At 55.3% G+C, this 57,671-nt stretch carries 59 protein-coding genes and 5 tRNA genes (2 of these 64 running past the window's edge); 12 read left to right on the top strand and 52 right to left on the bottom strand.

What is annotated here, in order from left to right; translation table 11 throughout:
• The 9 genes from nadE to FC18_RS11575 form a co-directional block, all read right to left on the bottom strand.
• On the bottom strand, window positions 1–427 hold the 5' portion of the coding sequence (gene nadE / locus FC18_RS11615) for an ammonia-dependent NAD(+) synthetase (protein ID WP_054675830.1). 398 nt of this gene lie to the left of the window's left edge; the window shows 427 of its 825 coding nt (coding positions 1–427); it begins with the start codon at window positions 425–427; the stop codon falls past the left edge of the window.
• A 149-nt stretch (window positions 428–576) separates the two neighbouring features.
• Entirely contained in the window at window positions 577–2,052 is a 1,476-nt protein-coding gene (locus FC18_RS11610) for a nicotinate phosphoribosyltransferase (RefSeq protein WP_056976366.1), read from the bottom strand.
• Between the two features lie 91 nt (window positions 2,053–2,143).
• A complete protein-coding gene (locus FC18_RS11605) occupies window positions 2,144–2,869 on the bottom strand; it encodes a WecB/TagA/CpsF family glycosyltransferase (RefSeq protein WP_156660914.1) in 726 nt (241 codons plus the stop codon).
• A gap of 176 nt (window positions 2,870–3,045) precedes the next feature.
• On the bottom strand, window positions 3,046–3,747 hold the full coding sequence (locus tag FC18_RS11600) for a GntR family transcriptional regulator (protein WP_054675827.1): 702 nt from the start codon (window positions 3,745–3,747) through the stop codon (window positions 3,046–3,048).
• Between the two features lie 60 nt (window positions 3,748–3,807).
• A complete protein-coding gene (gene nagA, locus FC18_RS11595; protein WP_054675957.1) occupies window positions 3,808–4,953 on the bottom strand; it encodes an N-acetylglucosamine-6-phosphate deacetylase in 1,146 nt (381 codons plus the stop codon).
• A gap of 153 nt (window positions 4,954–5,106) precedes the next feature.
• Window positions 5,107–5,904, bottom strand: a complete 798-nt coding sequence (proC, locus tag FC18_RS11590) for a pyrroline-5-carboxylate reductase (RefSeq protein ID WP_054675824.1) — start codon at window positions 5,902–5,904, stop codon at window positions 5,107–5,109.
• A gap of 451 nt (window positions 5,905–6,355) precedes the next feature.
• A tRNA-Tyr gene (locus FC18_RS11585) sits at window positions 6,356–6,436 on the bottom strand.
• Window positions 6,437–6,508: 72 nt separating this feature from the next.
• Entirely contained in the window at window positions 6,509–7,330 is an 822-nt protein-coding gene (locus tag FC18_RS11580; protein WP_082403771.1) for a metallophosphoesterase, read from the bottom strand.
• Between the two features lie 104 nt (window positions 7,331–7,434).
• Entirely contained in the window at window positions 7,435–8,901 is a 1,467-nt protein-coding gene (locus FC18_RS11575) for a peptide MFS transporter (protein WP_056976363.1), read from the bottom strand.
• A 455-nt stretch (window positions 8,902–9,356) separates the two neighbouring features.
• Between FC18_RS11575 and FC18_RS11570 the strand changes: the two genes are divergently transcribed.
• Entirely contained in the window at window positions 9,357–10,817 is a 1,461-nt protein-coding gene (locus FC18_RS11570) for a hypothetical protein (RefSeq protein WP_056976362.1), read from the top strand.
• 94 nt (window positions 10,818–10,911) lie between these two features.
• Here the strand turns inward: FC18_RS11570 and FC18_RS11565 are convergent.
• A tRNA-Asn gene (locus FC18_RS11565) sits at window positions 10,912–10,984 on the bottom strand.
• 311 nt (window positions 10,985–11,295) lie between these two features.
• On the opposite strand from FC18_RS11565, the gene FC18_RS11560 reads away from it, so the two are divergent.
• Both FC18_RS11560 and FC18_RS11555 read left to right on the top strand, forming a co-directional pair.
• Window positions 11,296–11,367 (top strand) — tRNA-Glu (locus FC18_RS11560).
• Between the two features lie 7 nt (window positions 11,368–11,374).
• Window positions 11,375–11,447 (top strand) — tRNA-Thr (locus FC18_RS11555).
• 99 nt (window positions 11,448–11,546) lie between these two features.
• Here FC18_RS11555 and FC18_RS11550 read toward each other — a convergent pair.
• On the bottom strand, window positions 11,547–11,918 hold the full coding sequence (locus tag FC18_RS11550; protein ID WP_054675809.1) for a CvfD/Ygs/GSP13 family RNA-binding post-transcriptional regulator: 372 nt from the start codon (window positions 11,916–11,918) through the stop codon (window positions 11,547–11,549).
• A 140-nt stretch (window positions 11,919–12,058) separates the two neighbouring features.
• A complete protein-coding gene (locus FC18_RS11545; RefSeq protein ID WP_054675806.1) occupies window positions 12,059–12,643 on the bottom strand; it encodes a peptidylprolyl isomerase in 585 nt (194 codons plus the stop codon).
• A gap of 183 nt (window positions 12,644–12,826) precedes the next feature.
• Between FC18_RS11545 and FC18_RS11540 the strand changes: the two genes are divergently transcribed.
• Complete coding sequence (locus tag FC18_RS11540) at window positions 12,827–13,810, top strand: NAD(P)/FAD-dependent oxidoreductase (RefSeq protein ID WP_225353599.1); 984 nt, start codon at window positions 12,827–12,829, stop codon at window positions 13,808–13,810.
• Between the two features lie 158 nt (window positions 13,811–13,968).
• On the top strand, window positions 13,969–14,616 hold the full coding sequence (locus FC18_RS11535) for a VTT domain-containing protein (RefSeq protein WP_054675802.1): 648 nt from the start codon (window positions 13,969–13,971) through the stop codon (window positions 14,614–14,616).
• Window positions 14,617–14,707: 91 nt separating this feature from the next.
• Here FC18_RS11535 and FC18_RS11530 read toward each other — a convergent pair whose 3' ends face one another.
• The 8 genes from FC18_RS11530 to rbsK form a co-directional block, all read right to left on the bottom strand.
• A complete protein-coding gene (locus tag FC18_RS11530; protein ID WP_225353598.1) occupies window positions 14,708–15,337 on the bottom strand; it encodes a TIGR01906 family membrane protein in 630 nt (209 codons plus the stop codon).
• Window positions 15,334–16,092, bottom strand: coding sequence for a TIGR01457 family HAD-type hydrolase (locus tag FC18_RS11525; RefSeq protein WP_054675955.1), 759 nt, complete (start codon window positions 16,090–16,092; stop codon window positions 15,334–15,336). Before FC18_RS11525 ends, FC18_RS11530 begins: the two co-directional genes overlap by 4 nt.
• A gap of 39 nt (window positions 16,093–16,131) precedes the next feature.
• Window positions 16,132–16,740, bottom strand: a complete 609-nt coding sequence (locus FC18_RS11520; protein ID WP_056976361.1) for a YutD family protein — start codon at window positions 16,738–16,740, stop codon at window positions 16,132–16,134.
• A 65-nt stretch (window positions 16,741–16,805) separates the two neighbouring features.
• On the bottom strand, window positions 16,806–17,405 hold the full coding sequence (locus FC18_RS11515) for a metallophosphoesterase (protein WP_056976359.1): 600 nt from the start codon (window positions 17,403–17,405) through the stop codon (window positions 16,806–16,808).
• A gap of 25 nt (window positions 17,406–17,430) precedes the next feature.
• Window positions 17,431–18,168 (bottom strand): YibE/F family protein, encoded by a 738-nt coding sequence (locus FC18_RS11510; protein ID WP_054675791.1) that lies wholly within the window; start codon window positions 18,166–18,168, stop codon window positions 17,431–17,433.
• Window positions 18,165–19,244 (bottom strand): YibE/F family protein, encoded by a 1,080-nt coding sequence (locus tag FC18_RS11505; protein ID WP_225353597.1) that lies wholly within the window; start codon window positions 19,242–19,244, stop codon window positions 18,165–18,167. Before FC18_RS11505 ends, FC18_RS11510 begins: the two co-directional genes overlap by 4 nt.
• 20 nt (window positions 19,245–19,264) lie before the next feature.
• Window positions 19,265–19,576, bottom strand: a complete 312-nt coding sequence (locus FC18_RS11500) for a hypothetical protein (protein WP_054675788.1) — start codon at window positions 19,574–19,576, stop codon at window positions 19,265–19,267.
• On the bottom strand, window positions 19,577–20,500 hold the full coding sequence (rbsK, locus tag FC18_RS11495) for a ribokinase (RefSeq protein WP_054675786.1): 924 nt from the start codon (window positions 20,498–20,500) through the stop codon (window positions 19,577–19,579). It abuts the gene before it with no gap.
• A gap of 303 nt (window positions 20,501–20,803) precedes the next feature.
• Between rbsK and pepV the strand changes: the two genes are divergently transcribed.
• Both pepV and FC18_RS11485 read left to right on the top strand, forming a co-directional pair.
• Window positions 20,804–22,216 carry a dipeptidase PepV gene (gene pepV, locus FC18_RS11490; protein WP_056976357.1) on the top strand — a complete coding sequence of 471 codons (1,413 nt, stop codon included), beginning with the start codon at window positions 20,804–20,806 and terminating at the stop codon, window positions 22,214–22,216.
• A 61-nt stretch (window positions 22,217–22,277) separates the two neighbouring features.
• A complete protein-coding gene (locus tag FC18_RS11485; RefSeq protein ID WP_054675783.1) occupies window positions 22,278–24,920 on the top strand; it encodes a transglycosylase domain-containing protein in 2,643 nt (880 codons plus the stop codon).
• A gap of 117 nt (window positions 24,921–25,037) precedes the next feature.
• Here the strand turns inward: FC18_RS11485 and ccpA are convergent, their stop codons facing one another.
• Window positions 25,038–26,039 carry a catabolite control protein A gene (ccpA, locus tag FC18_RS11480; RefSeq protein ID WP_054675780.1) on the bottom strand — a complete coding sequence of 334 codons (1,002 nt, stop codon included), beginning with the start codon at window positions 26,037–26,039 and terminating at the stop codon, window positions 25,038–25,040.
• A 297-nt stretch (window positions 26,040–26,336) separates the two neighbouring features.
• Between ccpA and FC18_RS11475 the strand changes: the two genes are divergently transcribed.
• Entirely contained in the window at window positions 26,337–27,440 is a 1,104-nt protein-coding gene (locus tag FC18_RS11475) for a M24 family metallopeptidase (protein WP_054675777.1), read from the top strand.
• Between the two features lie 53 nt (window positions 27,441–27,493).
• Here the strand turns inward: FC18_RS11475 and FC18_RS11470 are convergent, their stop codons facing one another.
• From FC18_RS11470 to FC18_RS11460, 3 genes are all read right to left on the bottom strand, one after another.
• Entirely contained in the window at window positions 27,494–28,153 is a 660-nt protein-coding gene (locus FC18_RS11470) for an HAD hydrolase-like protein (protein WP_054675774.1), read from the bottom strand.
• A 144-nt stretch (window positions 28,154–28,297) separates the two neighbouring features.
• Window positions 28,298–28,798, bottom strand: coding sequence for a YtxH domain-containing protein (locus FC18_RS11465; protein ID WP_054675771.1), 501 nt, complete (start codon window positions 28,796–28,798; stop codon window positions 28,298–28,300).
• Between the two features lie 35 nt (window positions 28,799–28,833).
• Window positions 28,834–29,265, bottom strand: coding sequence for a DUF948 domain-containing protein (locus tag FC18_RS11460; protein ID WP_054675768.1), 432 nt, complete (start codon window positions 29,263–29,265; stop codon window positions 28,834–28,836).
• 224 nt (window positions 29,266–29,489) lie between these two features.
• Between FC18_RS11460 and FC18_RS11455 the strand changes: the two genes are divergently transcribed.
• Window positions 29,490–30,356 (top strand): mechanosensitive ion channel family protein, encoded by an 867-nt coding sequence (locus tag FC18_RS11455; protein WP_054675765.1) that lies wholly within the window; start codon window positions 29,490–29,492, stop codon window positions 30,354–30,356.
• Window positions 30,357–30,419: 63 nt separating this feature from the next.
• Here the strand turns inward: FC18_RS11455 and cbpB are convergent, their stop codons facing one another.
• A complete protein-coding gene (gene cbpB, locus FC18_RS11450; protein ID WP_054675762.1) occupies window positions 30,420–30,890 on the bottom strand; it encodes a cyclic-di-AMP-binding protein CbpB in 471 nt (156 codons plus the stop codon).
• A 314-nt stretch (window positions 30,891–31,204) separates the two neighbouring features.
• On the opposite strand from cbpB, the gene FC18_RS11445 reads away from it, so the two are divergent.
• Together FC18_RS11445 and FC18_RS11440 are read left to right on the top strand one after the other, a co-directional pair.
• Complete coding sequence (locus FC18_RS11445; protein WP_056976355.1) at window positions 31,205–31,936, top strand: MIP/aquaporin family protein; 732 nt, start codon at window positions 31,205–31,207, stop codon at window positions 31,934–31,936.
• Between the two features lie 403 nt (window positions 31,937–32,339).
• Window positions 32,340–33,290, top strand: coding sequence for a helix-turn-helix domain-containing protein (locus tag FC18_RS11440; RefSeq protein WP_056976353.1), 951 nt, complete (start codon window positions 32,340–32,342; stop codon window positions 33,288–33,290).
• Window positions 33,291–33,492: 202 nt separating this feature from the next.
• Here the strand turns inward: FC18_RS11440 and FC18_RS11435 are convergent, their stop codons facing one another.
• The 3 genes from FC18_RS11435 to racE form a co-directional block, all read right to left on the bottom strand.
• The gene (locus FC18_RS11435; RefSeq protein ID WP_156660911.1) at window positions 33,493–35,406 is read right to left on the bottom strand and encodes a hypothetical protein; all 1,914 of its coding nucleotides are present in this window, start codon (window positions 35,404–35,406) and stop codon (window positions 33,493–33,495) included.
• Between the two features lie 198 nt (window positions 35,407–35,604).
• Window positions 35,605–36,114 (bottom strand): YfcE family phosphodiesterase, encoded by a 510-nt coding sequence (locus FC18_RS11430; protein ID WP_054675751.1) that lies wholly within the window; start codon window positions 36,112–36,114, stop codon window positions 35,605–35,607.
• Between the two features lie 10 nt (window positions 36,115–36,124).
• Window positions 36,125–37,558: a glutamate racemase gene (racE, locus tag FC18_RS11425; protein WP_054675747.1), complete on the bottom strand. Its 1,434-nt coding sequence runs from the start codon at window positions 37,556–37,558 to the stop codon at window positions 36,125–36,127.
• Window positions 37,559–37,864: 306 nt separating this feature from the next.
• Here racE and FC18_RS11420 point away from each other — a divergent pair, with 306 nt between their 5' ends.
• Window positions 37,865–38,308 (top strand): DUF2507 domain-containing protein, encoded by a 444-nt coding sequence (locus tag FC18_RS11420; RefSeq protein WP_054675744.1) that lies wholly within the window; start codon window positions 37,865–37,867, stop codon window positions 38,306–38,308.
• Between the two features lie 51 nt (window positions 38,309–38,359).
• On the opposite strand, the gene trxA is transcribed toward FC18_RS11420, so the two are convergent.
• The 24 genes from trxA to FC18_RS11300 all read right to left on the bottom strand — a co-directional run.
• Entirely contained in the window at window positions 38,360–38,671 is a 312-nt protein-coding gene (gene trxA, locus FC18_RS11415) for a thioredoxin (protein WP_056976351.1), read from the bottom strand.
• 85 nt (window positions 38,672–38,756) lie between these two features.
• Complete coding sequence (locus FC18_RS11410) at window positions 38,757–41,117, bottom strand: endonuclease MutS2 (protein ID WP_054675740.1); 2,361 nt, start codon at window positions 41,115–41,117, stop codon at window positions 38,757–38,759.
• A 98-nt stretch (window positions 41,118–41,215) separates the two neighbouring features.
• Window positions 41,216–41,761, bottom strand: a complete 546-nt coding sequence (locus tag FC18_RS11405) for a CvpA family protein (protein ID WP_054675737.1) — start codon at window positions 41,759–41,761, stop codon at window positions 41,216–41,218.
• A 12-nt stretch (window positions 41,762–41,773) separates the two neighbouring features.
• Complete coding sequence (gene zapA, locus FC18_RS11400; RefSeq protein ID WP_054675733.1) at window positions 41,774–42,016, bottom strand: cell division protein ZapA; 243 nt, start codon at window positions 42,014–42,016, stop codon at window positions 41,774–41,776.
• 175 nt (window positions 42,017–42,191) lie between these two features.
• Window positions 42,192–42,689, bottom strand: coding sequence for a thiol peroxidase (gene tpx / locus FC18_RS11395; RefSeq protein ID WP_054675730.1), 498 nt, complete (start codon window positions 42,687–42,689; stop codon window positions 42,192–42,194).
• A gap of 67 nt (window positions 42,690–42,756) precedes the next feature.
• Entirely contained in the window at window positions 42,757–44,193 is a 1,437-nt protein-coding gene (locus FC18_RS11390) for an APC family permease (protein WP_054675726.1), read from the bottom strand.
• 139 nt (window positions 44,194–44,332) lie between these two features.
• Complete coding sequence (locus tag FC18_RS11385; protein WP_054675721.1) at window positions 44,333–44,854, bottom strand: GNAT family N-acetyltransferase; 522 nt, start codon at window positions 44,852–44,854, stop codon at window positions 44,333–44,335.
• A gap of 25 nt (window positions 44,855–44,879) precedes the next feature.
• A complete protein-coding gene (locus tag FC18_RS11380) occupies window positions 44,880–45,329 on the bottom strand; it encodes a MarR family winged helix-turn-helix transcriptional regulator (RefSeq protein WP_054675717.1) in 450 nt (149 codons plus the stop codon).
• 154 nt (window positions 45,330–45,483) lie between these two features.
• Window positions 45,484–45,684: a cold-shock protein gene (locus tag FC18_RS11375; protein ID WP_054675713.1), complete on the bottom strand. Its 201-nt coding sequence runs from the start codon at window positions 45,682–45,684 to the stop codon at window positions 45,484–45,486.
• A 231-nt stretch (window positions 45,685–45,915) separates the two neighbouring features.
• Window positions 45,916–46,521 carry an ECF transporter S component gene (locus FC18_RS11370; protein WP_056976349.1) on the bottom strand — a complete coding sequence of 202 codons (606 nt, stop codon included), beginning with the start codon at window positions 46,519–46,521 and terminating at the stop codon, window positions 45,916–45,918.
• A 151-nt stretch (window positions 46,522–46,672) separates the two neighbouring features.
• Window positions 46,673–47,059 (bottom strand): DUF3021 domain-containing protein, encoded by a 387-nt coding sequence (locus FC18_RS11365; protein WP_054675709.1) that lies wholly within the window; start codon window positions 47,057–47,059, stop codon window positions 46,673–46,675.
• Window positions 47,060–47,070: 11 nt separating this feature from the next.
• Entirely contained in the window at window positions 47,071–47,517 is a 447-nt protein-coding gene (locus tag FC18_RS11360) for a LytTR family DNA-binding domain-containing protein (protein WP_054675706.1), read from the bottom strand.
• A gap of 149 nt (window positions 47,518–47,666) precedes the next feature.
• Window positions 47,667–47,752, bottom strand: a tRNA-Leu gene (locus FC18_RS11355).
• A gap of 112 nt (window positions 47,753–47,864) precedes the next feature.
• The gene (locus tag FC18_RS11350) at window positions 47,865–48,356 is read right to left on the bottom strand and encodes a SprT family protein (RefSeq protein ID WP_056976347.1); all 492 of its coding nucleotides are present in this window, start codon (window positions 48,354–48,356) and stop codon (window positions 47,865–47,867) included.
• A gap of 102 nt (window positions 48,357–48,458) precedes the next feature.
• On the bottom strand, window positions 48,459–49,217 hold the full coding sequence (locus FC18_RS11345; protein WP_054675700.1) for an ABC transporter ATP-binding protein: 759 nt from the start codon (window positions 49,215–49,217) through the stop codon (window positions 48,459–48,461).
• Window positions 49,210–50,109, bottom strand: a complete 900-nt coding sequence (locus FC18_RS11340) for an ABC transporter permease (protein ID WP_056976345.1) — start codon at window positions 50,107–50,109, stop codon at window positions 49,210–49,212. Before FC18_RS11340 ends, FC18_RS11345 begins: the two co-directional genes overlap by 8 nt.
• Window positions 50,109–51,119 carry a tryptophan ABC transporter substrate-binding protein gene (gene trpX, locus FC18_RS11335; protein ID WP_054675697.1) on the bottom strand — a complete coding sequence of 337 codons (1,011 nt, stop codon included), beginning with the start codon at window positions 51,117–51,119 and terminating at the stop codon, window positions 50,109–50,111. The genes FC18_RS11340 and trpX overlap by 1 nt, the downstream gene beginning before the upstream one ends.
• Window positions 51,120–51,520: 401 nt before the next feature.
• On the bottom strand, window positions 51,521–52,261 hold the full coding sequence (locus tag FC18_RS11330; protein ID WP_054675694.1) for a hypothetical protein: 741 nt from the start codon (window positions 52,259–52,261) through the stop codon (window positions 51,521–51,523).
• Between the two features lie 9 nt (window positions 52,262–52,270).
• The gene (locus FC18_RS11325; RefSeq protein ID WP_054675691.1) at window positions 52,271–52,954 is read right to left on the bottom strand and encodes a hypothetical protein; all 684 of its coding nucleotides are present in this window, start codon (window positions 52,952–52,954) and stop codon (window positions 52,271–52,273) included.
• The gene (locus FC18_RS11320) at window positions 52,947–53,807 is read right to left on the bottom strand and encodes an ATP-binding cassette domain-containing protein (protein ID WP_054675688.1); all 861 of its coding nucleotides are present in this window, start codon (window positions 53,805–53,807) and stop codon (window positions 52,947–52,949) included. The genes FC18_RS11325 and FC18_RS11320 overlap by 8 nt, the downstream gene beginning before the upstream one ends.
• A complete protein-coding gene (locus FC18_RS11315; protein WP_082403767.1) occupies window positions 53,804–54,172 on the bottom strand; it encodes a GntR family transcriptional regulator in 369 nt (122 codons plus the stop codon). Before FC18_RS11315 ends, FC18_RS11320 begins: the two co-directional genes overlap by 4 nt.
• A 114-nt stretch (window positions 54,173–54,286) precedes the next feature.
• Window positions 54,287–55,522: a peptidase T gene (gene pepT / locus FC18_RS11310; RefSeq protein WP_056976342.1), complete on the bottom strand. Its 1,236-nt coding sequence runs from the start codon at window positions 55,520–55,522 to the stop codon at window positions 54,287–54,289.
• Between the two features lie 103 nt (window positions 55,523–55,625).
• Window positions 55,626–57,101 carry a glucose-6-phosphate dehydrogenase gene (gene zwf / locus FC18_RS11305; protein WP_056976405.1) on the bottom strand — a complete coding sequence of 492 codons (1,476 nt, stop codon included), beginning with the start codon at window positions 57,099–57,101 and terminating at the stop codon, window positions 55,626–55,628.
• A 49-nt stretch (window positions 57,102–57,150) separates the two neighbouring features.
• Window positions 57,151–57,671: the 3' portion of a metal-dependent transcriptional regulator gene (locus tag FC18_RS11300; protein WP_054675685.1), read on the bottom strand. 148 nt of this gene lie beyond the right edge of the window; only the last 521 of its 669 coding nucleotides appear in the window; the start codon falls outside the window, past its right edge — the gene reads right to left on this strand; it ends in the stop codon at window positions 57,151–57,153.

Raw genomic sequence — 57,671 nt, 5'->3', positions numbered from 1 at the left:
TGCGGGTGCGGGCCTTGATGTTGCCCTTGTTGAAGTCGGAAACGGTCAGCTCGTTCGCGTCCACGGCCGCAACCATGGCGTCAACGGAAGCCTTGATGTTCACGCGCTTGGTCTGGTCGGCCTGCATGAAGGCGATGGAGTCCATAGCGTCCTGCTCGTCGGCCTGTTCACCATACGGCAAGCGTACCGCAATGAACTGGTAGTCCTTCCCGGTTTCCGCGCGCAGTTCGGTGACCGCCTTTTCAGCAAGCGCCCCGGCTAAAGTCGAGTCCTGGCCCCCGGAGATGCCGAGGACGTAGGTGGTAAGGAACGGGTACTTCTTCAGGTAGTCCTTGAGGAAGTTAACCCGGGTCCTGATTTCGGTTGCTGGATCAGATTCTGCTTTGGCGTGCAGCGTCTTGATGATTTCTTTCTGCAAAGTGCGCATGATATTCCCCTTTTTACTTCATGATATTTTTTACGATAAGCCTGCTGGAGCCAAAATGCTAGTGTTTTTGTCAGCATTATTGCCAAAAAACAGCACAAACCAAGTCAGATAGACTGACTTGGTTTGGCGGTGACACTATTTAGCTATGCCTACTTGCTCTGTTCGATGTTGCGCGCCACGTCTTCGTGGACCTTCTTGATGTAGTTCATCTTGTGGTCCCAAAGCGCCTGTGACAGGTCAACCGGGTAATCTTGCGGATTCAGAACCCGCTTGTATTCATCCCAGAGTGATTCGAGGTTGTTAGCCGCAAATGCGCGGATGTCGCGCAGCGCGGGCATCTTGTACACCAGGGTCCCCTTGTCGAAAATCGTCTGGAGAACTGGGCGTGCGGTGAAGTTCCGCAGCGTCTTGTTGATGTAGGTGTACTGAGGGTGGAACATGAAGAGCTCGTCCTGCTTGGTTGGGTCTTCATCCATGCGTGCCACGTAGTCCCCTTCGGATTTGCCGAGGTGGTTGGACGTAATCCGCCATACCTGCTTCTTGCCTGGAGTGGAAACCTTCTCGGCGTTGCTGGACAACTTGATGGTGTCCACCATTTCGCCGTTGCTATCTTCAATGGAAACGAGCTTGTAGACGGCCCCAAGCGCGGGCTGGTCAAAGGCCGTGATGACCTTCGTGCCGACGCCCCAGACGTCAATCTTGGCGCCCTGCATCTTCAGGTTCTGGATGGTCTTCTCGTCCAGGTCGTTGGAAGCGTAAATCTTCGCCTGGTCAAAGCCGGCTTCATCCAACTGCTGGCGGACGCGCTTAGAGATGTACGCCATGTCGCCACTGTCGATACGGACCCCCTGGAAGTTGATTTTGTCGCCCATTTCGCGCGCCACGCGGATGGCACTAGGCACCCCGCTGCGGAGCGTGTCGTAGGTATCAACCAGGAAGACGCAGTCGCGGTGGGTCTCGGCGTAGGCCTTCATCCCCTCGTAGTCGCTGCGGTAGGTCTGAATCAAAGAGTGCGCGTGGGTCCCGCTAGCAGGAATGCCAAAAATCTTGGCGGCACGCACGTTACTGGTGGCGTCAAAGCCCCCAATGTAAGCCGCACGGGTGCCCCAGATGCCGGCGTCCATTTCCTGGGCGCGGCGGGTCCCAAATTCCATCAGTGGGTCGTCACCGGCAGCCGCACGAATCCGTGCCGCCTTGGTCGCAATCAGAATCTGGTAGTTCAAGATGTTCAGAATTGCGGTTTCGACCAGCTGGCACTGCGCCAGGGGGCCCTCAATCTGCATCACGGGTTCGTTGTTGAAGACGAGATCGCCCTCAACTGCGGAACGAATGCTGCAGGTGAAGCGCAGGTTAGCGAGGTAATCAATGAACTCAGAGTCCCAATCCTGAGTTTCGCGCAGATATTCAATATCCGTTGTGGAAAAGCGCAGGGTCTCGAGGTAGTCAACTACCCGTTCGAGCCCGGCAAAAATTGCGTAACCATTACCGTACGGAATGTTGCGGAAGTAGCTTTCGAACACCGCGTTGCGCTCCGAAATGCCTTCCTTCCAGTACGTGTACATCATGTTCAGTTCATACAAATCCGTGTGCAGCGCAAGGCTGTCATCGGGATACGTCGTTGTCATAATTTCCTCCAAAAGAATCTTGGGCGTATTGCCACTATGCTGTGAATCTACGTTGAGCACCCACAAAAGGCGGGATGCGTATGTTTACACGTTATCTATGCTGCGACTTTCTCACTTCCACCAAGAATTTTGGAAGAACCATCATCCGCCCAATCCGACTCGGCTGTTTGAGCAGGCGGTAGAACCACTCTAGATGCGCATTTTGCATCCAGACTGGGGCCCGCTTGGCCGTGCCGGAAAGAACGTCAAAACTACCACCGACACCCATCAAAACCGCGGTGGGCAATGCCGGCTGGAGTGCAGCCAGGAATTGTTCCTGGCGCGGGAAGCCGAGTGCGGCAAACACGATGTCTGGCTGGGCGCCAATAATGCTCTGGCGCACATCCAAATCCTCCAGGTCGAAGTATCCGTCCCGCGCACCCACAATCTGCAGGTGCGGGAAGTCCTTAGCGACCCGAGCAACAGCCATCTGGTTCACGTCGGCCTTGGCGCCAAGCAGGTAGACCCGCTTGCCGGTTCGATCCGCATCCGCGAGCAGCTCGAGCATGAGGTCATACCCCGTTACCCGTTCTGGTAGCGGCGTGCCGAGCATGCTGGCGCCCTTGATGATGCCAATTCCGTCCGCCGTCACGAGGTCGGCATGCCGCTGAATCAACCCGGAATATTCTGGGTGGTCCCGTGCGTACATGACGATCTCGGGGTTGGCGGTGACGATGAAAGTCCCCTGGGCATTGCTGGTGCGGTCTGCAATCAGCTTGATTGTTTGCTGCATATTAAGCTTGGCGAAATCCACGCCCAATACTTTGACAGTGTCGATAGTTAGTTCCTCGCAATACATGCGGGCAGCACCCGCGAATAATCTACCGGGTGGCAAGACAGGCCAACCAGTTATCGGTATTGTACCATAATCCGGCAGTTCGGTCATATTGGGCGGGCTTAAACCAAAAAATCCACATCCCGGCCAGAGCCAAGATGTGGATTGCATTGTGCTGCTTAACGGTCGAGGAAGAACTCGAACCGGGACCCGACGTACTGGGTGCGCACGTATTCAAATGGCAAGCCATCCTTCAGGTAGGACACTTGACGCAGGCGGAGAATCGCATCCCCGCGCTTCACGTCCAGGTATTCCGCCGTCCGTTCGCTGGCCAGCGTCGCGCTAACCATCTGCCGCGCGCCGCCGATTTCGAACCCGCCCTTTTTCTCCAGTGTGTGGTAGAAACTGCGGGTGACTTCGGCCTTGCTGAAGTTCTTCACCAAGGAGTACGGCACGGTCGCCACTTCAAAACAAATCGGCACGTTATCGCCGAACCGAATCCGCTCCATGCGCAAGACTTGTTCAGAATCGCGCAGACCGAGCTTTTCAATTTCGGACAGTGACGGATTGGCGATGTGGTAGCTAATGGTGCGGCTCGATGGGTGCTTCCCCTGCGCCAGCATCACGTCAGTAAAACTGGTGACGCCGGACATTTTTTCCTGCACCTTCTGGCTCGCAACGTACGTCCCCGCACCTACGCGCCGTTCAAGAATCCCTTCGTCCACCAGTGTTTGCACAGCCTGGCGCAGCGTCATTCGGGAAACGGAGAAGGAAACAGCAAGCTCGCGTTCAGAGGGAATCCGATCGCCAACGTGCCATTTGCCAGCTTCAATGTCTTTTTTAATCTGGTTATGAATCTGAATATAGACTGGAGATTCCATCTATTTGCCTCCCGAAAAACCAATTGTCGTCATAGTTGTGCTGACTGCGTGCAGTATCAGTTAGTCCTTAGTTGCGTGGAATGCACCGTAACTGTAGGTCGCCTGCAAATCAAGTTCCTGGTCCATGATGTTGATGTCGGCATCCTTACCAACTTCGAGGGTCCCCTTGGAAGCAAGGTTGAATTCCTCGGACTGGTTAACGGCACTCATCTGCACGGCGTCAGCAACACTGGCACCCATGAAGTTAACCGCGTTCTTGAAGGCGTCCTTGTACATCAGCACGGAACCGGCGAGCGTGCCGTCAGCCAGTCGCGCCTGCTTGTCCTTAACGTAAACCTTCTGGCCGCCCAGTTCGGATTCGCCTTCTGGCATCCCCTTACTGCGCATGGAGTCGGTGACCAGGTCAATCCGCTTAGCACCCTTAACGCGGAAGGCGAGCTTCAGCATGTCAGGTACGATGTGGAAACCATCGGCGATGAGTTCAGCGTAAATCTGGGGCTCGAGCATTGCGTGGCCGGTAACACCAGGTTCGCGGTGCTTGAATTCGCGCTGAGCGTTGTACAAGTGGGTCACGTGGGTTGCCTTGCTTTCGAGCATGTCGGCCCGCGTTGCGTTACTGTGACCAGCGGAAGGCGTGATGCCCATCTCAATCAAAGCATCTTCGAATTCACGTGCGCCTGGCTTTTCTGGTGCGTACGTGATCAGCTTAACGCGGCCGCCGGACAGCTCGTTCCACTGCTTAACGAGGTTAGCGTCTGGCACGTGGATGTACTGTTCAGGCTGAGCACCCTTGAAGTCCTGGGCGATGAATGGGCCTTCGAGGTGCACACCCTTGATGATTGGGTTGCGGTCAGCGGCGGCAGCAACCCCGCGCATTGCCTGGTCAATGTTTGCAACTGACTGGGTCATGGTGGTGGCGAACAGGGTGGTCACCCCTTCGTGTTCCATCATTGCGGTTGCCATCTGGTCAATCTGGTCAGCATCGCCGTCCATGGCGTCGAAGCCGTAACCACCGTGTGCGTGCACGTCGATGAAGCCAGGAATTACCAGCAAGCCGCGCAGGTTCTTGATCTGTTCGCCGGGCTGGGGACGGTAGTCAGCCATGGGGCCAACGGCAAGAATCTTGTCGTCGAACCGGATGTATCCTTCGTCAATCTTTTCCTTACCGGTGTAAATCACAGCGTGCGTCAATACAGTAACGGTCAAAATGTCCACTCCTTAATCTTGCGTCCAATACGGTCGTCCCGGTATCTCCGGGTTTACAATTATTGTATATCGGTATAGACCAAATAGCAATTGGTTTAGACCAATTTTTCGCAACAAAAATAACTTTGGGGACCGCAACCATTCACAGAACGCTTAATCGCCGCCGTTCTCCCGCGCAATCGTGGCGTCGAGCCCGGCAACCACGCTGGAGCTAAAGCCCTTGTCCTCCATCGTCAGGTAGCCGCGAATCGTGGAGCCGTTCGGGCTGCAGACCTGGTCGATGAGGTCGCTCGGCGAAGTGGTGCCCGCCAGCACCATCTCGGCACTACCGGCAACCGTCTGCGCGGCAATGCGGACGGCATCGGCCTTGCTGATGCCGTGCTTCACGCCGGCACGGGCCATCGCATCGATGAACAGGTACGCGAATGCGGGGGCGGACCCGGCGAGCGCAACGAAGGTGGAGAAGTCATCTTCGTTCAGCTCCATCGTCTTGCCGATAGCATCGAACAAGCCGAGCACTGTCTGTGCGTCGTCTTCAGCCGCGTCGTTAATGGCGTACGCGGTCATCCCCGCACCAATCTTGACGTTCAGGTTCGGTAGCAAGCGCACGATTGGCTGGCCGGCCGGCACGTGCTGACTAAGTTCAGCCAGACTGACGCCGCTGACAATGGATGCCAGCACAACCTTGTGCTCCGCAAATGCGGGCTGCAGCACATCCAGCACGCGCCCGTAAATCTTGGGCTTAACCGCCAGCACCACAATATCGCTGTTCGCCACCACAGCCGCATTGTCGTTCATGACGTGCGCGCCAATGGTCTGAGCGTAGTCACCGTAGTGTTCGATGTGCCCACTGTGCAGGTACAGGTCGCTGCCGGCAACAGTCTTGTTTGCCAGCAGGCCATCAATAATGGCGCGCGCCATGTTGCCGACGCCGATAAAACCGATACGCATTGGGGTTACCTCCATTGAATGACTGAACGCCGTCAACGCGGTTCCAGCCATAATTTTAATTGTAATATCCGGATTTTAGTAAATTGGTATGCTTTGATTTGCTAGGCATTATAAAACAGTTAACCGTGTTCAAGCCTAGATTACTGTAATAATCGTAGTCAATAACATTACTGATGTCAATCCAAAAAAAGCCGAAACTGGTATAGCATAAAAGCAGTTTATTCAAAACAAAAACCGCCAGACGGGAGTTATCCGACTGGCGGTTGCGTATTAGCATGCGTTTTGGCGCTGATCAAACTGGGCGGGGGCGCGGAGACCGAGGTCGGCGGCAATTATTGGCAAGGGTTTGATAGAGTGCACACTGCTTTTGAAAGCCAAAATACAAGCATTTCTTCTATATTAGGTTGAACAAAAAAACACCACAGATTCAACAATCTGCGGTGCCGTCTGATGGAGGATCTAGGATTCGAACCTAGGAACCCGAAGGAACGGATTTACAGTCCGTCGCGTTTAGCCTCTTCGCTAATCCTCCATGTCTTGTGAACGAAAATAATCTTATCGAAAATTCGCGCAAAAGGCAAGTACTTTCAGGCAAAAAAGCACACTATTGCAAATCTACCACCTGCAGCGTGGCCCGCCACTCGGTCATGAAGTCGCTTGAATTCCACTCGTGCCGGCGTGCGGTACCGTAGCCCACGGGCGTGTGCAAATACTCGGTGCCATCCAGCACGCGCGGCGCATCCCGGTGGTGCAGGTGGCCAAACGCCGCATAAGCAACCGTGTTTTGCTGTAATAGCACCCCGAGCCGCGCACTACCCAGCATCGCGGCGGCCTTGGCGCCCACGTCATCGTGCAGCATCCGCGGATTCAGGAACTTCGCCCGCGGGACAAAGTGTGTGGCAAAGAGCACCCGGCGCCCGGCAGCCGCCCGCAACGCCGCTGCGACCTGCTGCAGCACCACGTCCATGCGCTCCGGATCAGTCAGCGGCTGTTCAATCACGCCGTCAATCCAGTAGGCCTTCTTCCAGTGCCACAGCGCTTCCGGTGTCAGCTCAGCAGCCGCTGGTGCAAACGAGTAATCATACCAGCCGTTATTGCCCACCAGCGTCCAGTCTGTGCCCGGCAAGTTTTCCGCCCGATTGTGCTGATATAGCGGGTCGGCCAGCCCCTCCAGTTCCGCATAATTCGTCCCACGAATCATGTCGTGGTTGCCGGCCAAGTAGCGTACCTGCGTTGCCGGACCGACCAGTTCTTGCAACTGGGCATAAAACGCCCGCGTCTTGCGCATATCGTTGAACGTGTCGCCGGTATTCACGTAATAATCAATCTGTCGGGTGCGCAATTCAGCCGCCATGGCGTGCGCCGCCGCATCCACGTCAACGCGATTAATATCTAAATGGTTATCGGAACTAACCGCAATCCGCATCACGGCACCACCTTCCTGCGCGTATTGTACCACGCCTACGACCAAAAACGCCCGGACGCTCCAAGAAAGGAGTGCCGGGCGTTTGCGGTCAGCGGTAAATCGATTTAGTTAACCCCAGCCATAAGCTTTTCAATCCGTGGGGTGACGAACAGGAGGACAACGGCGAGGAGGACGGTTGCGCCCCCAACCAGGCCGAAGAACCAGAATTCGTTGGCAGGCGTGTAGAGTTTAACGACCTGCGCATTAATTGCCTGAGCAGCGGCGTCAGCGAGGAACCACATACTCATCATCTGGGAACGGAATGCGCGTGGTGCGAGCTTCGTTGTCACGGAGAGGCCGACTGGAGAGATCAGCAATTCCGCAATTTCAACGATGGCCCATGAGAGCACCAGCCACAGTGGTGACACCAGGCTGTGCGTGCCGTGCATGCCGACTGGCAACATCATAACGATGAAGCTGAGACCGGCGAAGACGAGGCCAAGCGTGAATTTCTTCGGGCTGCTTGGCTGCTTCTTGCCCAGGTGCATCCAGAGCCAAGCGAAGAATGGCGTGTAGAGCACGATGAACAGTGGGTTCAAACTCTGGAACCAACTAGCCGGAATGGTGAAGCCAAGGAAGTTCAGGTTCGTCTGCGTCTGCGCGAACATCGCCAGCACAACGGAACCTTGTTCTTCAATCGCCCAGAAGATTACGGCCGCGATGAACAGTGGAATGTAGGCCCAAACACGGCTGCGTTCAACCTTGGTGACCTTCTTACTGGTCAGGAACATCACGAAGTACGCGATTGGCACGATGATGGCAATCAGAGTGATGAAGTTGATGACGTTGGTCAGGTTGAAGTTGCCGGTAACGCCCATGATGCCGAAGATGGCAGCGACGACGACGATTGCCGCAACGACCTTGATAACCAGGGCCTTCACTTCGTCAGCCTGCAGTGGATCCGGCGCAGCAAAGTCGTCCTTGTTCAGGTACTTGTTCCCGTCAACGACGAAAAAGAAGAGCCCGATAGCCATCCCGATGGCAGCGAGGGAGAACCCAAGGTGGAAGTTAACCTTCTGTCCGAGCCAGCCAACGATCAGCGGTGCGATGAAGCTCCCGAGGTTAATCCCCATGACCAGCATGGAGAACCCACTGTCCCGCCGCGTGTCTTCTTCGCTGTAGAGGCCCCCGACCATTTCGGAAATGTTGGGCTTAAGCAGCCCGGTCCCGATAACAATCAGTGCGATTGAAGCGAACAGCGCCATTTCGCCGAATGGCAGCGCGAGGAAAATGTGGCCGAACATGATGAAAATCCCACCAATGAACACGGTCTTGTGGCCACCCCAGAGTCGGTCAGCGGCGAACCCACCGAGGATTGAGCTGAGGTAAACCAGTGAACCGTAGATGGCAGTCACAGACATGGCGGTCGCCTTGTCCATGCCCAAACCGCCCTTGGTCACAGCGAAGTACATGTAGTAAAGCAGGATGGCCTTCATCCCGTAGTAACTGAATCGTTCCCAGAATTCGGTGAACGCCAGCGTTGCTAGCCCACGGGGTTGACCAAAGAATGCGTGGTCGGAATCTTTATTCACGGAGAAACTTCCTTTCGAAAAGCGTAAATTTATAAATTGTTTCGTAATAAGAACATATTTTAATCTTAAAATGGCCGTGACACAAATCAAAATGAGACATTGTGTCACAATTCGGCATTTTGATTAGCGCGGTTTTGGGGTTTTCTGACCTGAGTTTTGCATTTAAATTGCGTAAGTGTGGCGTAATACTGAAATTTATCTCATTTACACAAATTCGTTCAAGTGACACAAACACGCGTGTTTTGTAGTAAAAAATCTATAAATTCCGCCAGTTCAGGTGTGGTTGCGCTTACTATTTATACGACACTGTGTCATAATATGCATATCCGGAATTTATTTGTTCACAAGCGCCGAACAAGCGTCGTTTAAAGCTTGATTTGCACGCTAAAATTATTTATAAATTAGGTAGTTGGCCGAACCCCGTATTATGAGGACAACGGCAAGGAGGCAAAAGCATGCGTATTGCTGACACATTATTGACCGACAATGATCGGCGCAAACTCGACTTGTTTGTCTTTCTCCGCGAAATGCCTACGTCTGCGCGTGAATACGCGCTGGAACGCCGCATTCCCTACTCCACGGCCTTGCGTCTGTACAAAGAGCTGCGCACGGACGTTAAATCGTTATGCCCGGATGCCACCAAACGCGAGCTGGATGAACTGACGCCCCTGACCATCAATGACTACCGGCGTTTCCTCTATAGTTCGAGTGTCACTGGGCAGCTGATTGACCAAGGCTTTACCCACGACGTGCCCTCGATGGCGGATTTCGCTAAGGCCCAGCACATTAGCGTCATCACCCTGAAGCGCCGCATCGCCCCCTATATCAGCGAACTGGAGCGGCATAATATTTGGTTCGACGGCGGCAAGCTCACCCTGTCTGTCTCCGAGCCGGTCACAGAAAGCATTCAGTACTCATTCTTTAAAACAACCGAAATCAGTATCCCGCAAAAGATGACCCCCGCGGAGTTAACGGTTCTGGAGCAAATTGCTTCCTTCTATGAAAAGAGCGATTTGTTGCAACAAGACCATGCCGTCCAGGCCGACCGGCGGATTATCATCAGTATCTGGATTGTGCGGCTGCGCAACCTGCCCAACGTGCTCAACAATCAGGACCAAATCGGCCGTGAACACGCGCTGGTGCACCCGCACGCGGAACTGGACCCAATTTCGCAAGCCGTCCAGTCAACCGGACTGTGGAGCGGCACCGTCAGCCAGCTGCACCACGCAATCAAGCAGCTAGATTATCTGGTGTGCTACATGCCGTACCAGGTGCAATACCTCTCCGCCGCCGGCCACAAGAAGTTCATGCAACAAGTCGGCATCGGTGCCCCGAAAATGCCCAAAATGCTGCGGCCAATCAAACGCGGTGATGCCATTGAACCCAAGATTGCCCGCATCTACTTCCGCATTGCGTCCATTGCGGTATTCATGAATATTTTTGGCGTCGTCCCGTTCTTTGACGGCGGGTTCATCAAGCTCGAGAACTACGCGCCGGAATCGGCGCAACTGACCGCCCTTGTCAGCGAAGTGCTGCCCACCGAGCTGCTAAACAAGCTCTCATCCAGGAACGTGGCCATGCTCGTCCAGTACGCCCACAAGCACCTGGGGATGCTGATGATGCAGGGCTGGCGCACCACCGTGTACATGTCTGATGAGTTCACCCCACTAGAACACGACGTCATGTCCAACTGGTTCTGGGGCCTGATCGACATCAAGCCGCAAAGCGCAATCGGCCCCGATTCTGTGCCCGGGAGCTTCCTGATCTATCAGCACCACTGCGATGATACGGAGGCATTGATGACCAAGTACCACTTAGAAGGAATGCAGTGGATTTCTGAACTGCCCGCCGCCGTTAACGCCGGCCGCTTATGCAAGAAGTTGCGCATTGATCAGCAGTCCATCTTCTCCGTGTAAATATTAAAAAGTCGCGGGCCCATCAGTTGTGATGGACCCGCGACTTTTTGCACAAAAAAAGCGCCGCCGGATTGCTCCACGCGACGCTTCAGAACTCCGGTTGTCAGACTCGAACTGACGACAACCTGATTAACAGTCAGGTGCTCTACCAACTGAGCTAAACCGGAATAAGTATTCTTAGCACGAGAAAAATAATACAACGGAATTGCCTGCCCCGTCAAGAATTTTGTGACGAAAAGCGCAATAAATATTTTCGCCCGCACCAGTACGGGTTCCCCGCCCCGTTTCTGAAAGAAAAGGCACACTTGTGGCATAAATGCTCGACTTAATTCGGCCGCAGAATGCCCAGTTACCGGCAATCTCGCGGCCAAATTGCAGAATATTTTTCACAAATACCAAAATTTCGTCACTTTTTCTGTAAAAAGGGGTAGACAGACTTCCACAATCTTAGTATAGTATATCTTGTTGTTGATGACATGGCCCGTTGGTCAAGTGGTTAAGACACCGCCCTTTCACGGCGGTAACATGGGTCCGAATCCCGTACGGGTCATCAATATGCCAGCTTAGCTCAGTTGGTAGAGCATCGGTATCGTAAACCGAGGGTCACAGGTTCGACTCCTGCAGCTGGCATCGATATACACGGATAACACCTCGCATTTGCGGGGTGTTTTTTTGTCCCCCGCCGCTAACCAAAGAACACCACCCGCCAAATGCGGGTGGTGTTCTTCGTTAATGATTATGTTCGTCGTAGGCTTGGAAATCAGAAATCCAGCCGGCCAGATTGTCCGCAATCGGCTTAAACCCACTGTGGGCCTTTCTGTTCGTCCAAAAATGCTTGCGGCGTCTGCGCCCAGATACTGGGCGATCCTGCAGCGCCCGAATGGATAAACTAATCTTGTGCGTATATTCGTCAATGTCCAGAATAATAACCTGGACTGCCTGCCCAACCTGGAATACATCATTGAGTGACGCCACGTAACCTTGCTGACACTCAGAGATGTGAATCAGACCTTGTTCCTCGTCGTCCAGGGCAACAAACGCCCCGTACGGCTGAATTCCGGTAACCTTGCCAGTCACGATATCACCGATGCGATAATTCATACTGACACTTCATTCCATTAGACTTCCTCAAAATTATAACAGTTGGTCGCAGTTAAAAAAAGGCACCTGCTGCATATTCACGCACAATGCCGCGCATCAGGGACCAAAAAAGGCCGGATTACTCCGGCCTCAGCGATAATTTATTCAGTTACGGTTGCAGAAATAATGGTGACGTCTTCTGCAGGCTTGTCGCCAGGCAGTGTCTTCACGCCGGCGATTTCGTCGACCACGTCCATACCGGTCATTACCTGGCCAAAGACGGTGTGCCGGTGGTCAAGCCATGGCGTGCCCCCCTGCTTGTAGGCTTCAATGATTTCGGCTGGGTAACCAGCTGCGTCCATCTGCTGGAGGAACCCGTTGTTGATGTTCTTGTTCTGCACGATGAAGAACTGACTGCCGTTGGTGTTCGGACCAGCGTTAGCCATGGAGAGGGCCCCACGCAAGTTGAATGCCTGGTTGCTGAATTCATCTTCGAAGCTGTCGCCGTAGATGCTCTCGCCGCCCATCCCGGTACCGGTTGGGTCGCCACCCTGAATCATGAAGTCAGGAATCACGCGGTGGAAGATAATGCCGTCGTAGTAGCCCTTCTTCGTCAGACCGACGAAGTTCGCAACGGTCTTCGGTGCAACGTCTGGGAACAGCGCAATCACGATGTCGCCGTGGTTGGTGTTCAGTGTCACTGTTGGTCCCTGGTGGTTTGCCAGGTCAAGCTGTGGATAAGTCATGTTTGCCTCCCAATATTTATAAACTGTCTTCTATCATAACCGATTATCGCGCTGCTTGCACCGTCTCCGCCATTTTCGCCGCGAATATTCACGCGCTGTCACTTTGAGTTACGCTAAATTGCCTTTCCCGCAACCGGTAAATTCGTGTAAACTATGGATTAATAAGAAAGGATGTGGATATTCGTGCACATTTACGATATCGCCGTCATTGGTGCCGGACCCGTCGGCATGTTCGCGACGTTCTATGCCGGGCTGCGGTCCGCGGACGTCGTGCTCATCGAAGGCACAGCACAGGTTGGCGGGCAACCGACCGCGCTGTACCCACAAAAGAAAATTTATGACATCGCCGGAATGCCAGAAATCTCCGGCCAGGACCTCGGGGTAACCCTGGCCCAGCAGATGGCGCGCTTTGACCCCACCATCAAGTTGAACACCAAGGTGACCAGCATCGAACAGGCGGATGAGTACCTGGACCTGACTGCCGGCAGCGAGCATATCTACGCCCGCGCCGTAATCTTGGCGACTGGTGCCGGTGCGTTCGCGCCCCGGCCGCTAGCGGCACCGTACGACCACGCGCTGGACGGCAAGCGCGTGCTGTACACCATCACCGACCTGGAGCAGCTCCGCGGTGCACACGTTGCCATCGCGGGCGGCGGCGACTCGGCCATCGACTGGGCCCTCGCACTGGAGCCAATTGCCGCCCACGTGGATTTGATTCACCGGCGCGACCAGTTCCGCGGACTAGAAAGCAGCGTCACCGCGCTGCAGCAAAGTCATGTCGAGTTGCACACACCTAAGTTGATTGCGGAACTCCACCAAGACGGTAGCCAGCTGGACCTTGATTTGCGCCCCGTGCGCGGCGAGGAACACGAGCATCTGCACGCCGACTACCTGCTGGTCAGCTACGGTTTTGCCAGCGACAACAAGCAATTGCGGGCTTGGCACATCGATCTGGAGCACAACCAGGTCCAGGTCAGCCGCGAATTCGCCACCAGCCGCCCCCACGTGTACGCAATCGGCGACGCGGTCACCTACCCCGGCAAGCTCAAGCTGATTGCCAGTGGCTTCGGTGAGGCCCCCACAGCCGTCGACAGCATCATGAAGGAACTGTACCCACAGCGGCGGGCGCCACTACATTCCAGCAGCATGATTCAGGACCACAAATAAATCGGTCAACTGAACCAGGGCGCCTCGTCCTGGTTTTTTTGAACCCGCGACATTTTCAGCAATGTTACCGATTTTTAATGAATATTTGCACTAATGCTACTGCTAAGGCCCGCAAACTTAGGTATACTAGGCAACGTACACTACTTTGGAGGATACATATGTCCACATTAATTGATTTCGTGTTGCACGTTGACGACCACCTGGTGAACATCGTGCAAACATTTGGCGGCTGGACCTACATCATCTTGTTCGCCATCATCTTCATCGAAACCGGCGCGGTCATCCTGCCTTTTCTCCCCGGGGACTCCTTGTTATTCGCGGCCAGTGCGCTGGCGGCCAACGAGGTTTACCACCTGAACATTTGGCTCTTCGCCGCGCTGTTCCTGATTGCCTGCCTCGCAGGGGATTCACTGAACTTCCATATCGCGAAGAAGCTCGGAAAGGCGGCCACGAAGAGCTCGTTCTTCGGCAAGTACATCAATGAGGAGAAGCTGCACGAAGCGGAAGGGTTGTTCGACCGCATGGGGGACATCGTCATCACCCTCGCGCGGTTCATGCCCATCATCCGCACGTTCATCCCGTTCGTTGCCGGGGGCTCCACAATGACCTACAAGCGGTTCTTACCTTACAACTTGCTGGGCGCCGTCTCCTGGGTTGCGCTCTGCTGCATCGCCGGTTACTGGTTCGGGAACACCGCCTTCGTGAAGGCCCACTTCTCCGCCATCGTGCTCGGCATCATCCTGGTGTCGCTGATTCCAATCGCATTCACCGCCATCAAGGGCTCACTCAAGAAAACTAAAGCTTAACTATTGACTATGCGTTCGGCAACTGCCGGACGCTTTTTTTGTGTCTGGCGCGCAAAAAACCGCCCTTCCTGGCAGAAGTGCGGTTCCATGGTTAGTTTAATTTTGCGTCCTTTTTGCCCGTGTAAATCAGCCAACCCAAAACGCTGAGGAAAATGGCAAATCCCAGCACGAAGCACACGGCAAAGAAGTTCTCCGGCAACACGTTGATGATTGGGTCCGTGCGCGGATCGAACAGCCAGTCGTTGTTCCGGAAGAGCAGCTTGTGGAAGCCGATGAAGAACGCATCGAAGTTCATGGCCATGATGGCGACCATGGCGACGGAGAACAGCACCCCGCCGCGGGCCTGACCCACCAGTTCGTACCGCTCCCGGCGAACGGTCAGCTGCCGCAAATAGCGCAAGGTCGGCCACGCGGTCACCAGCATCACTGCAATATCGAACACGAACAGGTTACGGACATCGGCAAAGTGCCGAGCCCCCGAAGTGCTGACGATGAAGTTATTGAGGTGCACCACATCCCCGGAGAACGGGTTGTACAGGTACAGCATCAGTTGCAGGTAGTTGTGGTACAGCTTGCCTGCCCCCATCCCCGCAATCTTGGTGAGGTGTTCGACCTGCACGGCGATGGGGAAGAAAATCAGCGAGAGCAACGTCACAAGGAAAATGCTGGCGCTGATGAGGAAGAGCCAGAATGCCAGCACATGGCCGGCACGCCGCATCATACTTCCCACTCAGCCAGACTGTTCACGACGTGGGTTGGCTGAATAGCCTGGCCCGCGACCTGCGCTGGCGTCGAAATGCCGGTGTAAACGAGCAGCTGGTCAATCCCGGAGTTAATCCCCGCCTTGATGTCCGTGTTGTAGTTGTCCCCAACCATGACGCAATCCTTGGCGTCGAGGCCCATGACGTCCAGCGCGGCGTCCATGATTGGCCGGCGCGGCTTGCCGATGTAGAAGGCCTGCTGCTGGGTGGAGCGTTCAACCAGGGCGATAACGGACCCGGCACCAGGCACCTGACCGCGTTCGTTTGGCAGGTTGGTGTCTTCGTTGGTCCCGATGAACATGGCCCCACGCTTGATGGCCAGGGTCGCGAGTTCGAACTTGTGGTAGGTCACGTCGTAATCAAGCCCGACCACCACGTAATCAGGGTCGTAATCGTTCAGCTGAATTCCGGTGTTCAAGATGGCCTTCTTCAGCCCGATTTCGCCGATGATGTAGACGGACTTGTTGCTTGGATCCCCGCCATTTTCGCGGCTGATGTAGTTCGCCGTGGCCATGGATGGAGTGTAAATCTCGTCAGTCGTCACGTGGATGTCGTGCTTTTCTGCTAAGAAGTCAACGACCATTTGTGGCGTCCGCGTGGTGTTGTTGGTTAAGAACAAGAACGGAATCTGTGCCGCCTGCAAGCGTTCAACGAAGTCCTTTGCTTCCGGAATCCGCTCGTTGCCACGGTAGATGGTGCCGTCCAAATCAATCATGTAGCCTTTGTATTTCGTCAAAATAAAAATTCCTATCCTTTAATCAGTTTTGCGCACGGTAAAATGGCGTCCGTGCCCCTTACCGGCTGTGTGGACCTGCTCATTACGTCCACGCTCCGGCCGGCTGGTGGCGCCGCGCTTTTCCGCGTAGGGCTTGCCGCTCCGGGGCGTGTGCTTGCGGCGCGGCGCTTCGTCTTTGTGCCGCCGGTCAGTACGGTCCCGGCCGTAGCGCGACTCGTCAACCGGGTTGGGCTGCCGGGTGCGCGGTCGGCGCGGTTTGCGCACCACCACGGGCTTCTCAGGCGCGTCGATGCGCTCCAAAATGAAGTACGCACAGCCGAAGTTACAGAATTCGAGCAAGTAATCCTGCACGTGCCCAATCCGCTGGTCCGGGTCGGCCTGGTGGTTGGTGTCCGCGTAGAAGCCCTTGAGCCGCAACTGTTCGTAGCCCCAGTCGCCAACGATAAAATCGTATTTGCCCAGGATTTCGTCGTAGCGTTCGCCAATCCGCGTTGTATCCACGGCGTCCTTATGGTTCACGGCCACCTGGTACCGGCGACTGTTGATGGTAATCAGCGTGGGTGTCACCTGCGCCACGTGGGCGCGCGGTTCAACCGGTGCCGTTTCTTTGTCATCGTCTTGGTGCATGCGGATTCCTCCCGTCCCTGTAGTTGCAAACTATTTCAGTTTAAACTAGTTTGCCCGATTACGCACTATTTACTCTTCGCCAGCACGTCCGCCTTGCCGCGGGCGATGGTTTCAATGTCGCGCATATTGAGCGGCGACCCCCATGGCAAGTCCGGCACAAAGTCACGCTCGGGCGCATCCACGCCCACGTTGATGTTCGTGGCCGTATGCACAGAGCTGTGGTGGATGTGGCCATGCAGATTCAACGTCTGGTGCACGATGCCCATCATGAGCGGGTAGTGCGTCATGAAAATCTGCTTGTGGTTCTCCTTGATGATCGCACCAACGTCGTGAAAACTGAACTTATCCTGCCCATTTAACTTGGGGTCGTGCGCGTGCAAGTACTTGAATAAGCTACGGTAATCGTGGTTTCCCTTAATGAACACAATACGTCCATGCAGCTGCGCCAGAATCGCCAGCACGTCCGCATCATCCGGCACGTTTTCGGGATTCATCGCGATGTCGCCGAGGTGGTACACGACGTCGTTAGCATCCACGCGAGCATTCCACGCGTCAATCATGGCCTGATTCATCGCCGCCGTGCTGGCAAACAGCCGCGGGGCGAAGTCATTCCAGCCGAGCAAGTCGGCGTGGAAAAAATGTGTATCAGCAATAAAAAAATTCATGAATAAATTGGTCCTTAGTTTAACTTCACTTGGTTTTCCCCGCCAGTGCCCGGCGCCGAACCACCCAACTGGTGACTGGCACCGTCAAAATCACCGCGATGACCGAAAACAGCACATCGAGCAATTCACCAACGAAAATTTTGTTGTTCACAATCATCCACAACGGGTACTTCAGCTGCGCGAACCAGATGAACAGGCCCGCAAAACCGCCGAAGAAACCAAAGAACAGCGTGTTAATCGCCGTGCCGATGATTTCCCGCCCCATCTGGACGATGCCGCGCCAGTCGCGGACCACGTCGAGCTCGTTAATGCCCGCCGCCACCGCAATCGCGGCTTCAGCAACCGCCCCGAGCGTACTAATCAGCCCCGCGGCCACGGCGATATCGGGGAACGACACGCCCAGCGCGGTGCTCATGCCCTCAAGCTCTTCGCCGTCCTCAGCGCCAAAGCCCGCGGTGTAGCTGCGACTAATCACGCCGACCACCACGAATACCAGGATGGCCATCACGATGAGCGACGCGACGAACGCCGGCCCAGCAACGCGGACATCCGCGGAACTGAGGAAAATGGTGGCGGCCAAAATGATAATCGATGCGACCACGCCGACGGTCACGGGGTTAAACCCGCCCGCCATCAGGATGACACTCAGCAGCAAGACGATGGCGTTGACCATGAGCGCGGAAAAACTCCGCAGTCCGCGCCGGCCACCCACCAGGAGCATGAGTACCGCCAAGGTCAAGATTAACGCAAACATTGAGTTCATGCCTCTTGCCCCCTTCCCGGCAGCAGTGCGGCGAGGCCACTAGTCAGCGGCACCGCTAGCACTATCCCGAACGCGGAGATGAGCGATTGCGTGAAGCCCAAGCCCATCACCCACGAGACCGTGTACGCGATGGTGTTGTTATTGCGCAGCCACAAGATGGTTTCCACGAACGTATCCGCCATGAAGATCATGAACAGCACCGCGATCAGCGGGCCCATGACGGAGCGCCCAATCGCCATCCCCGCCATAAACCGTTCTTTGCGGCTGGCCGGTAGCTGAAAAATCGCCACGGAGATGTCGCTGGTTTCATCCAGGACCGCCCCCAGCGAACCAATCACAATCTGGAAGAAGAAGATTAGTTGCGGCTGTTGCGTCACGTACTTCACGGTTTCCAAGTGGATGCCGTGATACCCCGTGCCGGTCATGATGCCATAGCCGAGTGCAACCGACAGCGCGGTGGCCAGCACGGTTGACAGTGCGATACAGACCGCAACGGGGCGCACACCAATAACGAAGAGCACCGTGAGCACGGTGAACACCAGCGCGAGGCCGCCGACCAAAAGCCAGGGGCCCTTGCCCTGCAACGCCAATTCGTGGTGGACACCCCAAAAGAAGATAGCCGCGTTCAGCGTAATCGAAATCAAGGTCACCAGTGCGTGCTTGCCCGCGAAGATGATGAGCAAAAGCACCGTGACCACCAGCAACCCGCCCAGCAGCGTGTCGCGCTTGGTGTCATTGAGCTGATAACCGTCCTTGCTGTGGGTCAGGAATACCTGTTGGCCGCTGCGGAGCGGAAAGTCCAGCGCCTGCGATTTGACGTAGGTGTTACGCAGCACCACGGTCTGTCCCCGACGCTTGGTGTTCAGCAACCGCACGCGCACATGTTGCACGATGCGCCGGTCGTGGTTATTGAACGAGTCGGTTTCCGCCGTGCTGGTGGTCTTCGTGATTGCCGTCACCTGGGCAACGGGTGTGCTGTACAGCCCCGCGTCATGCCGCAAACCAAAAATCACGGCGGCTAGTATCAGCAGACTACCAACGATAATGCTTATATATTTTTTGTTTGCCTTGTGCACAAACACCAATCCTTTCACGCCTACCCAACGTGGTTAGCGCGCAGGATTTCGTCGTATGCGTCTTTGACTTTGCCCTCCGGCTTGGCCCATTCTTCCCAATGATCAGGATGCAGGTCGGGGAAAGTGTATGTCTCATTAATATACTGTTCGTAAATCCGCACTGAAGTCCCATGCGGAATGTTCAGCTGGACGATGCGCACCATCTTGATGTAGCCGTCCAGGGCACAACGTTCCGCAATCCCGTTCATGTAGATGTTGCCCAGTTCAAAATACCGGGTGCCATCATTGCGGGTAATTTCTTGAATCAAATCTAGCGTTTGGTACTCTGCCAACTAGAGTTCCTCCTTCAACATTGCCTCAACTTCGGCCGTCGTTGGAATGGCTGGCTGGCCCCCAGGACGGGAGACTGCCAGTCCGGATGCAGCGGTGGCGTACACGATGGCGTCTTCAATCGGCTTGCCCACCGCAATCTGGGCCAAAAAGCCGCCGATGAACGTGTCGCCAGCCCCAGTTGTGTCCACCGCCTGCACGTTGAATGCAGGGGTGGCGAATTCGTCCCCGTTCGCGTTCGCGTAGTAGCTCCCGTTTTCGGCCAGGGTAATGATGACTTGACCCGCACCCCGGCGGCACAGTGCCGCCGCACTCTCGGCGGTCGACGCCGCGTCCACGGTATCAATGCCGGTCAACGCCGTTGCTTCCCCTTCGTTCGGGATGATGATGTCGGTCGCCTTAATCAAAGAGTCCGGTACACTACGGCGGGCAGGTGCCGGGTTCAGCACGGTGGTCACCCCACGCTTTTTGGCTGCTTCGAAGGCCGCCGTCACTGTATCCAGTGGGGATTCGAAAGTTGACAGCAACATGTCGCCAGCCCCAAGGCCATCGAGCAGTGGCTGCACGTCTGCGAGTTTAACCTCAGCGTTGGCACCACTAGCCACCACAATGCGGTTCTGGCCGGATGGTTCAACGAAAATCACGGCGCGGCCGGTTGGGGCATTCTCGTCGGTAATCAGGTGCTCAGTGTTCACGCCCGCGTCCACCAGGCCCTGGCGCAAACCGGCGCCGGCACCGTCGTTCCCGACACGGCCGACGAAGCGCACATCCAGGCCATTGCGGGCGGCCGCAACGGCTTGGTTAGCGCCCTTCCCGCCGTTTGCTTCAATCAAATCATCCGCGATGAGCGTTTCACCGGGTTTGGGTGCGTGGTTCACGCTGAAAAGTTGGTCAAGGTTGATACTACCGATAACTACGAGTGTCATATCGCTGCTCCTTTTTTCGTCACCATTATTTGCCGAAACATGTCTGCATTTGAGGGCGCAAACTAGCGCCCGTTCGTTCTTTATCATAGCAGAGCGCCGGGTGATATTGTAGCTTTTCCCGGCCACCAAATGTGCGAATCTACCATCAGGTTACACCGCATTTTCTGATGTATGCGTGCACATGGGTGAAAGGTAAACAAGATTTAATGTATTATCGGCCCTGAAGCCCCCGCATGTTCCTACCAATATGTTATTCTAAAAGCATTGATATTTTCACGTGCCATCAAGGAAAGAGGGACAAATATGGACTACGATTTCAAAACCGCTGCTGCCAATTACGAGGATGCAATGATTGCGGACCTCAAAGCGCTGGTCGCAATTGACTCCGAACGCGACACCGACAACGCAACCACAGACGCACCTCTGGGCCCCGGCCCGGCGCAGGCCATCAAGCACGCACTGGCAATGGCTCAGCGCGACGGCTTCACCACTAAGAACGTCGAGAACGTCGCGGGCCGCATCGAACTTGGCTCCGGCAACGAAATTCTCGGGGTACTCGGCCACGTCGACGTGGTTCCTGCCGGCGAAGGTTGGACCACCGACCCATTCAAGCCTGAGATCAAGGACGGCAAGATGTACGGACGCGGGACGGCCGACGACAAGGGCCCTGTCATTGCGGCTTACTACGCCCTGAAGATTCTCCGCGACCTGAACGTACCACTGAACAAGCAGGTGCACATGATTCTCGGCTCCGATGAAGAATCCGAATGGTACGGCATGGACCGCTACCTGGCGAGCGAACCAACGCCCGACTTCGGCTTCTCTCCCGACGCCGAATTTCCAATTATTAATGGGGAAAAAGGGATTGCCAGCTTCCTCGTCAGCCAAAAACGCGTGGCCCCAAAACAGGCCGCAACCACGCTGACCAGCTTTTCTGCCGGCATCCGGCCCAACATGGTGCCCGTGAGCGCCACGGCGACATTGGCAGGCACCATCCCCGCAGATTTTGCCGACCAGGTGCAGACCTTCGCCATGACTAACGACGTGACGGCCGAACTGACGCCAACTGACCGCGGCGTATCCATCACGCTGGTTGGCCAGGGGGCCCACGCCTCCACGCCAGCCATCGGGGTCAACGCTGGTACCTACCTGGCTGCTTTCCTCATTAACAGTAGCCTGGACCTCGACCCAGCAGCAATGGCTTACCTGAACACGATTACCGCCTACATGCACCGCGACACCACCGGGAAGCTCCTCGGCATCAACTACGCGGACCGCAAGATGGGTGAATTAACCGCCAGCCCGGACATCTTCAACTTCAGCCAGGACGGTAAGCAGACCGTGCTCATCAACATTCGCTACCCACAAGGCACGACGGCTGACCAGATTCGCGACCAGATTGAAAGCACCATCGGCGACGACCTGGTGACCGTGACCATCGATGGCCACGCCCAAGAACCGCATTACGTGCCCGAAAGTGACCCACTCGTGCAGACCCTACTCGATGTTTACACCGAGCACACCGGCCTGGAGGGTCACGAAATGATTATCGGGGGCGGGACGTACGGCCGGATTCTTGACCGTGGGGTTGCCTTTGGTGCCCAGATGCCAGGCGCGCCAGACATCATGCACCTCCCAAATGAATACATTAAGATTGAAGACGTTGTGCGTGCAGCAGCCATTTATGCTGATGCAATCGCTCGTCTAGCAAAATAGTTTTAGGGCACCCGCAAAGCTGCGTGGTGCCCTAAAGCCCGTAAAGGTGGCACGTATTACTGTGAACAATTTCCTGCACAACCTGCGCCGCGCTTTTGCCAGCGGTTCAGGCAAGCATAATTCAACCAATTCAAAGACAAATCCAAACGGGGTGCGGCCCAAACTGCCGCCACTAACCAAAGACAACTGGTGGCTCTACGTTGACACCGGCATTCAGGTGCTGCGTGGCATCGTGATTGCCGGTATCTGCGGCATCATCCTCGCTGGGTTCCTCGGCCTGGGGGTCGGACTTGGCTACTTCGCGTCGATTATCGACAACACGCCGGTTCCGGCTAAGGCCGCCATGCGCAAGTCGATCAAGCGCGCAGACAGTGCGGCAACGCTCTACTACGCCAACGATGTGAAGCTGGGCACGGTCAAAAGCGACCTGGTGCGGACAACGGTCAAGCTCGATCAGGTGTCCCCATGGCTACAAAAGGCCGTGGTGGCAACTGAAGATGAGGATTTCTTCAACCACTCTGGGGTCATGCCCAAGTCCCTGATTCGCGCCGTGATTTCGAGCGTCACCGGGATTGGGAGTCAAACCGGGGGGTCCACCCTCACCCAGCAGCTGGTTAAAATGCAGCTGCTGTCCAGCGAAACGACCTTCAAGCGCAAGGCCAAAGAAATCGTGCTGGCTATGCGCGTGGACAAGTTCATGAGCAAACAAGACATCCTGAACGCCTACCTGAACGTCGCCACCTTTGGCCGCAACAACCGCGGGCAGAACATCGCCGGGGTTGAAGAAGCTGCTGAAGGACTGTTCGGTACCACCGCGGCCAAGCTCAACGTGGAACAGGCCGCCTTCATCGCCGGCCTGCCCCAGAGTCCGTTCGGTTACACACCGTACACGCAGACCGGGGCTTTCGCCAAGACGCTCGATGTCGGGATTAAGCGGCAAAAGACCGTGCTCTTCCGGATGTACCGGGCTGGCTACCTGTCCAAGAAGGAATACGCCCAGGCCAAGGCTTACAACATCAAGAAGGATTTCCTGAAACAGTCATCCGGCTCGACGATTGACACCAAGTCCACAGACTACGCCTACAACGCCGTCTTCAGTCAGGCCGTGACCATCCTCGCCAAGCAGCTCGCTAAGCAGGACGGCATCACTGGCGCCAAGCTCGACAGCAAGGAACTGACGGCCTACAAGACCGACGCTGAGACGTTGTTCAAGACTAAGGGCTACGAAATCCACAGCACCCTGCTTAGTTCTGTGTACAAGAAGATGCAGGAAGTGATGAACGAGTACAAAGCCAACTTCGGGGTTGACCACACGTACACCGTGACCGACCCCAATACGGGCGAAATCAAGACCGTCACTGAATCCCCGCAAAACGGGATGGTGCTCCTCGACAACGATACCGGGGCCATCCTGAGCTTCGTCGGTGGGACCAACGGTGAAGTCAACCACACAACGACCTCCCGTTCCCCAGGGTCCGCCATCAAGCCAATTCTTGATTACGGCCCCGGGATTGAGCAGAAGGTCATCGGCTCGAACAGTGTAATTGCCGACTTTCCGCTCACCAAGTTCGGCGACTACAAACCAACGGACTTCGGCGACACCGTGCAAAACAAGTTCGTGCCCGCAACCACCGCCCTCTCCAAGTCCTATAACATCACCGCCCTGAACCTCTACAACGTGGTCCGGCAGCGGATGAACGTTCAGGACTACATGAAGAAGATCGGTATCACCACCCTGACCAACAATGACTACGCACAGATTGGTCTGGGGATTGGGGGGACCGACTACGGGGTGACGGTCAACCAACTGACTTCCGCCTTTGCCACCTACGCTAACGGCGGGGTCCACGCATCGACCTACATGATTGACAAGATTACCGATCCATCCGGCAAGGTGGTCTACCAGCACAAGCAAAAGCGCACTCGCGTTGTATCTAAGGCAACCTCCTACATCATGAAGCACATGATGAACGCCGTTGTTGATTCCGGGACCGCTGCGTCCCTGAACAGCTACCTGTCATTTAGCACCAAGAACCTGATGGGTAAAACTGGTGAAAGTAACAACGAACGTGACTCCTGGTTCATCGGGAGCACCCCTGGGGTCAGCCTGGGTGCCTGGATGGGTTACGACAACAACTACCGGCACTCGTTCAACCTGGCTTCTAGTGCCACCCGGACCGAAATCCATTACTGGGCGCAGCAGATGAATGCCATCTACAAGCTGATTCCAAACCGGATGCGGGTCAACGAGTCGATGGCCAAGCCGGCAACCGTCAAGAGCGTCGCCGTCAACAGCATGACGGGGATGCCAAACGGTAGTGTTAGCTACAACGGCAGCACCATCAAGACCTCAGGCAACACGGTCACCAGCATGTACAACGACTGGACCCCGGGCAGTCTCACCAGCCAGTTCGGGGTCGGCGGGACCTCAGCAGACTACAAGCTCTTCTGGGACTTCATGGGCGGCGCCAGCAACGGTTACGGCACGCAGACTAAGGGCGACCAAACCCTGGACGACGTGCTCAAGACTAGCGACGACACCACCGATGGCGACACCACGGGCACGGACGGGACCCAAACGTCCAGCTCCTCCAGCAGCGCGTCATCTGGCAGCTCGACCTCGAGCTCCTCATCGAGCGTAATCAGCAGCTCGAGCAGTTCGACGGCCGAGACCGCCGTTAGTTCATCAAGCACCGCGCAATAAAAATCACCCGCAGTGACGCAACGATTCGGTTGTGTCACTGCGGGTTTTGTTTTGGGCTAAACTAGCAGCAAATGCTCAGCAAAAAAGACGCCGCATAAAGCGGCGTCTTTGCAGGTATTACTTGGTTGAGTCGCGTTCGGTCAGGTCAAAGCCCAAACGAATGGTCTTCTCGTCGATGTCTTCCTTGTTCATCATCTTGGTGAGCAGGCGCATAGCAACGGCACCGATATCGTACAGCGGCTGGTCAATGGAGGTCATGCGTGGCCGGGCCATTTCGGTCAGCTTCGTGTTGTTGCTCGTGATGATTTCGAAGTCATCCGGAACGGAAACGCCAGCGTCGTGCGCCGCGTTCAGAATCCCGATGGCAACTTCATCGTCAGCAACGATTGCGGCAGTCGCCTTGCTCTTCTGCAGTTCCGCGAAGATGGCCAGGCCTGCCTGGTAGCTGTATTCAGATTCGAAGACGAGGCTTTCGTCGTAGGCAATGCCCGCGTCGTCGAGTGCTTCCTTGTAGCCCTTCAGGCGGTACTGGGCGTTGATGGCGTCCTTGAGTGGGCCGGTAACCAGCGCGATGCGTTCGTTACCGCTCTGGATTAACTGCTTGGTGGCCCCTTCAACAGCGGCGATGTAGTCAATGTTGACGCTCCCGAGCTGGCCTTCAGGGTCAACAGAACCGGCAAGCACGATTGGCGTCTTGCTGCGGGCGAACTCGTTGCGGATGTTATCGCCAATGTTGTGGCCCATGTAGATCAAGCCATCAACTTGCTTAGCGAGCAGGTTGTTCACAACTTGAACTTCCTTCTTGTTGTTCTCATCGGAGTTAGCAAGGATGATGTTGTACTTGTACATCGTTGCCACGTCGTCAATCCCCCGCGCCAGGCTGGAGAAGAACATGTTTGTCACGTCAGGAATGATTACCCCAACAGTGGTCGTCTTTTTAGAAGCAAGACCACGAGCGACCGCGTTTGGCCGGTAATCAAGGCGGTCAATTACCTCCAAAACCTTCTTACGGGTGGCTGGCTTCACATTGGGGTTACCATTAACAACACGTGAAACTGTAGCCATTGAAACGTTCGCCTCACGGGCAACGTCGTAAATGGTGATTGTCTGCTTTTCCATAGTGCACAAAGAATCCTTTCAAATTTAAACTTATTTTCAGTCGAATACGATTTGTGTTCTTTTCAAAGATAGCAGAAGAACATCACAAATGCAAGCGTTTTACTGATAATTGCATGAATTTTTCAGAGCGCTTTTCAGAAACTTTTACTTGCGTCCGCGTGGTATACTGGTTGCAAGTTGAACCGCATTGGAACGACGCACATCTAGCGCACACTGCACGCGCGCGATTGGTGGCAGCTTATGAAAACCGCTTTCATCATGACGTAAATGTAGTGGCGCACCATTGGAGGAATTAGTGTGAACCAACATCTACAAGGCTTAATTAAGTGGGTTCAGGACAAGAACCTGGACATTGCTTACATTAGCAACCCAACCAACATTAGTTACTTCTCCGGCTTCTTCCAGGACCCCGAAGAACGTGTTACCGGCCTCTTTGTCTTCCCCGACAAGGACCCATTCCTGTTCACCCCCGCACTGTCCATTCAGGAAGTTAAGCGCTCCGGCTGGCCCTACGACGTGTACGGCTACCTCGACCACGAAGACCCATTCGCGCTGATTGCAAGCCACATCCGCGAGCGGATCGCCGACCCACTGCGTTGGGGCATTGAAAAGGACGACCTGCCCGTTTACCGCTTCGAAGCCACCATGCAGAACTTCCCGAACGCCACCTTCCCTGAAGATGCGAGCCGGTTCATCGAGGTCAAGAAGTTGATCAAGACCCCGGATGAAATCGCGCTGCTCGAACAGGCCGGCCGGGACGCTGACCGCGCTTTCGCTGCTGGCTTTGCCGCCCTGCACACCGGGGTGACCGAACAGGCCGTCGTCGCCGAAATCGAATACGCCATGATGAAGTCCGGCGTGATGCAGATGAGCTTCGACACCATCGTCCAGGCTGGTGCCAACGCCGCTAACCCCCACGGTGGTCCTGAACTGAACAAGATTCAAAGCGGCCAGATGGTCCTCTTTGACCTTGGGACCGTCAACAAGGGCTACATCAGTGACTCCACGCGGACCGTTGCCTTTGGCCCAATTGACGACAAGCAAAAGGAAATCCACCGCGTCTGTCTCGAAGCTAACCTGGCCGCAATGGACGCCGCTCGTCCCGGTGTGACCGCCGCGCAGCTCGACAAGATTGCGCGCGACATTATTGAGAAGGCTGGTTACGGTGAATACTTCAACCACCGTCTCGGCCACGGGATTGGGACCAGCACCCACGAATTCCCATCCATCATGGAAGGCAACGACCTCGTCCTCGAACCCGGCATGTGCTTCTCCATCGAACCCGGGATTTACATTCCTGGCTTTGCCGGTGTCCGGATTGAAGACTGTGTCCACATCACCGCTGATGGGAACGAGCCTTTCACCCACACCACCAAGGAACTGCAGACCTTCACCGACTAGTCCGCGGACACAAAAACGGCATTTACCCATTTTGCGGGCAAATGCCGTTTTTTTTATGCCAAAATCCGCTTGGCCGCGCCGGATAGTTCTGCCGGTGTGTTGATAATCTCGCTCGCCCCGGCCTTGCGCAGTTCTGCCAGATCCCCGAAGCCATACGTGACCCCGAGCGTCTTGATGGCGTTGTTCCGCCCACCTTCGATATCGGTGAAGCGGTCGCCGATCATCAAACTCTCCGGCTTGTCCGCGTGCATCTCTTGCAGGGCGTATGCCAGCACGTCCGTCTTGGTCACGCGTGTCCGTTCGTCCTTGGAGGCCCCGTACAGGCCGCTGAACAAGTCGCCAAGCTCGAAGTGAGCCGCAATCCGTTCAATCATGTGTTCGGGCTTGGACGATGCGACCGCCAGCTGGTAACCGGCCGCCTGCAGCTGCGCCAGAGTTTCGGGTACGCCCGAGTACACCTTGAGTTCGTAAATCCCCTGGGCGTTGTAGTATTCCTGGTACATGTGAATCGCGTGCCGCACGCCGCGCTCATCGAGCTCCGGGAAGTACTTGTTGATACTGTACGCGAGGCTGGGCCCAATCCAATCACGGTACTGGGCGTCAGTCAGTTCACTGACCCCAACTTTGTTAATCATGTACTTAATCCCATTGACGATTCCCTGTTCGGAATCCGCAATGGTGCCATCAAAATCAAAAAACAAGGTCTTGCTCATGCGTATAATATCCTCCGTCGTGTTAGTTCACAGCCCATTATCCCCGAAACGGCGCGATAATGCCAGTCAGGCGGCCCAAAGTGTCCCCGTAATTGGCGGGACAAAAAAAGGGGCCGGATTTGCATCCGCCCCCGATAGTGCTGATTATTCTTCAGTTGCTTCTGGTTCGGCAGCAGGTGCTGCTGGCTCTGGGTCTGCGGCTTCTTCTGCCGGCGCTTCGTCTTCCGCTGCGGCTTCAGCATCTTCTGCTGCAGCTTCACTAGCTTCCTTAGCCTGGGCAAAAGCACTCTTGCCATCAACCACGATGTCATCGAAGTTTTCGTCTTCTTCATCGTCATCGTCGTCGGTTACGGCTGCACGCACTTCAGCGGTGGCAGCATCGTAATCGTCAAGGTCCAGTGGTTCTGGCTTTTCGATCTTCGTCTTCAGGCCGGTCACGAATTCTTCGGCACTGTTGCGCAGGTCGCCGGTTGCGTCCTTCGCGTATTCGAAGTAGTCAGCGGCACGGTCCGAAATCTGGTCCTTGCCTTCCCGCAACTTGCGCTTCAGCTCCGTAGTGGTCTGTGGGGTGAGCAGGTACGTCGTGGCGATTGCTGCGGCACTACCAAGAACAAATCCCAGAACAAAATTCTTACTCTTTGACATAATTGAATCCTCCAATCATCTAATAGGAATACTGCTTACTCTTTGTTTTTCTTGCTCATTTGGTTACGTAAAATCGAGAATGCCGTTTTGCCGGCCTTAACTGCCATAGACGTCTTCGCGCTGCCAGCAGTATCGTTCAGGCGGGTCGTCAGGTTGCGTGCAGCACCGTTCAGGTCACTGACACTTTCGCCCAGTTCGCCCATTGCCGTGAAGACGGGGTCAATCGCCGCGACCTTACCGTTAACATCCTCGAGTAAGTCGTTCGTCTTAACCATCAAGTCTTCAACCTCGTGTGTGAGCGTACCCAGTTCCCCGTTCACCACGTTCAATGTTGTTCGCACCTCGCCAATCGTCGGCTTGACTTCTTTAATCGCACGACTGATTTGCCAGCCAACAACCAAGATTGCCAGGGCGATAATCAAAAATGCAATCGCCGCAACGAGTCCTGCGACTTGTCCTAATGTCATGCCACACCATCCTTTCTTCACGCTTTTGTATACCAAGAATACCATCGTTGATTGAAGCATTCAATTTTTCGCTGGATTTTCCTGCCATTATCAGTAAGTGTACGCGGTTTAACGGAAAATGTCACCACTAAACTGTATCCGCTTACGAATGGATTTTTTCGCCCGCACCCCGGATACATCTGCTAAACTACTAATATGGATACAAAGCGAAAGGATGGACGCACGTGATTTACTTAGCAAGTGCAGATCTAGCAACCAAAAAGGCCAACGCAATCGTGCGCTACTTAGAACGGGTGAATTGGGAAAACATCGCCGATTCACTCGTCAGCCGCGTCTTGCAACTCATTGCCATTACGATTTTATTTTTAATTGTTAAACGGTTCGGCAAGTTTCTCATTCACCGCGGCTTCGAACATTACCGCCAGCGGATTGACGCGACCGGCCGGGTGAACACCATGGGCGCACTCGCCCAAAACACGTTTGCCTACGTGCTCGCATTCTTTTATGCTTACACGTTCCTGACCATCATCGGCATCCCTATCGGCACCCTCATCGCTGGGGCCGGAATCGTTGGGTTAGCCGTTGGGTTCGGGGCCCAGGGCTTCGTCAGTGACCTGGTCAACGGGTTCTTCATCATCATGGAAGGCCAGCTCGACGTCGGGGATTCAGTCCAAATCGCGGACATCGCCGGTACCGTCACCGCCGTGGGCCTGCGCACCACCAAGGTCACCAGTGCGGATGGCACCTTGAACTACATTCCTAACCGCAGCATCACCATCGTGCGCAACCTTTCGCGCAACGCGATGACCGCGGTCGTCAGCATCCCCCTGGCAAATGGCGGCAACTCCGCCAAGATTGAAGAAATCTTGACGCAGGTGAACGAGTCACTGACACCCAATTCACCGGAGTTAACCGCCGAGCCTGCACTCTTAGGCCTCAACCAGACTAGCTGGGGCGGTTTCGTCTACCAGGTGCAGCTCACCGCGAAACCGGGCACGCAGCTGGCGGCCCAGCGTAAGTTCCTCACCGCCTACGTTGACGCGCTCACCGCGGCGGGCATCAAGATGCGCACCACGGTTCCAACTAAATAATCGGCACACAAAAAGCAGTTAACCCACTGTTCACGAGGTTAACTGCTTTTTTGATTCGGCAAATTACTTTTCAATGCGGTTAAGCTTGTACTCCTTGCCGATATTGTGGGTCAGGTAGTTGAAGGTCTTCATCCATTCGCGCCGGGTCACAATGCCGGTGAACTCGCCGGTGCTGGCGACAACGGGCAAGAAGGGGTTATCAACCAGGAGGTGCAGCACCTCTTCGGTCGCGTACGGGTTCTCGATGGTTGCCACGTCCTTTTGCATGACGTCGCCCACACAGAGTTCATCCAGCTTCGCAAAACTCAACTGTTCGAGGCCGAGCATGGTCTCCGTAATCATCGGCATCGACAGCAAGCCAACGAACTGATCATCTGCGCCGAGCACCGGAATCTTGGAGTAGCGCACCTTGGTCAGCACGAGGAAGGCGTGGGTCAGCGAGTTATCCGCCTGGACGGTCGCCACGCTGGATGCGGGGATGACGAAATGTTCCTTGTTTTCCATTAAAATATCGTTTATTGCGGGGTCAATCAATTGGCATATTCCCTTCTTGACTGAACGGGTCACCACCCGTTCTGGATTTTGCAACACGGTTTATGCGGCGTTTCGTTACCACACAACCAGACTTATAGGTAATATTTTACGCGGTCAACATTAAAAATACAGTAGGTAGCGCTAACATTCAAAGAAACTTCAATTCTTGAATGACACGCCTGCATTTATCTGATAAACTTTGGTCTGCTTGGTTATTTTTACATGTAGATACATACAATCATCGACGTATTTACACCGGTTGGACATGCGCCCGACCACTATGTACGCTGAGTTAAAAATTAGGAGGAAATATCGTGACTTATGATTTAGGAGTTCGGCTCGTTGCTGAATTCATCGGTACTGCAATTATGGTTATTCTTGGTAACGGGTCAGTAGCGAACGTTGACCTGAAGGGGACTAAGGGTAACGGTTCTGACTGGATGCTCATCGCCGTTGGGTATGGGTGTGGGGTGCTGATTCCGGCCCTGATGTTCGGTTCCATCTCCGGTAACCATATCAACCCGGCCTTCACCATTGGTCTCGCTGTTTCCGGCCTGTTCCCATGGAAGGAAGTTCTGCCATACATTCTGGTTCAATTCGCCGGCGCCATTGTTGGTCAGCTCCTCGTTGTGGCTGCATACAAGCCCCACTACGACATGACCACCAACCCCCAGCACATTCTTGGGACCTTCTCCACCATCAACGCCACCAAGAGCAAGTTCAACGGGTTCGTCAACGAATTCATCGGTTCCTACATCCTCTTCATCGGGGCGCTCGGAATTACCAAGGCGCCATTCTTCGCCCAGAACGTTGGGGTCGCCCACTTCGGGCTTGGCTTCCTCGTTGCCACCCTGGTTGCTAGTCTTGGGGGCCCAACCGGACCTGCCTTGAACCCTGCCCGTGACCTTGGTCCCCGGATCGTGCACGCCCTGTTGCCCCTGCACAACAAGGGCAACTCCGATTGGGGTTACTCCTGGGTTCCAGTCGTTGCGCCAATCCTCGCGGGGATTGCCGGCATCGCAACCTACAAGTTCATTTTCATGTAAACTCCAGCACTAATATAAGTAATTCTCGCTCCCGCAGCAGCGCGCTATATCATCCGCGCTGCTGCGGGAGTTTTTTTGACTGCCAATCGCACTTGTTCCTGCCTGTGTTCATGTTGCTTAGGCAAGAATGTTGCATTTGTGCAAATTCGTTTTCGTCACATGCACTTACAAGTTATTTCACCGATAAGGTTTACCTTTTCAAATTCAGTAACGTAAACCGCTAATTACCGATTGGTTGGCTCATTTCTGTTGTGCCGCGCCAGATGTGGGTTTAGCTGCAACACCAAAAGAGATTTGCACATGGTACAAATAACATATATGATACTTCTCGGGGAACTTTTAAAATATTTATGGGAACGGCACGCGCTTTGCACAGCCCATAAAACAAGGGAGGTATACACGTTTGGATACCAATTCGGCAAAACACAACGAACCATTAGGTCAAAAAATTAATGAATTGCGTAAGCAGAAGAACATTACGATCAACCGCTTGTGTACATACTGTGGCATTTCTAAGGCAACTTACGTTCGGATAATCAACGACAAAACCGAGATTCGACTTAGCGTCCTGCAAAAAATCATTGCGCTGCTCCGGATTGACTACCGCGAACTGAGCGATACTAGTACCCAAATGGACTTGCCCGTGCTGGTTTTGCAGCGGCTGGAAAAACTGATTTATGCAGTCAGTCCCGATGCTGAGCACCTGGCGCCAGAGTTCTACACCTTGCAGCAGCGCATCCACGACCGCGCCATCTCCGGCCATAACGATGGATTCCGCGAACTGGACCAGTTATGCCGGATTGTGAGCGCGCGGGCGCAAGACGAGCTGCAGGTAAGCCGTGATGTGGCCACGCAGTTAATTCAACGACCCGCCGCTTATGGCGCCTGGACGGCCTTTGAGCGCGGCCTCGCCATCGACGCCATGCCCTTTTTGCCCTACTCCCAGATTGTCACCGTGGTGACCCGCATTAAGCACGACGCCTTGGACTGCAGCGCTGAGTGGCCGGAACCAGCCTTGTACACAGACCAGATGAACCACATGTACCTGTTCTTACTCGCTGCCGCAGTCGATACCGGCCAGCTGATTCCCATGCGTAACGCCATCACCACCATCAATAAGTTTGCGATGAACGGCGACAACATGAACTTCCGACTCGTGCGCCAGCTCGCCCACATCTGTAGTCTGCACCTCGACCGGAACCACAAACAAGCGATGAGCCAGAGCGTTTTGGCCGAATCCGCCGTCGACTTCTTGGGTGCACTCGACGCAACCGACGAGCATTCCGCGATCGAGCACATCGTGACTAATTGTTTAACCGCGATTGAAGCAACAGATTGGTCTGCGATTAATTAGACTTTATTTATACCTATATAAGTTTATTACGGTAAAAATTAACCCATGGTCCCCACCAATTTTCGGACGTGAAATTAGTCACAATACGCCAAATGTGGGCCAAATCAGCTGCACAGCACCAAAAATGGTCCCCAGCAGGACAGACACAGCCTGCTAGGGACCATTTTCATTTTGCTTGTGACTACTTACGTAAGCATTTGCGTTATTTATCTACTCGCTTGCGGAAAAATCCGTGCGCGGTTAGTACTCCCACCAGACCACTAACAGCAAACACAGCCCACATCCAGGGCGTGGCCGCCAGTAACATGGTCGTGCGGCGACTAGGAACATACCGCAGTGTCAGCGTGTTCCGGCCCGCTTTTTGGTGCACAATCAACGCGCCGATATCCGTGCGTGCATAATCACTGGCATCAAGTCGCCGCCCGTTAAGCCGGACCTGCGTGTGCGCGTAGGCGACTGCGGGCACCTGAATTTCACCCTTATGCTTAGCGTCCCAGCTAATAATAAGGCGTCCGTTGCTGCCAGCACGCTTCGTGAACTTCCCGTCGACGTTTTTGGCAACAATTTGATCATAGTAGATTACATACGGGCTGGCATCGTTGATGGTTTGGGCCTGCTCCGCGTAGGCATTGGCGTCAATCTTGTTGCCAATTTGGCCCTTAGCCGCCGTTTCTGGTGTGGTCACCAGCACGGTCTGGTTGTGGTACAGCGCGTACTGGCTATTGTTTTGCAGCCAGTCAACCGAAGCTGCCGGCACGGGCAAATAATCCGGCGTGGCCTTGGTCACCATCTGCAGGGGCAAACCCAAATCCGTGCCGGTGAACGCCGTCCGAATTTCCGTCATGTCCGTTGCCTGCAGCGTCACACTGGACGTTGACTGGAGTAATTTGGGCTTATTCCATTCATCCGCAATCCGGCCGACATCCGACAGCGTTTGGTAGCCCACTAACACCAGGGCAAACGCCAAAATTCCGGCCACGACTTTGCGCCCGTTCACGGTCAAAGCCGGTGTCACCGCCGACAGCGTCCGCGCCAGTCCCGCCAGCAAGAGCAAGGTGGCTACGGGAGCGAACCGGGACGGGAACTGCAGGTAACTGCCCACGATGTTATGCTGGGCAACAATCGTGTTCCACGGAATCAGCGCCGACGAGAGGACGAGGAAAAAGGCCCCCGTCGCCGTCAAAATAATGTCCGTTTGGCTACGTTTGCGCCGCAGCACCACCGCCGCGATTTGGGCGATGAACGCCACGGTGCACACCAGGCCGAGGCTGCCACCCAGGGTGCCGCGGCCGTAGTTGCCCAAAGACAACTTGCTCGTGTAAGTGCCCGAATTCAGCGGCATGTACGGGGCCAGTACGTGGTTGGACCCGAAGACCTCAAGCATTGCCCCCCAGACGTTCGCCGTCAGTAAGAGGACAATGACGATGCTGGCTAATAGTTCCAGCACGAGGCGGAGTTTGTGCTGCGTCCGCCAGAAAGTTACGACAACAAACGGCACCATCGCGACGGCCACAATCACTAAGCTTAGCGCATGCGTCTGTACCAGCATGGCCGCACTCCCGGCCAGCGCCCAGATTGGCACATGCTTGTCTGGGTGACGCAACATGTACACACCACAAGCAAGCACGAAGGGTGACAATGCGGCCCCCCAGCCCATGAATTCCTGAGTGGTCAGCCACGCGGGCACCCACCCGGTCAGCATGAAGATGAGGCTCGCAACCAGCGCGTACCGCCGGCGGCTGCCCGCCACGCGCACCAGGATGTAGGCCCCAAAGCCCGCGAGCATTTCAATCAGCACGCCGCTGAACAACTCGAACCGAATCCACGACCCGGCGTGTAGGAGCAGCCACCCCAATCCGTATGCGAGGTATGGCCCGTAAAGCGCGTTAACAATCCGCCCAGTCTGTTGAAAACCATAATTGCTTTGGAAATAACTGAAATTATGGTGCGTAATCTGCTGCGCAACGTCATAGAAGCGGTTGAAGTGGAACAACGCATCCATGCCCACGATTAAGCTGTGATTTAGGTACTGCGGGAGCACTGTCAGGATTGCCACCAAAATGATGACCCCGGCCGCAACCGCTTCGTCGCGCCACACACGCGGAATTTTTCGCAAAACGTTCACCTCACACATTTAGTTCACCACCTGCGCGGCGAACCCGTCCCTTCCACTTTACGAGAAAAACCGCGTTTTTGCCACTATTTGCCGTGAATCCACCTTTTTCTTAAAAGTTAAACACCTTACCCCGGGGTAAAGGCGGATAAATAAAACGCTCCGAGTTGTCCACAGGGGATAACTTGAAGCGTCAATTGCCTAGTTAAATTGCTGGGTCAATTCCGGTACGATGCCTTTGCGCGATGCGAACTGCACCGTCACGGCCTTGCCGTCAACATCGATGAGGGCGTAGGTGCCGCCGAGGCCGCGCAGCTCGCCACGAGGCTGGCTGATACTGCCGGGGTTGATGCAGACCACGCCGGCATGCTGCTCCGCCATGGCCACGTGCGTGTGGCCATAAATCGCGATGCGGGCGCCCACTGCGCGCGCAGCTTCTGTCAGCTCGTTGCGCCCGAAGCCAACGCCGTACAGGTGCCCGTGCGTCATGAAAATCGTGGTGCCCTGAATGGTTTCCGTGCACGTCTTGGGGAAGTCCCGGTCAAAGTCCATGTTCCCCAGCACCGCATGGTAGGTTTGAAACAGCGGATTGCTAGCCTGCAGCTCCGAATCCCCGGCGTAAAAATAGCCGTCGAGATCAGGATACTGCACCAATAGCTCCTGCAAAATCAAGTCATCACCATGGGTATCACTAACTGCCAGTATCCGCATGTTCAGCCTCCTATTTAGCGTCCAACTTCTGTCCCAGGGCGCGCAGAGCGTTACCCCGGTGGCTAATCGTGTTCTTTTCATCCGTCGTCAGTTGCGCCAGCGTGCGGCCGAGTTCCGGCACGAAGAAGAATGGATCGTAGCCGAAGCCGTTGTCCCCTTCTGGCAGGGTACCAATGCGACCCTCAACGCTGCCTTCCGCCACCACGTCGTCTTCCGGGCGGTCTGGGTGGGCCAGCACCAATACGGAGCGGAAACGGGCGGTGCGCTTAGCGGCAGGCACCCCACCCAGTTCCGCGAGCAATTTGGCATTGTTGGCCGCGTCGTTGTGCGCATCCCCCGCATACCGGGCCGAGAAAACCCCGGGGGCGCCATCAAGGGCGTCCACCATCAGGCCGGAGTCATCCGCGAGTACCGGTAGACCCAGCTGCTGGGCATAGCCATGCGCCTTGAGCGTCGCGTTTTCTTGGAAAGTCGTCCCCGTCTCGTCAACCGGGACCACGTCCGGGAAGTCAGCCAGGCCGCGAACCTTGACCCCGCGGTTCGCGAAGAACTCGGCGATTTCGGCCACCTTGCCCTTATTACTGGAAGCCACGACAATTGTCTGCCCCGGCGTCGCAATGTCTTCCACGTAATGGTCAGCCTCTGTGCTAATATCGGCGTGCTTGGCGGCGATATCGTCCAGCTGCAGCCAATCCGCCGCAATCTCCTTGAACATTCCGGGGTGGCCGGTGGTGTAAAATGCACGGGTGCCGACGCCGCTTTGGTCGTTAGCCAGGCCGAAGTAATCCAGCAGCACGGACACTTCACTGACGGTCTCGGCCCCGGAATCAATCAGCTTCACGTTTTCGCCCATCGTTTGCTGGATAAAGGGCCGGAGCAGCGGGTAGTGGGTGCAGCCCATGACCAGCGTGTCCACGCCCGCCGCCACCATTGGCGTCAGCGTCTCACGCACCACGCGCTCAGCAATGGGGTCGGTGTACTCATTGCTTTCCACAATCGGCACAAACTTCGGAGCCGCCAAACTCGTCACTGCTAACTGGTCGTTCCGCCGGTGCAGCGCCTTGGCGTACGCGTCACTACGCACGGTACCTTCCGTGGCAATCACGCCAATTTTGCCCGTCTGGGTGGCCTTGACGGCTGCGCGCGAACCGGGAACAATCACGCCAACCACGGGGATATCGAGGTGGGCCTTTAACGTGCTCAAAGCCGCCGCGGTGGCCGTGTTGCACGCAATGACCAGCATCTTAATGCCTTTGCGGCGCATGAAGTTCGCCATCTGCCAGGTGAAACGCACCACCTGTTCGGCCGGCCGGGGTCCGTACGGCAAGCGGGCCTGATCGCCCAGGAACACCACGTTTTCGTGGGGCAACTGGCGCAACGCCTCCTTGACCACCGTCAGACCACCAACACCCGAATCAATAAAACCAATTGGTGCTTCGTTCATCTGCTTATTCCTCCTACATAACTGCATTGACCGCGTATCTTACGCATCGTGCGCCATGACTGAATTGATTGCTTCAGTTGGTGCACGCCGATAAAACCCTGAAACTACATTGTTATCCGCTTCCAGCAAAAAAACAAGTCTTCTAACGACATGTTAACCTAATTCTAAGTCGCCAGCCGGTCATTTGCGCCGACTGAATGTGGAAGTCTTAAACAACCGTAACTGATTGCGTTTTTTTGCCGCGAACAATGTTTTTTGCGCCGGCAATTCTGTATACTGAATGTATTATCTAGGAGGCGGAACCCCATGGCGGAACCACAATACACGGAATTAATGAACGCGGACACGAACACCCCATTTTTCGGACAGTTAATGCTCCGGGATGTTGTGTTGCCCGACCTACTTGGACAACAATCAGGCTCGATTAGTTACTTTGCCGGCCGCGACCTCGCAATGCGGTTGCCAGTCGCCGACGACCAGATTCCAGCCCTCTTCACGGCGCTGGGCCTTGGCACCCTGGCACAGGACAAGATGAAACTGAAACTACGGACGTACACCCTGTCCGGCACCACAGTTACCACCCGCATCAAGAACTTCAAGACGGCTGATTTTCAGCTCGAAGCTGGCTTACTGGCCCAGCTGATTCAACAAAAGCTCGGCATGACCGCCGAAGCCACCAGTGAGATTCACGGCACGAATGTGTTGCTCACCGTCGGCATCGACCCTAGCGAGGAACAACCGCTGCTATAGCAGTAAACGCAAAAAGAGGAACGGCACGCGGCCGTTCCTCTTTTTGTGCAATTAAGCGGTGTACTTGTTCAGGATGTCCGTCAGCTGGTCCTTGGTGTGGTAACCAACAATCTGCTCAACGACCTTGCCGTCCTTCTTCACAATCAGGGTTGGAATTGCCTGAATGCCGAAGCTCTTCGGTGTCTCTGGGTTGGCATCGACGTCCATCTTGGTGAACTTAACGTTGTCCATGCTTTCGTCCAACTTCTCGATGACAGGTGACTGCATCCGACATGGGCCACACCAGGTTGCCCAGAAATCGGTGAGCACAACACCGGTATCGGTCTCAGCTGCAAAATCTTGATCAGTTACTACTTTAACCATGAGAATACCCCCTATATTGCGCCAGCTCGCCTGACGCTTACCTTTTGTAAGTTAATTATACATGATTGGGCGCGCTTTAGCAATACTATTTGAACACCACAATCGTTGCCCCGCTACCGCCCGCATTCGCCGGTGCGTAGCCGAACTTCTTCACGTTGCGGTTGCGCTTCAGGTACTCAGTCACCCCGTTACGAATCGCACCCGTCCCGAGCCCGTGGACAATGGTGACGGTTGGGTAGTTCGCAAGCAGCGCGGCGTCGATATAGCGATCGAGGTTGGCCATGGCTTCGGCGTACCGCTGGCCACGCAGGTCAAGCGTGGCGCCCGGACCGCTGTTGGCGCCGCCCTGGACGTGCGCAACCTGACGCTTCGGCTTAGTCTGGTTCGGCTCCTTGAGCTTCTCCAGCCCGTCTTCGGCAACGGTCAACTTGATGATACCGACTTGGACCTGCCACTGCTTGTTGTCCAGTTTCTGCACGAGCGTCCCGTTCTGGCCGTACTGCAACACCTTGACCGTGTTGCCGACCTTAAACGACTGCTTTTCGCGGGCCTTGCGCAACACCTTGTTGTTCGCCAGCGGCTCGTCTTCGTGCAGTTGCGACAACCGGGTCTTGGCATCAATCAGCTTGTTGTCCTTGATCAAGTGCGGTGCCTGCGTCTGCAGTTTGCGCAGCTCCTTGATAATCTTGTCGGCCTCATCCTGCGCGTGCATCACCAACGCGTTCGCCTTGGCCTTAGCTTCCTTCAGCTGCGCGTCCTTGCGCGTGTTGAGGTCAGCGTAGGCACTCTCCAGTTCATTATGCAGCTTGGTGGTTTCGTCCAGTTCGCGCTGGAGGTTGGAATCGGTCATGGCAGCTGCCTGCCGTTCCTTCTCCAGATCCGAAATCATGTCGTTCAGTTCGTGCGAGTCGCTGCTAATCAACAACTTCGCCCGGTCGACGATGTCTCCGTCAAGGCCGAGGCGTGCGGCAATCTCGAACGCGTTACTGCGCCCCGGCACCCCAATCAGCAGGTGGTAGGTCGGCTGCAGGGTGTCGACGTCGAAGGCCATCGAGGCGTTAATCGTCCCCGGCGTGTTGTAGCCGTACAGCTTTAATTCAGGGTAGTGGGTTGTGGCCACCACATCCGCGCCGATGGTTCCAACCGCATCCAGAATCGCAATGGCCAGGGCGGCCCCTTCTTGCGGGTCAGTCCCGGCGCCCAGTTCGTCAAACAGCACCAGGCTGTGGTCATCGGTGTACTTCAGGATATCGACAATGTTGGCCATGTGCCCGGAGAAGGTACTAAGGTTTTGCTCAATCGACTGTTCATCCCCGATGTCCGCGAAGACGTTGCTGAAAATGGCGACGGTGCTATCCTCGGCGGCCGGAATGAACAGGCCGGCCTGGGCCATAATCTGCAGCAAACCCAGTGTCTTCAGGGTGATGGTTTTACCACCGGTGTTCGGACCGGTAATCACAATTGCCTGGTAGTCGCCGCCGAGCTTAATGTCGTTTGGCACCACCTTGTGTGAATCCAGCAGTGGGTGCCGCGCATCGTGGAGGTCAACGAGGCCTTTATCCGAAATGTGGGGCTCGGTCGCCTTGATTTCGGCCGCGTACTTGGCCTTCGCGTTGATGAAGTCGAAGTGGCCTAACACACGCGCGTTGTCGAAGAGCTGGTCGATATACGGCGTCACCTCTTCACTAAGTTCCGCCAGAATGCGGGCAACTTCTTGTTCTTCCCGCAGCTGGGCCTGGCGCAGGCGGTTGTTCATGTCCACGATTGCTTGTGGCTCGATGAACAACGTCTGTCCGGAGGCACTCTGATCGTGGACCACCCCGCCGAAGTGGTTCTTGTTTTCGGCGCGCACCGGAATCACGTACCGGTCATCGCGAATCGTGATGATGGGGTCGCTCAGGTACTTGGCACTGTTGCCACGCGTGAAACTCTCCATCCGTTCGCGAATCTGGCCTTCGAGGGCCTTGATGGCGCGGCGAATGCTGCCTAATTCCGCACTGGCCTCATCCGTGACGTGCCCATCGTCTTCAATGGACGTCTTCAGTTTGCGTTCCAGGGCCGGCAGCACCGTGAGCTGGTCTTGTAGCTGGTAAATGCGGCGCAAATCAATGGTTTCGGCCATGTCGGTCAAGAAATCATCGACGCCACTAACCGTCCGCAACACGCGGCTAATCCCGGCCAGTTCTTCACCGTTCAGTACGGCGCCAATCCGCACTCGCTTCAGGCTTTGGGCGATGTCCGGCAAACCAGGCACAGGCAGGCCACCACGGAGCCGCAAAACATCGGCGCCATCCGCGGTTTCCGCCAGCATCTCTTCAACTTTGTCGGCGTGCGCGCGTGGTTCAAGGCGCGCCGCCATTTCTTGACCCTTAGCCGTGACCGTGTAGCGCCCAAGGCTTGCACGAATCCGACCGAACTCCAAGGTCTGGAGTATTTTTTTACGCATGTTTCTCCCTCATATCTTTAACGATAACGATTAATTCATATTAGTCTGGCTGCCCGCAACGGGACGAAAAAAGGCGCGGTATTAACCGTGCCCCATCTCTAAGCATTGACAATCCACCAGTTAGCCAGTAACTGGGAAAGAATTGGTGTGTATCGAACCATTAATACCGCCATGTGCGAATTCCCCAGCATGGTCTGAATCCCGTCGACAGGGATGAACGCAACCAGGTACAACAGCATGGTCATAAACACGTACCCGCACAGGAAGTTCATCACGCCACCCGCAAGCCAGTTAACAGTCTCATCGCTGGCCGGCGCGAACTGCAGGTCATTAACCGTCAGCGCGATTAAGTGCACCACAATCCAGCACAGCGCGAGCACGAACATGAACGCCGCCGCGTAGTAAAACGCCGAATCCAGTGTTACCCCAACGCTATTCGTGAAAAACACAAACTTGCTATCCGGCGTCGCTGATGGATATGGAATCCATAATTCTAATAATGGTCTAAACACACCCGCCAAGAGCCGGGCAATAAAAAAGCTGATAATGTAGCCCACCGTGTAGACCCCCTGCAACTTCATGCCGCGCCGGGCGCCCGTGTAAAAACAGTAGGCTAAAAATATCAAGACAACCAGTGATAACATCCAAATCCTCCGCTAACCTTGCGCTCCGTCAACTTGCTGCTGTGTCTGCGCAGAAACCTGCTGCGACAACGCGTTAAACGCAAGCAAAACCGCTGCGTCTTCACGACTCAGTTTGGGCTGGAGACGGTGAATCTGGGCCAGCTGATCATTTAGAATTTGCGTCACGGCGTCGAAATGAGCCGTGCTGCCGGGGCCGATTAACGTGTAATTCCGCCCCGCAATGTTTGCCTTGTACCGTCGTTTGTCTTCCGCCATGTCCGCACCTCCTTTAGCTTCGATTGCTGAACGACCAACCAATCTAAGCACAATTATGTCTCTGATTTTACCATTAGTCTGGGGGCAAAGCAAAATGCACTCGCACGTGTCTGTCCGGCGACAAAAAAATAACCGCCTTGCCCCCACATCCTGACGGCAAAACGGTTAAGGTTGATTAGTTCTGGTGGGTCTCCAAGTACGCCAAGGCGCTGGAATAGTCGGGCTCTTCCGTCTGTTCGAGCACGAGCTCACGGTAGACAATCTTCCCATCGGCATCGGCAATCCAGACACTGCGCGCGTCCGTGTTGTTTTCAGCCACGTACAGCCCCATTGCTTGACCGAAGTGCTTCTCTACATCTGACAGCAACACCATGTTCTGCACGCCTTCTGCCGCACACCAGGTTTGCTGGGCACTCGGCAGATTAGTGGAAACGGTGATGAAGTTGATATCCGTGAAGTTCGCTGCGTTGACGTTGAACTTCTTGGTCGACAGGCTGCAAACGCGGGTGTTGATATCCGGTACGACACTGATTAGCGTCAGTTTACCCGCAAAATCAACGGGTGTGACCTTGTCCCCCGCCGCACCCGTTAACGTGAAGTCCGGTAGCTGCTGGCCAATTGTTGGTACTGCACCATTAGTTGTTTGCACAATTCCGTGACGTGTAATCTCCATGTCGCGTCCTCCTTTATTTTGCTTCTCTACTTATTTTAACAAAGTAAAGGGACTAAACACAAGGACGTTACTTCTTCTTATCCGCCAGCGCTGAGTGCCGGATCCCGTACGTTAGGTAAATCACCAGCCCGATGACAAACCAGATGCCCGAATAGAGCTTGGCCTGAATGTCCAGGCCCATAAAGACCGCCAAGGCGCCCAGGAAGGCAATCGCGGGCAAGACGGGGTAGAACGGCATCTTGAACGCGGGGTTCGCAATGTCCTTACCTTCGCGCGGTCGCAAGCGGTAAATCCCGAGGGCGACGAACATGAAGGCAATGAGCGTGCCGGCCGAAATCAGCTGGGCGAGGAATTCAAACGGGAAGAAGGCGCCAATCACCACGCCGATGATGGTGAGCGTCAGCAGTGCGTTGTTCGGCAGGTGGTTGTGGTTCAGCTTGCCCAAAAACTTCGGCAGCATCCCGTCACGACCAAAGCTGTACAGCAGGCGCGAACCCGCCATCATCATCCCGATGAGCGCGGTGAACATCCCGATGACCGCCACGGCCTCAATCACGATGGCAGCCATTGGGTGGCCCGCCTGCGTCAAGGCCCAACCAACTGGGGCCGCGTTGTTCGCGTACTTGTGGTAATCGAACATCCCCACGAGCACCAGCGAGACGGACACGAAGAGGATGACAGCAATAATCAGGGAGCCGATAATTCCGCGTGGCATCGTCTTTTCGGGGTCCTTAGCCTCCGCGGAGTTGGCCGCGATGGAGTCAAACCCGATGTACGCCAGGAAGATCATGGAGACGCCGGCGTAAATCCCCTGCCAACCACCAAATGCGGTGCCATCAGCATTCAGGTGGAACTTCGGAATGAACGGCGTCAAATTCTCGATGTGGATCGCAGTCAGCCCGATGCCGACGAAGGCGAGAATGGCAATCACCTTCAGCACCACGAGGATGTTCTCCACCCGCGCCGCATTGCTCAGGCCGCGCGACAACAGCAGGCCAACCAGCACCATGACGACGACCGCGATAATGTCGACAATCCCGCCGTTAGTGCCCATGGGGTTCGCCAGCGCGTTAGGCATGTGCACCGAGAATGTCGCCAGCAGCCCGCGGAAGTTCGCCGACAACCCCGAAGCAACGAACGCCACGGCGATGAAGTATTCCGCCAGCAACGCCCAGCCGGCAATCCAGCCGAACACTTCGCCAAAGACAACGTTAATCCAGGAATACGCCGAACCGGCAAACGGCATGGCCGCGGCCATTTCGGCGTAAGCAAAGGCCACAAGCCCCGCCACAATTGCCGCCACCAAACAGGACAGCGCCACCGCGGGCCCCGCATGCGTCGCCGCAACGACCCCAGGCAGGGTGAAAATCGTCGTGGACACAATCGTCCCCACACCAAGTGCTAAGAAATCTTTCACCTTCAGCACCCGGGGCAGATGTGAATCCTTATCTTCGTAGACGCTCGGATCTTCCTTTTTAATCAAACGTTGCCAAAATGCGCGCATGCCAGCCTCCTAATTGGTTTAGACCACACCCCGCCACAGCAATGAAAAATAATAGCGAAATGTGAATTTGCATGTTTTCCATTGTAGCAGAATTTGACACACAAGGACAACTGAATTAAGTCACAGTGAAAATCTGGGCTTAAACCTGCACGTCCGCTTCCATTAACCAATCGTGCTGCGGGTCGTCGCCCACAACGAAGGCATGCTCCCCAACTTTTTTAAAACCCCGCCGCTGATAAAAATTCTTGGCCGGTTCGTTGTGCTCCCATACGCCCAGCGCAATCTTCGTTTTGCCCAGAGTCTGCGCCAGCTGCAACGCGTGGGCATACAGCAGGCTGCCCAGTCCGTGGCGCTTGTACGTAGGCAGAATATAAATCCGTTCTAGCTCCAGTGCGTTCTGTGCCAACACGTCCGCCGTCACTGCCGCATCAACGTTCAATTTCATGTAGCCCGCCGGCACATCATCAATCGTAACGAACCAAAACGTCGTCCCGGGCGTCCGCAACTCGGATAACAGCTGCTCTGGCGCGTACGCCGTGGCCAGGAACGCCTGCATGTCTGCCGGGGCCGTATTGGCGTTGAACGTGTCCGCGAAGGTGGTGCGGGCCATGTGCACCAGCGTGTCGATATCTGCTTCTGTCACCCGTCGAATTTGTTTCATCAATAAGTCCTTTCGTTTGCCGCGACTAATACCGCCGCTTGCCGCCATTTTTTACTAGTTGCCAATCCGCATCAATGTTGGTCGCCATCTGGTTGAGCAAGCGCGTTAGTGTCGCTTGTTCGTCTGCGCTCATGCCTGCCACCGCCTGGTTCAGGGAATACAAATTCTCCCGGTGAATCGGGCCGTAAGCTGTCTGGCCCGCAGTCGTTGCGTACAGCAGACTCGACTTCGCGTTGGCCGGGTTCGCCCGCTTTTCAACTAGCCCCTGGTGGCAAAGTTTAGCCACACTGCGCGCCACTGTCGCCCGATCGACTTTCAGCTCATTGACCAGCTGCTCCTGAATAATACCGGGCTGTTCAACGATGCGCACTAAGTATAAATATTGCCCGCGCGTAAGCTCCAGGTCGCGGAATTCGATATTCGCGATGCCATCCAGTGCGCGCGCCACCACCCCAATTGCCCGTAATGCATCCATGCTGACCACCTGCTTTCTGATAAACATTATACACAGGTATGTTGCAATTGCAACACGCAAAATGATTCAACCCCCGTTTTAGCCAACAAAAAAACACCGCCCGCATTGCCCCCGTTAAGCAATACGTTCGGTGTTCAATTCGGTTCAGGTAAAATTAGTCTTTGTTGACGTTAACTGCCTGAGGACCGCGGTCGGACTGTTCAACTTCGAAAGTTACAGCCTGGCCTTCTTCGAGGGTCTTGTAACCGTCACCCTGGATTGCGGAGAAGTGTACGAAGACATCGCCGCCGTCCTGACGAGTGATGAAACCGTAACCCTTTTCAGCGTTAAACCACTTAACTGTGCCGTGTTCCATTATAGAAATTCCTCCTTGCGCATCAAGCGCGAACTGATATGCATTTCTTGTTTGGTGCAGACGGAAGAAAGTCTTAGAACCTCGAACCCTGACCATTCAAAAAGTACATGTTTATCATAGCACGCGCCAATATAGCATGCAAGTAATAGCAAAGCGGAAGCCTGAATCATTTCTGGCTTCCGCTAATATTTATATTTTCATATTAAAGCATTATAACCGTGCTGAAAACGCTTAGTCGCGGCGGAACCGTACCAGTGCCTGCCCTAGTAGCGGCGTCACAATCCCGGCCGCAATGGCCTCGGCGATGGCGTTCACCCCGAGCATCGCAATCATGATCCAGCCCAGGTTGGCGCTGCTGGCCCCATTGCCCACCAGCGTTGCGGCCTTGCTCGCGTAGAACAGCCACGTGAACGCAATCACGAGCAGCGTGTTCGTGAGCGCACCCGCGATGCCGGCGAAGATCATCTTGATGGTGCCCACCGTGCCCGTGCGCATGCCGGGCCGAATCTGGTTGAAGATCAGGCCGGCAACCACGCCGGTCATGAGCCGCGGCACAATCGCGATGATGGGATTGTGGAACAGCAGCAGAGACAACGGATCAGCAGGCCGCGTGAAGGCAACAATCAGGCTGGTAATCCCCCAGATGAGGCCAAGCTCGGCCCCACCGCTAGTCCCCAGCATGACGGCCCCAATGATAACGGTCAGGTGAATGGTCGTAATCGAAACCCCACCGAAACTAATATAACCAATCATTGGTACGAACGACTGAACAATAATGAGTGCTGTCAGTAACCCCAAGGTACTAATACGATATGCTTTAGAACGTGTTCGGTTCAAAATACTGTCTCCTTTACTCTTGAACAAGAATTAGCACCACAGAGTAACTACCTCTGCTAAGTGATGAGTAAATAATAACAGTCACGTTCCTGAAGTGCCATGGTCCGGCAACATGCAAAAGTAAAGAAAAGGTTAAGGCACCGCGCAAACATTAGTGTTGACGCAGTTTGGCGTTAATTTGCCGCACCGTGATTTGGGCCTGCAGCCACCAAGCAAGCCAGACAAGCAGATAGATGATGATAAAGGGCAAGCCAAAATTGAGCCAGGCAAAACTGCTCAGCCAGTCCCAACCGAAGACAAAATTTGCGCCGACCAAACAGAGTAACGTCGCCAGCATGTGGCTAACCATCGACTGAACAAAGCTGAGGCGGTCGGTCTGCAGCAGCCAGGAGAACGCGCCGATAACCGCGCTGGTCAGAATCAATTCAAGCGCACGCTGCGGTGACAACGTGAAGAGCTGCCAGTGACAAGCCAGGCTAACGACGTAGATTGCACAGCCCACCAAAACGCCCTGCAGCATATTTTTAATCATTTGCATGTCTAGTCCTCCTACAACCCAACGCTACGTTTCAACTGCGGCAAGAATTTGCGACTGACCACAATCTTGGTGCCAGTTGACATTAATGCCAACATATTGCCGGAAAAGGCTTGCTCCAAAGACCGCAAATGCTGAATGTTCAGCAGCGAATTACGGCTGACCTGGACAAAATTCGGTGCGGTCAGGCGCTGCAATAACCCATTCAGTTGTCCTGCATACTCATACGTGGCTTCCGTGGTCGTCAGCGTCAGGCGCTCGCCGAGCACACTGGCCGCCACAATCTGCTGGCAATCGACAATCACAATCCGATCGGCAACCGGGATGGCTAATGTTGCCGCCGCCACGCCGTTTTGCAGGCGCGCCATGAGCGTTAATACCTCAGGCGATAGCGCCGCCGCCCGCACAATCACCTCGGGCTCAGCACTTGCGCCCGCGACTTGTTCAAATTTAACCTGCATATTCCCTCACCTCATCTATGCCCATAGCATACGCCATCGCCCGCATTTCGTCCCGACTTCGGGGCTGAGTGGGTGCAATTCAGCCCTGAACGGTCAAATTGAGGGCACAAAAAATCCCCCAACCATCATCTGGTTGGGGGACGCTGTTATGCGGGTGAAAGGACTTGAACCTTCACGGCCGTAATTGGCCACAAGATCCTTAATCTTGCGCGTCTACCAGTTCCGCCACACCCGCATCATTGGTAGTGCTCCTTAACAGGAACAAGAACTAGTATACGGGGAAGCACGAACGATGTCAACAAATTTGCGTGAAATCCGTCACATTTTTGTCCCGCAAGCGCCCAAGCCTACCCGATTAGCCCTTCTGCTTGCAGCTGGGCCGCGCTGACTACGGCCACGCCCACCAGGTGTCCGCGACACTTGCTGCAGACGTACCGGTTGGTGTTGAAGCGGCGACGCCGGGGGTACTTCTGCCCACAGCGTTGGCACTGATAAACATAATAAAATTCGTGGTCACTTGCTGGCGGCGCGGGCGCGAACCGCGTCCCGCCGACCCGGGCCAGTAGTGCCTTGAAGTCGGCGTCCCCATGCTTATACCCGCGATGCATGCGGTACAAATGGTAGTGGGTCAATTCGTGTTTAATCACGTCATCGCGCTGGGCTTCAGTGTAACCCGCAAACAGTTTAACGCTGAAATCCAGGCTCATGGTTGCCGGTAAAAACCGCCCCGCAGCACGGCGCAAACGGTTATTGTACACGGCCCGGTCAGTGAATGGTAAGTGGAAGAATTCCCGACTAATGTATTCGACCCGCGCTTGCAATTGCTGCTGCGTTAACATCGCTGATTCCCCCCCTTTTCGTGCAAATATCCTGCTTAGATTACCACGCAAAGCCAAAAAGCACCATCCACTTTAACGCGTGGATGGTGCTTCTGCTAGCCATTAACCAAAGTATTGCAGCAAGGCGGCTTTATCCAGGTTCGCCTTCTCCTGTGCGTTGTAATCGGCCACAATGTGCCCAGCATCAACGACCAGCAGGCGATTGCCGTACTTCAAGGCATCATCCATTTGGTGGGTGATCATGAGGCACGTCAGGTTATCTTCCGCCACAATTTTGTCCGTCAGCGCCATGATTGCTGCACTGGTGTGGGGGTCAAGGGCCGCCGTATGTTCATCCAGCAGCAGCAAATCTGGTTCCTTGAGCGTGGCCATCAATAGGCTCAGTGCTTGTCGCTGCCCACCGGAGAGTTCCTCGGTCGGCTTGTCGAGCGCCTGGTCGAGCCCGTTTGGCGTCCGCTTAGTGAGCGCCAGGAACTGGTCCTTCTTCTTGGCAAGGGCGCGGGAACGCAGGCCTAGGTGCTGACCGCGGTGGCTAGCAAGGGCCAGGTTCTCCGCCACCGTCATCCGCGGTGCGGTGCCCATCTTGGGATCCTGGAACACGCGCGCAATGTGTTTTGCCCGCTTTTCAGGCGAATCCTTCTCGACCCGTTTACCGCCCATCGTGATGGTGCCGGCGCTAATCTGGAGGTCACCACCAATGGCGTTGAACAGTGTGGATTTACCCGCCCCGTTCGTCCCAATGACCGTAATGAAATCGCCCCGGTGGATTTCCAGGTTAATATCGTCCAGTAAGGTCTTGACGTCGTGGCCCGCAACCACGTTCACCGTCACATTTTTAAGTTCAACTTGGGTTTCAGTCATTGCTCTTCACTCCGTTTCGTAAGAGTCTGCGCAGCCGGACACGTTCGTCGATTTGGGGAACGATGATGGCCACCGCCAGAACAATCGCGGAAATCAGCTTCAAATCGTCCGGGTTGAACCCTAGCTTCAGCACAATCAGGATGACGAAGCGGTACACGATACTCCCGAGGACCACCGCCACCAGCCGTTCACTGAGCGTCAAGTTGCCGAACATCACTTCACCAATGATGATGGCAGCCAGGCCGATAACGATGACCCCGGTACCCATGGAGACGTCCGCGTAACCATCGTTTTGGGCCACCAGACCGCCAGCCAGACCAATCAGTCCGTTACCAACCACCAGGCCAAGAACCTGCATGTTGTCGGGGTTGATGCCTAAGCTCCGGGCCATCGTGCGGTTGTCACCAGCGGCGATGAAGCCCTGGCCCAGCTCGGTGTTGAGGAACAGCACCAGGAGCACAACCACCACGACGATTACAATCAGGCCGACCACGACACTGCCGACGTATGGGGGCAGACCGGCAAGAAACTTAGAAGAGAACAAGTTGGGTTGATTCAGCAACGACAGGTTGGCTTTGCCCATCACCCGCAAGTTAATCGAGTACAGGGCGGTCATCGTCAGAATCCCGGCAATCAGTAGCGGCATGTGGCCCTTGGTGGCCAAAAGCCCGGTGCACAAACCCGCCAGCATCCCCGCCACCATTGCGAGTACGGTCGCCATAATCGGGTTCACGCCATGTGTGATGGCGGACACCGCGACGGCCGCGCCGAATGGGAACGTACCTTCAACGGTCATGTCGGGAAAATCGAGAATTCTAAATGTGATGAATAAGCCAATGCCGAGGGCGCCGAACAGCAGCCCCTGACCAATTGCTGAAACCCATAAGTTCATTACTTAAATACCTCCCCGGACTTTTCTGCCTTTGCAGTCAGATTAGCCGGAATCTTAATGCCGAGCGTCTTGGCAACCTTTTCGTTGATTACCAGGTCCCCTTCAGACATGAACTTAACCGGCGTGGTTGCTGGCTTGCTCTTGCCCTTCAGGATGTTTGCTACCATCTTACCAGTTTCAACCCCCAGCTGGTACTGGTTCAGACCAACTGTTGCGAGGCCGCCATCCTTAACCATCGTGTCAACGGTTGGGAATACAGGGATCTTCTTGGGGTTCGTCGCGTTAACCAGGGTCTGCATTGCCCCAGCAATCGTGTTGTCGGTTGGCACGAAGACGGCGTCAACGTCAGTGGCCATCTGGGCGGCAACCTGGTTCAGGTCGTTAGTGGAGCTGATGGAGTACTTCTTCAGTGTGAAGTTGTACTTGCTGGTCAGGCCCGCGAGAATCTTAACCTGGGCCTGAGAGGAAGCGTCGGAGCTGGTGTAGATTACGCCGAGGGTCTTCGCGTCCGGCATAATCTTGCGGATGAGCTTAAGCTGGGCTTCGATTGGTGCCTGGTCGGAAACCCCGGTGATGTTAGCGCCGGGCTTGTCGTTACTCTTAACCAGCTTAGCGGCAACGGGGTCGGTGATGGCCCCCATGACGATTGGAATCTTCGTGGTGGCGTTGGCCAAAGCCTGCGCGGAAGGAGTGGCAATCCCGACGGCCGCGTCAACGTTTTCGTTCACGAACTTCTCGGACATGGACTTCAGGTTACTCTGGTCGTTCTGGGCGTTTTGGAAGTCAATCTTGACGTCCTTACCCACCGTGTAACCATTCTCCTTGAGGCCGGCGTTAATCCCCTTGTGAATGGCGTCCAGTGCGGGGTGGCTCATGAGCTGCAGAATCCCAACGGTAGGGATATCCTTCTTCTTCGGTGTTGCGTCCTTCTTGTTGCCGTTCATCGAGATGCCGACCCCGATAGCGACGATAGCGATAATTGCGACGATAAATGCGATCATTTTCTTCATAACTGATGTCCTCCAAGACACGTAATGCAGCGTTTAACAAAACAAAAACAGGGACTCACGCAGTATTCATGCGGAGTCCCTGTTTATGGTCCCCACATAGCCAATCCAAGATGGAATGTCTATGCGGCGTTGTTTAAAGAAACCAACATAGACACAATCTGCGCGTCCGGCAGATTGCGTCCGCAACCCACCTAAAGTTGGCTTTGCCACCACCCATTAAGCTGAACATTAGGTTTGTGCATGTTGGTTTCCTCCCTCGTTAAATGTTGGCTACAGTATACCGTCAGTTTTTGGCACGTGTCAACCGCAAATTTGCCCTGAATAATCCATTTATACACACATATCCGCGACAAGCGCCGATGTTAAGGCTTTCGCGTGCATAAATATTGCCGTAAAAAAATTTACTTTACGCCCGCCGCTGCGTGCAAATCCAGCTTCCGGAGCAGCAGCCAAAGTGTGCCGGTAAAAACAGCACCCAGGCCCAGAAACAGCACAACCAGCAGCAGCGGGCCGACTGCCGGAACGTTCACCAGCAACTGGAGCCAATTCATCGCGTTCCCACTACCCATCAGCACCCGCGGCACCCAGTTGATGAGCATAATCCCCACCGCCGTAATCAGCCAAATATAGACCATGAGGCCCCGCTGGTTGCCGTCCATCCGCAGCTTAAGCAGGGTGAGGCAATAACCCAGCAGCACCGCCATTGAGTACAGCAGCCATAATGCCACGACGTTCAGCACCATCACAACCAGCGGCCACTGCCCGGTGTAGCCAAAGTAACTAAGTAGCCCAATTGATTGGTTGCCAAACAACTGTTGCACGCCCCACCAGATGGCTTCGGCTAGCACGCCAACCGCCGCAAAACCAGCACTGGAACCGAGAACCGCGCGCAATGTATTCCGCCGCGACACACCATTTTGCAAGCCGAAAAACGTCCAACTTTCACCGCCAAACAGGCCGACAAAGCAGAGAAACAAAACGTTCCAGTAAACAAGGCTGGCACTGAGATTCACCGTTTCGTGCGCAACTACCTGCACAACCAGTTGCAAGCCCGTCAAAAAGATGATGGCGGCGCAAAGCGAGACGAGCAGTCTTGTCCGCCCCTGGAGTAGCTGAAACCTGATCAATTTACGTGTTCGCATCGCGCACCCTCACTTTCGCGGTAAATCAAAGCGGCGAAAACCTTGGCGAACGATTAGTGCCAGCAGCACCGTCAGCACGCACACCACGATTAACACTACCGGCACGCGCCACACGTGCACCGTGAAGCGACCGATTACCATGCCGATAATCAGCAATACCATCACGCCCATCCCCACCAATGCCGCGCCCAACCACGCGCGTTTGCCTAACAGTTGCCACTTAATCGTGAGCATCTGCAGCGCAATTCCGGCCAGCTGCAGGCAAAAGAATGTCACAACGGTCAGTACCCAGCGCGTAATTGTGTTGCCTACTCCTGAGTCAGCGTGGGCAAAGTAGTTCAGCAGCAAGATTGGCCGCAAATGCAGCGCATGCAAGCTGCCGACTAGCCCAAAATACAGGGTCGCAATCAGCACACTGGCCGCCGCAAAAATCAGCACTAGCTGGCGCAACTGCGTCCGGCGGGAAAAGCCGCCGGTGAGGCCCAGCTGGGTGGCAATCGAGAACTGGGTGCTGCCGATGATGGTCAAAATCACCCCCAGCATGAAGCTGAGGTTCATCCCCTTGAGCATCTCGATGCCAAGGCCATACGGCAAGACCCCAAAGACCACAACCATCATCAACGCCATCATGCCCAGGTATTCAGCGTACATCTGCACCTGGACTTTGAAAAAATTAATCCGCCGTTCACGCATTGGCCTGCTCCTCCGTTAACGCGATGAAGAGACTCTGCAAGTCCACCCCGCCGACTTCGACCGCGGCCGGTTGGAACGTCTGCGACACATCCATGACGATGGCGCTAAGCTGATTGCCCACCTGCTGGCGCCGCAACACGTGCTGGTGCGCGATTGCCGCTTCAACCGCAGCCGGCGTGCCGGTCACCGTCCGCGCACTGTTTAAGAGCGCATCCGCATCCTGATCCACCTGCATCCGGCCATCTGCCAGCACAAAGACGTGGTCAATCATCCGCGCGATTTCCTCGATTAAGTGCGTGGCAATCACGAATGTCCGCGGCCGGTCGCCGTATGCCTGCAGTAGTTCTTGGTAGAACAATTCCCGGTTGGGCGCGTCCAATCCCAGCACCGGTTCATCCAGGAGCACAAAGTCAACCGGCACGCACAGGGCACAAATTAGTTTCATGATGGTCCGCTGGCCGGTCGACAGACTGCGAATCTTGGCCTGACCGTCCAGCTTAAACACCTGCTGCAGATGTGCTGCCAGTTGCCAATCAAAATCCCCGTACAGCATCCCAACCATTTTGAGCACCCAGCTAACTCGCTTATCGCTCGGAAAATAGTTCAGGTCGTTCATGAGGTAAATGTGGGCCTGCGCAGCTTCGTTTTCAATTGCACTAACGCCATCATAAAGCACATCGCCAGCAGTCGGCAGCACCCGGTTGTTGATAATACTCAGCAGCGTACTCTTGCCCACCCCGTTGCGCCCGAGCAGCGCGTAGATGTGCCCCGAAGCAAAACTTAGATTAACATCCTCTAGCACCCGCTTCTGCCCAAAATGTTTCTGCAAGTGTTGCACTTCAATCACGCTCATTTGTCTTCCTCCGCTAGTAATGCCCGACTGAGCTCATCCTTACTAATCCCTAACTCCTTGGCCGCCTGAATCAATTCTGGCAGACGCTCAGCGAAAAACGCCTGCCGCGCCGCCGCCTGCAACTGGGCGTGTGCCCCCGCCGTCACGAACATCCCAAGTCCCCGCCGCTTTTCCAGCAATCCACCCGCGACCAGCAGGTTCATCCCCTTCAGGACGGTTGCGGGATTCAACTGGTACTGCCGCGAAATTTCCGTGGTCGATGGCACCTGATCGCCAGCGGCATAAATGCCACTTTGAATCGCGCTGGTTAGTTGGTCCGCCACCTGCTGGTAAAGGGGCACCATGCTCCCTGCATCGAACTGCAATTGACCCGCCTCCTTCAAGCTGCCTTTGCCGGTTAATTAGTTAGTTACATGACTAACTAACCTCCGACATAAAAATAACGCAGATTTAACTCTGCGTCAACATGTTGGCCTAAATTATTTTGCCGGCGTAAAACTAGGCGCCAGACGCGCAATGGTGACCAGCGTTTCCGCGAGCGTCGCCATGGCCTCAGCGGTCACGTATTCGTACGGGCCGTGAAAATTAGCGCCACCGTTGAACAAGTTCGGCGTCGGCAACCCCATCGCCGTCAGCTTGGAGCCGTCCGTGCCGCCCCGAAACGGGACCACCCGCAACTTGAGGCCGACTTCAGCGTACGCCGCTTTGGCTAAATCTACGGGCAGCGGGAACGTCGTTAATGCCGGGCCCATGTTGAAGTACTGGTCGGTCCACTTGGTTGTGATGGCAACGGCCGCGCCCTGGTCGTTGAGCTGGTCGACAATTTCCTGCAGCAGGTGGCACCGCTGCCGAAATGCGGTCAAATCAAAATCGCGCACGATGTAGGTCATATCTGCGGCCCCCACATCCCCGTGCAAATTATCGAGAAGGAAGAAGCCCTCATAGTCCGCGGTTTGTTCGGGTACCTGCTTTTGCGGCAGCGCCTGGTCAATCTGTTGCGCCACCTTGAGTGCGTTAATCAGCTGCCCCTTAGCGCTACCCGGGTGCACCGACTTGCCCACAATGTGAATCTGGCACTCAGCCGCGTTGAAGGTTTCGTATTCCAAATCACCGACGGCCCCGTTGTCGAGCGTGTACGCGAAATCGGCGCCAAAACTGGCGACATCGAAGCGGTCCGCCCCCTGGCCGATTTCCTCGTCGGGGCCAAATGCCAGTTTAATTGTGCCGTGCTGCACTTCAGGATGCGCCAATAAATAACGGCTCGCATTAATTGCCGCCACAATCCCCGCCTTGTCGTCCGCTCCCAATAGCGTGGTGCCATCGGTCGTGATGAGGGTCTGACCAACACGTGCGGTTAAATCCGGGAACGTTGCCGGATCAAGAACCAAGCCGTTGCCAAACTTAATTGGAGCCCCCGAGTATGCGCGGTGCACTTGGGGCTGCACGTGCACGCTGTTGAAATCGGCCGTGTCTACGTGCGCAATCCAGCCAATCACTGGTGCGGCCGCATTAGCCGGAATCGTCGCCACCACAAACCCATTGGCCAGTAGCTGTACGTCCTGAAAACCGGCCGCGGTTAAATCCGCAACCAGCACGTGCGCGAATTCCGTCTGCACCGGCGTTGACGGCACGCTTCCTGTCGTCGCATCCGAGCGGGTGTTCATCTTAGCGTAGCGCACGAACTGCGCCGTTAGTGCTTGCAAGTCAAAATCCATCTGCCTACCTCCACACTGCTTTGCCCGTATTGTACCGCGCGGCCAGAAAAAAGGGCAAAAAAATCCCGATTGCAGCTAAAAGCAACAACCGGAATGGATTAATTTATTTTTGCAAACCGAAGTCTTCGGCCCACGCGAACCCGTCACGGCTGAGGAGTGCGTCCCCCTCCGCGGGTCCCGGCGTACCGGCCGTGTACATTGGCAGGTCCGTGCTGTTGTCCCAAACATTGCGAATCACATCAATGTAGTTCCAGGTGTGTTCTTGTTCCGCCCAGCGTGTGAAGTTGGTCTGGTCCCCGGCCAGTGCATCGCCAATCAGCCGTTCGTAGGCTTCGGGCGCACCATTGATTTCATCCTGGTTGTGCACGAAACTCAAGGCATTTTGTTCCAGCTCGTAGCTGGCCCCCAGCGTCTTGCCGTTTAGCGTCAGCGTGTAGCCTTGCTGCGGCTCGATGAAGACGGTGAGCCGGTTCACGCGGGCGTTGTTGCAGCCCACGGTGTCGAAGATGTTGTGTTCGAGTGGCCGGAAGTTGATGCTAATCTGCGTGCTCTTAGCAGGCAGGCGCTTCCCGGTCCGGACGAAGAATGGCACACCCGCCCAGCGCGGATCATCCAGTTCAATCCGGCCGGCCACGTAGGTTTCGGTCATGGATTCGGGGTCAACGTTGTCCTCGTTGCGGTAGCCAAGTTGGCTCGGGGAAGCACTGTACTGGCCACGGACCCAATCGCGTTTTGCCTGCTCCGGTGTCAATACGGGCAGGTGGGTGAACAACTTGTTCTTGGCCGCGTGGACGGCTGCGGGGGTGAAGGTTGCCGGTTGTTCCATTGCAACGTAGGCAATCAGCTGCATAATGTGGTTCTGGACCATGTCCCGCAGTGCACCGGCAGTTTCGTAATAGCCCGCGCGTTCTTCCACCCCGACCTTTTCGGCCAAAGTGATCTGCACGTCACTGATGTAATCCTTGTTCCAGATTGGCGTCAGCAGCGGGTTCGTGAACCGCAGTGCAAGCAGGCCCTGCACCATTTCCTTGCCCAGGTAGTGGTCAATCCGGTAGATCTGGTTTTCCGTGAAGGCCGCACTAATGGAATCGTTGAGCTCCTTAGCGCTGGCGAAGTCACGACCAAATGGCTTCTCGATAATCAGCCGGTTGTAGCCAGTTTCAGAAAGCAGATTCTCGCTGCGGATGTGACTGGCAATCGTCCCGAAGAACCGGGGCGCCATCGCCATGTAGAACAGCCGGTTGCCCTCTGCTTCATAGTCCGCGTCGAGCTTAGCCGCCAGTTTCTTCAGCGTGACGTAATGCTCCGCGTCGGTCACGTCATGGCTCTGGTAGTAGAAATGGTCGGCGAAGTGCTTCACGGACCGGTCGTCAGTGTTGGGTTCACCCTGCAGGCTGGTGCGCACAATGTCGCGGTAGAAGTCATCGCTCCATGGGCGCCGCGCCGTCCCGATGACAGCAAAGTGTTCACCCAAAAAGCCCCGGTGGTACAGCTGGTACAGTGCCGGGTACAGTTTGCGCCGCGCCAAGTCACCAGAGCCACCAAAAATCGTAATGATACTTGCTTGTTCTTTAGCCATCATGTTGCCTTTCTCAATCACATTCCTCGTCGTCAGTTAAGTGGTGCTACTAAATAATTGTACCAACATGTTTGATGCTGTTCACAAACACATTCGTCGCGTTGTCCGCCTGCATGGTCAAAACTTGCTTGGTGCGGGAGTTGCGCAGCGTCAATTGCTTCGGCGTGGCGGCAACGACAAAGAGTGCATCGCCAATCTTCACGTCGAGCACGCTCAGGTAATCCAGCAGCGCCGTTTCGTCAATCACCCGCTCCACCGTAGCTTTATCGCCCACTGCAAGGGACGCCAGGGTCACCGTGCTTTGCTTAGTGTAGTGCCCGTTGGTGTCCGGAATCACGCCCCCATGCGGGCAAAATTCAGGGTGTTTCAGTAAATAATCGAGGCGGTTGGCCAGATCATCGGTCGTCGCGTGTTCCAGCGCTTCTGCTTCCTTATGCAATGCGTCGTAGGGGTACATTAGCTGCTTCATTAGGAACACTTCCCAAAGCCGATGGTTCCGCACCAGCTTGGCGGCACTGATAATGCCCTTCTCGGTTAGCTGAATCCCTTGGTAAAGTGTGTGGGTCACGT

Origin of the sequence: Lacticaseibacillus sharpeae JCM 1186 = DSM 20505, from assembly GCF_001436225.1 — a bacterium.
Classification (GTDB): domain Bacteria; phylum Bacillota; class Bacilli; order Lactobacillales; family Lactobacillaceae; genus Lacticaseibacillus; species Lacticaseibacillus sharpeae.
This window is presented reverse-complemented; position numbering and strand designations above follow the sequence as displayed.

Bases quoted from the DNA above. Each gene is read 5' to 3' on its own strand.
- FC18_RS11610 (WP_056976366.1), bottom strand. From the start codon at position 2,052: ATGACAACGACGTATCCCGATGACAGCCTTGCGCTGCACACGGATTTG.
- FC18_RS11600 (WP_054675827.1), bottom strand. From the start codon at position 3,747: ATGGAATCTCCAGTCTATATTCAGATTCATAACCAGATTAAAAAAGAC.
- proC (WP_054675824.1), bottom strand. From the start codon at position 5,904: ATGCGTATCGGTTTTATCGGCGTCGGCAACATGGCGCGCGCCATTATT.
- FC18_RS11580 (WP_082403771.1), bottom strand. From the start codon at position 7,330: ATGCGGATTGCGGTTAGTTCCGATAACCATTTAGATATTAATCGCGTT.
- FC18_RS11570 (WP_056976362.1), top strand. From the start codon at position 9,357: ATGCGTATTGCTGACACATTATTGACCGACAATGATCGGCGCAAACTC.
- FC18_RS11550 (WP_054675809.1), bottom strand. From the start codon at position 11,918: ATGAATTATCGCATCGGTGATATCGTGACTGGCAAGGTTACCGGAATT.
- FC18_RS11545 (WP_054675806.1), bottom strand. From the start codon at position 12,643: ATGACTTATCCACAGCTTGACCTGGCAAACCACCAGGGACCAACAGTG.
- FC18_RS11535 (WP_054675802.1), top strand. From the start codon at position 13,969: ATGTCCACATTAATTGATTTCGTGTTGCACGTTGACGACCACCTGGTG.
- FC18_RS11530 (WP_225353598.1), bottom strand. From the start codon at position 15,337: ATGATGCGGCGTGCCGGCCATGTGCTGGCATTCTGGCTCTTCCTCATC.
- FC18_RS11525 (WP_054675955.1), bottom strand. From the start codon at position 16,092: ATGATTGATTTGGACGGCACCATCTACCGTGGCAACGAGCGGATTCCG.
- FC18_RS11520 (WP_056976361.1), bottom strand. From the start codon at position 16,740: ATGCACCAAGACGATGACAAAGAAACGGCACCGGTTGAACCGCGCGCC.
- FC18_RS11515 (WP_056976359.1), bottom strand. From the start codon at position 17,405: ATGAATTTTTTTATTGCTGATACACATTTTTTCCACGCCGACTTGCTC.
- FC18_RS11510 (WP_054675791.1), bottom strand. From the start codon at position 18,168: ATGAACTCAATGTTTGCGTTAATCTTGACCTTGGCGGTACTCATGCTC.
- rbsK (WP_054675786.1), bottom strand. From the start codon at position 20,500: ATGACACTCGTAGTTATCGGTAGTATCAACCTTGACCAACTTTTCAGC.
- pepV (WP_056976357.1), top strand. From the start codon at position 20,804: ATGGACTACGATTTCAAAACCGCTGCTGCCAATTACGAGGATGCAATG.
- ccpA (WP_054675780.1), bottom strand. From the start codon at position 26,039: ATGGAAAAGCAGACAATCACCATTTACGACGTTGCCCGTGAGGCGAAC.
- FC18_RS11470 (WP_054675774.1), bottom strand. From the start codon at position 28,153: ATGAGCAAGACCTTGTTTTTTGATTTTGATGGCACCATTGCGGATTCC.
- FC18_RS11465 (WP_054675771.1), bottom strand. From the start codon at position 28,798: ATGTCAAAGAGTAAGAATTTTGTTCTGGGATTTGTTCTTGGTAGTGCC.
- FC18_RS11460 (WP_054675768.1), bottom strand. From the start codon at position 29,265: ATGACATTAGGACAAGTCGCAGGACTCGTTGCGGCGATTGCATTTTTG.
- FC18_RS11430 (WP_054675751.1), bottom strand. From the start codon at position 36,114: ATGCGGATACTGGCAGTTAGTGATACCCATGGTGATGACTTGATTTTG.
- racE (WP_054675747.1), bottom strand. From the start codon at position 37,558: ATGAACGAAGCACCAATTGGTTTTATTGATTCGGGTGTTGGTGGTCTG.
- FC18_RS11420 (WP_054675744.1), top strand. From the start codon at position 37,865: ATGGCGGAACCACAATACACGGAATTAATGAACGCGGACACGAACACC.
- trxA (WP_056976351.1), bottom strand. From the start codon at position 38,671: ATGGTTAAAGTAGTAACTGATCAAGATTTTGCAGCTGAGACCGATACC.
- FC18_RS11410 (WP_054675740.1), bottom strand. From the start codon at position 41,117: ATGCGTAAAAAAATACTCCAGACCTTGGAGTTCGGTCGGATTCGTGCA.
- FC18_RS11405 (WP_054675737.1), bottom strand. From the start codon at position 41,761: ATGTTATCACTGGTTGTCTTGATATTTTTAGCCTACTGTTTTTACACG.
- zapA (WP_054675733.1), bottom strand. From the start codon at position 42,016: ATGGCGGAAGACAAACGACGGTACAAGGCAAACATTGCGGGGCGGAAT.
- tpx (WP_054675730.1), bottom strand. From the start codon at position 42,689: ATGGAGATTACACGTCACGGAATTGTGCAAACAACTAATGGTGCAGTA.
- FC18_RS11390 (WP_054675726.1), bottom strand. From the start codon at position 44,193: ATGCGCGCATTTTGGCAACGTTTGATTAAAAAGGAAGATCCGAGCGTC.
- FC18_RS11385 (WP_054675721.1), bottom strand. From the start codon at position 44,854: ATGAAACAAATTCGACGGGTGACAGAAGCAGATATCGACACGCTGGTG.
- FC18_RS11380 (WP_054675717.1), bottom strand. From the start codon at position 45,329: ATGGATGCATTACGGGCAATTGGGGTGGTGGCGCGCGCACTGGATGGC.
- FC18_RS11375 (WP_054675713.1), bottom strand. From the start codon at position 45,684: ATGGAACACGGCACAGTTAAGTGGTTTAACGCTGAAAAGGGTTACGGT.
- FC18_RS11365 (WP_054675709.1), bottom strand. From the start codon at position 47,059: ATGCAAATGATTAAAAATATGCTGCAGGGCGTTTTGGTGGGCTGTGCA.
- FC18_RS11360 (WP_054675706.1), bottom strand. From the start codon at position 47,517: ATGCAGGTTAAATTTGAACAAGTCGCGGGCGCAAGTGCTGAGCCCGAG.
- FC18_RS11350 (WP_056976347.1), bottom strand. From the start codon at position 48,356: ATGTTAACGCAGCAGCAATTGCAAGCGCGGGTCGAATACATTAGTCGG.
- FC18_RS11345 (WP_054675700.1), bottom strand. From the start codon at position 49,217: ATGACTGAAACCCAAGTTGAACTTAAAAATGTGACGGTGAACGTGGTT.
- FC18_RS11340 (WP_056976345.1), bottom strand. From the start codon at position 50,109: ATGAACTTATGGGTTTCAGCAATTGGTCAGGGGCTGCTGTTCGGCGCC.
- trpX (WP_054675697.1), bottom strand. From the start codon at position 51,119: ATGAAGAAAATGATCGCATTTATCGTCGCAATTATCGCTATCGTCGCT.
- FC18_RS11330 (WP_054675694.1), bottom strand. From the start codon at position 52,261: ATGCGAACACGTAAATTGATCAGGTTTCAGCTACTCCAGGGGCGGACA.
- FC18_RS11325 (WP_054675691.1), bottom strand. From the start codon at position 52,954: ATGCGTGAACGGCGGATTAATTTTTTCAAAGTCCAGGTGCAGATGTAC.
- FC18_RS11320 (WP_054675688.1), bottom strand. From the start codon at position 53,807: ATGAGCGTGATTGAAGTGCAACACTTGCAGAAACATTTTGGGCAGAAG.
- pepT (WP_056976342.1), bottom strand. From the start codon at position 55,522: ATGGATTTTGACTTGCAAGCACTAACGGCGCAGTTCGTGCGCTACGCT.
- zwf (WP_056976405.1), bottom strand. From the start codon at position 57,101: ATGGCTAAAGAACAAGCAAGTATCATTACGATTTTTGGTGGCTCTGGT.